Source organism: Cupriavidus pinatubonensis (assembly GCF_019602855.1).
GTDB lineage: Bacteria > Pseudomonadota > Gammaproteobacteria > Burkholderiales > Burkholderiaceae > Cupriavidus > Cupriavidus pinatubonensis.
Window position 1 is genome coordinate 1,689,066 of sequence record NZ_CP080767.1, and the last position, 56,482, is coordinate 1,745,547.

The window sequence follows — 56,482 nt, forward strand, 5'->3', positions numbered from 1 at the left end:
CACCAATGCACTGGTGGTACGGCAGACCTTCCTTGACCGCAAGGCGGAGACGCCGGCAGAACTGAGCATCGAGCGCATCGATGGCGGCGCCAAGGCCCTTCCGCCGGTGCTCGGCGCCGAGCGCCTGCACGGCGGGCTGATGCGCGCCGCGGGTTTTGTCGAGAGCACGGCGCGCATCTTCGCCGACTGGGCACAGGGCTATGGCGGCCACGTCAACGCGCTGCCGCCGGCGGACCAGGCCGTGTGCCAGGCGGCCGGTGGCGATCCCAACATCTTCTACTACCACTCGTGCTGGGCGCTCGCGGACGACGAGGCGCTGGTGGTCGAGGTGGACCGCGTGCCCGAATGCGAGTTCTGGAACTTCCAGATCAACAACTACTGGATGGAATCGCTCGACTACCGCTACCACGACATCTGCCTGAACAAGCACCGTGCGCGGCTCGGCGCCCACGGCGGTGTCACCGTCATCCTCAGCGCGCGCGATCCGGGCCTGCCCAACTGGCTCGAAACCGCCGGACACCAGAACGGCACCATGTGCTGGCGCTGGGTCGGCGCGGCGCAACCCGTGCATCCGCGCACGCGCGTGGTCAAAGTCGAATCGCTCAAGGGGGCAGCATGAATACCGCAGTGGTCAACCAGGCCGTGTTCGACGTGGAGCGCCTGCTGACGCTGGCCAGCGGGCAGGCGGGCGGACTGACGGACTTCGGTCCGGGCAATCACCGCGAGGCGCTTGGCGTACTGTTCGATTCGCTGAGGCGCGAGGCCAACCTGTCAGTGCAGGGCGCGCAGATGCTGCACGGCAAGCTGCTGGCCCAGTTGGTGAACCGGCTCGTGATCCAGGACTACTGCCGGCGCCATCCCGAAATCCTGGAGGAGCGCATCGACGACCCGCTGGTGATTGTCGGCCTGCCGCGCACGGGCACCACGCTGCTGCAGCGCATGCTGGCCAGCGACCCGCGCTTCCATTCGGCAGCCTGGTGGGAAACCCGCTACCCAGCGCCGTTGCCGGAAGAAGACGTGCGCGACGCCAGCCGGCGCATCGGGCTGGCGCGGGACGAGGTCGCGCAGATGATCCACTTCATCCCGGACATCCTCTCCATCCACCCGCTCGACGCCATGCAGGCCGACGAGGAGTTCATGCTGATGGAGCACTCGTTCATGTGCGCCATGGACTCATACGCGAACGTACCGGCCTATACCGCGTGGCTCTCGCAGCAGGACCAGACGCCGGTCTACACCTACCTGAAGACCATGCTGAAGTTCCTGCAGTGGCAGAAGCGCCAGCGCGGAGAACCGGCGGCGCAGCGCTGGGTACTGAAGACACCGCAACACCTGCATACGCTGGAGGTACTGTTCCGGGTTTTCCCGGGAGCACAAGTCGTGCTGACCCACCGCGACCCCGCGCAGACCATTCCTTCCATGGCCAGCATGGCCCATACCTTGTGGAAGCTGTATGCCGACGCGCCCGATCCGGTCACCGTGGGCCGTCAATGGAGCGCCCAGATGCAGCGGGCGATGGCGCACGCGATGGCCGTGCGCGAAAGCCTTCCGGCCGAGCGTTTCCTCGACGTCCGCTTCGAAGACACCGTGCAAGATCCGTTCGGCGTGGTGCGGGCGGTCTATCGATTCGCCGGCATGCCGCTGACCGAAGCAGCGCGTGCCGCCATGTGGGCGTGGATGGAGGGCAACCCGCGCAATCAGCGCGCGGCGCATGCGTATTCACTAGACCAGTTCGGCCTCAGCCAGGCGCAGCTCGAGCGGGATTTCGCCGGCTACCGCGCCCGCCACGTATTGAACACCCGTTAACAGACAGCGCACTGCGCACCGAGGAGACAACATCATGCTGCTGAAAGACAAGATCGTCATCGTGTCCGGGATCGGTCCCGGACTTGGCGCAAAGCTGGCCGTGGAGGCCGCGCGCGAAGGCGCGCGCGCCGTGGCCATTGCCGCACGCACCGCGGCGAAGCTGGATGAGGCCCAGGCCCGGATCGACGAACTGGGCGCCGACTGCGAGGTGCTCAAGGTGGTGACCGACATCACCGACCGCGCCCAGTGCCGGCAACTGGCCGGCGAGACCCTGCGCCGCTACGGACGGATCGACGCGCTGGTCAACAGCGCGTTCCAGCACGGCAATTTCCCCGAGCCGATGGAATCCGCCGACCTCGACGTCTGGCGCGAGGTGTTCGACACCAACGTGTTCGGCACCATGACGCTGACCCAGGAAGTGGCCGCGCTGATGAAGCCGCAGGGCGGCGGCGCGATCGTGATGATCAATACGCAGGCCACGCGCAAGCCGATGCCCGGTGAAGGCGGCTACGCGGCGTCCAAGGGCGCGCTGGCCGTCGCGGTCAAGTATCTGGCGCGCGAACTGGGCCCGTATGGCATCCGCGCCAACAGCATCTTCATGGGCTGGATGTGGGGCGCGCCGGTGCAGGGCTATGTGCGCCACGTTGCAGCGGAGCAGGGCATGAGCGAAGATGCGGTGATTGCCCCCGTCACCGCGCAGATCGCGCTGGGCCGTATGCCGACCGACGACGACTGCGCGCGCGCCGCGCTGTTCCTGGTGTCGGACTACGCCCGCGCGATCACCGGCGCCTCGCTCGACGCCAACGGCGGCGATTTCATGCCCTGACCGTGGTCACCGGAAACCTGCCATGACACGCTACTTTGCCTTCAACGGCGACGCCGACGGCCTGTGTGCCCTGCAGCAACTGCGCCTGGCCTGTCCCGGCGACGCGACACTGGTCACCGGCGTCAAGCGCGATATCCACCTGCTCGACCGTATCGACGCCGGGCCGGGCGATACGGTCGCCGCGCTCGATATTTCGCTCGAGCAGAACCGCGGCGGCCTGCTGCGGCTTCTCGCGGCCGGGGCGCGGGTGGATTACTTCGACCACCATCACGCGGGCGAATTACCCGCCCATCGCGGGCTCTGCGCGCATATCGACGAAGGCGCGGACGTGTGCACAAGCATTCTGGTGGACCGCCATCTTGGCGGTCGCCACCGGCGCTGGGCGGTCACGGCTGCCTTCGGCGATAACCTGTCAGGCGTGGCCCGGCTGATGGCTGCGCAAGCCGGGCTCGACGCGTGCGATATCGCCGTGCTGGAGCGACTGGGCACCTGCCTCAACTACAACGCCTACGGCGAGTGCGTGGCCGATCTGCATTTCGACCCCGCCGAGCTGGCCGCGCACATGCTGCCGTTTGCGGATCCACTGGACTTCGCGGCCCAATGCGCGGCTTACCGGGTGTTGTGTGCCGGCTATGCGGACGACATGGCGCAAGCGCGCTGCCTGGCGCCGTCGCATGAGGTCCCTGGTGCGGCGCTGCTGGTCCTGCCCGACGCCGCGTGGGCGCGGCGCGCGATTGGCGTGCTGGCCAATGAACTGGTAAGCGGGCGCCCCGGCGACGCCATCGGTCTGTTGTCGCCCAAGACGGACGGCGGCTTTGCCGTCAGCGTGCGGGTGCCCGCGCACAGCGCCACCGGCGCAGCCGACTTCTGCCGCGGCTTCGATACCGGCGGCGGCCGGCGCCTGGCAGGTGGCATCAACCACCTGCCGGACGCCGACGTGGACCGCTTCACGCGCAGCTTCACAGACTGCTTCGGCCGCGCGTAGCCGCCATCGGTATCGTTGCCCGCCTTGTTCAGGCGGGCGGCACGAACTCCGTGACTTCCAGCTCGAAGCCGGCGACCGTGCGGTAAGGCACCGGATGGCTTAGCAGGCGTAGCTTGCGCGCGCCCACGTCGCGCAGGATCTGCGCCCCTACGCCCAGTGCGCGCTGCGCAAACGCCGGGGCGGGCGTAGCGGCGGCCGGCGCGGCGAGCCGCTCCAGCCGCTGCTGCGGCGATTCGCGTTCATCGAGCAGCACCAGCACGCCGCAGCCTTCGGCACCGATGCGCGCGAGCGATCGCTCCAGGTTCCAGGCCGGCAGCGCCGGCGTGCCGAAGCCGAGCACGTCGCGCTGCATCTCCACCGTTTGCACGCGCGTCAGCACGGCCTTGGCCGGGTCGGGTTGCCCCAGCACCAGCGCCAGGTGCAGCGCATCGACCGGCACGTCATGGTAGGCATGCACGGCAAAGCGGCCATAAGGCGTGTTCAGTTCGGAGGTGCGCGTGCGGCGCAGCGCGCCTTCGGTCAGCAGCCGGTGGTGGATCAGCCCGCTGATCGATACCGCGGGCAGGCCGTGGCGCTGCGCGAACGCGAGCAGGGCGGGGCCGCGCAGCAGGTCGCCGGCATCGTCGAGCAGCATCGCATAAGCGCCCGACGCGACGCATCCGGCCAGCGACGGCAGGTCGGAGCACGCTTCGGCAAAGCCCGCGCGGCGCAGAACGCCATCAGGCTGCGCCACCACAGGAAAGATGTGGCCAGGCTGGACCAGATCCGCCGGTTGTGCGAGCCGTGCCGCGGCCACGCGCAGCGTCAGCGCGCGGTCCGCGGCGGAAATGCCGGTGCTGACGCCGCTGGCGGCTTCGATCGACACCGTGTAGCGCTCGCGCTGGCGATGGTTGGCGGCCATGGGCGGCAACTGCAGCCGCTGGCGGCGCGCCTCGGTGATCGCCATGCAGACCAGTCCGCGGGCCTCGGCGGCCATGAAGTTGACGTCGCCCTCGGTGGCGCGCTCGGCGGCGACCAGCACGCAGCCAAGGGCTTCGTCGGTCTCGTCTTCGAGCACCACCACACGCTGTCCCGCAGCCAGCGCCGCGAGCACGTCCAGCATCGGCGGGAGCATGGCGGCGTTCATGCTGCCTCCTGCGTGCCGCTGGCGGCGAAAGCCTGGCGCAATGACGCAGCGGCGGCATCGAGCGCATGGCTCGCGGCATCGAGCACGCCCTGCATGCTCATGAAGCCATGGAACTGGCCCGGCCAGCGGCGTACGGTGGCCGCACCGCCCGCGCCCCGCAACGCTTCGCCATACGCTTCGCCCTGGTCGCGCAGCGGATCGAATTCCGCCGTGATGATGGTGGCGGCCGGCAGGCCCTGCAGATCTCGCTGGTGCAAGGGGCTCGCGCGGACATCGGCGGCGGCGTCCGGATTGGCCAGGTACTGGGCGCGATACCAGTCGAGTTCGCGCGCACTGAGGAAATAGCCTTCGGCACAGGCGCGGTAACTGGCGCTGTCGGCGGCGGCGTCAGTGCAGTCCAGGTAAGGGTAGAGCAGCAACTGGTGCTTCAGCGCGATGCCGCTGCCGCGCAGTTGCTGGCACACGACTGCGGCGAGGTTGCCGCCGGCGCTGTCGCCGGCCACTGCCAGCCGGGCCGGGTCGACGCCAAGCTCGGCGGCGTGCCCGGCGGCCCAGCGCACAGCCGCAACCGCGTCGTCGGCCGCGGCCGGGAAGCGCGCTTCCGGAGCCAGCCGGTAGTCGACCGACAGCACCAGCGCGCCGCTGCGACGCGCCAGGCTGCGGCAGATGTTGTCGTGCGAATCGAGGCCGCAGAGCACGAAGCCGCCGCCATGGAAATAAACGATGAGCGGCGGACCTGCGCTGTCGTCGGGCCGGTACAGGCGCGCCGGCAACGGGCCCGCGGCGCCATCGATGGTCAGGTCTTGCTGCGCGGCAACGCTGTCGCCGGGCGCAAAGGCCGGCATGGCGGCGACTGCCGCACGGTAGTCGGCAGCGCGCAGCGTGGTGAAGTCGGGACTCGGCATGGCGGCCATGGCGTCCAGCATGGCGCGGGCCTGGGGATCGAGCGGCATCGGGTCTCCTGAGTAACTTGGGGTGATGATGGTCAGAGCGCGAAGGCGGGCGCCTTGCCGGCGGCAATGCCTTGCGCGCGTACGAGCGCGGCTTGGGCGGCCTGCTCGTGCGGCAGGATCCAGAACTGGCCCGCCGACACGCCGTCGAGGATCCGCTGCGCGACGGCATCGGGCGTCATGCCCGCGGCAATGCCGTTGCGCAGCGCGCCGTTCATCTGGTCCACCTCCTGCTGCGCCGTGCCGCCAAGTCCCGCCGCGATGCCGGTGGCGACCGGACCTGGGCAGACCACCGATACGCCCAGCGGTATCCCCGCCGCTTGCAGTTCGAGCAGCAGCCCTTCGCTGAGCGCCACCACGCCCTGCTTGGACAGCGTGTACGGCGCCAGCCACGGTCCTACCGCGAGGCCTGCCATCGACGCCACGTTGACGATATGGCCTGAACCCTGTTCCGACATGCGGGGCACGAAGTTGCGCAGCGCGTGCAGTACGCTCCACAGATTGACGCGCAACACACGCTCGAACACCTCCGGCTCCAGTTCCCAGCAGCGGCCGGTCGCGAGAATGCCTGCGTTGTTGACCAGCAGGTCGACACGGCCCAGCCGCCGGAAGCTCTCTTCGCACAGGTGCTCGATCTGCGCGGCGTCGGACACGTCGGTGGGGATGGCGATGACGGTCGCCCCTTGCCCGGCGAGCGCCGCGCGTGCCGCTTCGAGCGCATTGGCGTCGATATCGGCGAGCGCCAGCGCATACCCTTGCGCCGCCAGGGCCTGCGCGAGCGCGCAGCCGATGCCGCTGGCCGCTCCGGTGATCACTGCGGCCTGCTGCCGCGGATTTGCCGCCATGGTGTTGCTCCTCGGTGAAAAGAAGGCGGCGGAAATCGCCGCGCATGGCTGTCTTGTAGCGGCAGCGCGGCGGCACGGCATCGTCTGTTTGGGTAGGGCGGCGACCGGCGTCTGGCCGGATTCCAAAGGATCCGGCGACGCCTAAGGGTTTGCCCCCGGCATGGCGGGCTTGGGGGAGGGCAGGGTGGGTCTGCCCTTAGTCTGTTTGGAGTATGTGCGTGCGCGTCAGGCGCGTGAGCATTGTGCTATCCCGCAGGACTAGTCCGCTTCCCATGCATGGCCGGATTGCCTTGGGGAAAACCATGAAGGTGGCCGCGACGCCGGCCACCGCCACCGTCCCCGTCATCGGGACGCACGGAAGGGCCGCAGAGCCCATACAAAGTCCAGCCGCGCGGCACGTCTCGCGCGCTGGGCACGCCACACAATGGAGACAGAGGAAATGCTGATGGAGGCTAGCCAGAACCCGGCAATCGCACACCTGTTCACGCAGGCAACCGTGTCGCTGTCGGACTTCAGCGCGTTGCTGGGGAATATCTACCAGGGGCCGATGGAGCAGGTGCCATGGGGCAAGGCGCTGGAGCAGATCCGCAGGCAGCTCGATGCCAACTACGTCACGCTGATCCTGCGCTCGCCGGCGACGGACCGTCCCGGGCTGATGGTGAATGCCTCCGAACATGGCCAGACGCTGCCGGGCGAGGTGTCCTACAACAGCTACTACTATTCGCTCGATCCGTTCATCGGCCTGCCGTCGGACCGCGTCGTGACCATCGACGAGCACCTGGGGCACGGCGTCTGGTGCATGAGCGAGCTGTACCAGCAATTCCTCAAGGACATCGGCATCCGCTACATCCTGGGCGCGGACCTGCGTACGGACGACGGCGTGGAATGCCGCTTCCGCGTCTGCCGCAACCATGACGGCCCCGACTTCTCCACCTCCGATAAGGCGCTGTGCACGGCGCTGCTGCCGCACCTGAAGCGCGCGGTGGACCTGCACTCACGCATCGACGTGGTGGAATCCGAACGCACGGTTTACGCCAGCGCCATTGACCGCATGCTCGTCGGCATGGTGATCCTCGACGAGTCCGGCACCATTATCAAGACTAATGCGGCTGCCGACGAAATCCTCGCCGCCAAGGACGGCATCCGCATTGCCAAGGGCGGGCTCGACGTCGAGTACGGCCAGGAGAACCGCAAGTTCCAGCGCGTACTGCGCCAGGCGATGATGGGCCACGTCGGCACAGCGCCGCCGGTGATGGAGGCCATGTCGATCACGCGGCCGTCTGGCAGCGCCAAGCTGGGCGTGCTGGTCCGCACCATTCCGCTCAGCGAATGGTCCGAGGACAATCGCAAGCGGCCGGCCTGCGTGGTGTTCATCCGCGATCCGGAGCGGCGTTCACAGGCGTCGCATGATGTGGTGCGCCAGCTGTTCGATCTCACGCCCGCAGAGACGCAGCTCGCGTTGCAGCTTGCCAACGGGCTTACGCTCGATGAAGCCGCGGACGAACTCGGCATCAGCAAGAACACGGCGCGCGCGCACCTGCGCGCGATCTTCTCCAAGACCGGCGTCACGCGACAGGCCACGCTGGTCCGCATGCTGCTGAGCAGCGTGATCTCGCTCGGCTAACTCGCCGGCGCAAGCTTTGCGCTGAGCACCAGCGCAAAGCCTTCCGGCGTGTGCAGCACCGCACGCGCTTCATGCGGCCCCTGCGCCGGGGGCTGCGTCACAGCAGCGCCAGCTTTCACCAGCCGTGCGACTGCCGCCGCAATGTCTTCCCCTTCGTCCACCTTGAACGCAAGCGCCGGCTGTTCCACCAGCCTTTCTTCACCGGCCACCAATGCGAGCGTCAGCGCTCCCGCGTCGAGCGCGCAGTAGCGATCGCCATCACGGAATTTCACCGGTAGTCCGAGTCCTTCCGTGAAGAACGGCAGGGCCGTGTCGAGATTGCCGACGGGGTAGAGCAACAGCTTCGATTGCATGGTGTGCGGTTCCTTTCGTTGAAAGAGGGCCGTAATGCCCGTTGCCAATGATAGGTACGCACAATGTCCTGCTCATAATCCAATCAGACGATGTTGCAACGCCTTGCGGCGACCACACTGCGATTACACAGGCCACATCCGGCCACAGGCGCAGCGTCTTGCAGTGCCCCGGATGCGGATCTGGACCGATACAAGCCGAGAGGGGACTGCAATGCGTTTTTCGCTGATCTATGAAGCCCAGACCGTCGATGCTTCGCGCGCCGGCGACCACAAGGTGTTCGATGAAATCATGGAACAGGTGGTACTGGCCGAAGACATGGGCTTCGATGTGGTCTGGGCGGTGGAGCACACCGCGCTGACCAACTATGCGCACATGAGCGCGCCGGAAACGTTCCTGGCTTTCGTCGCCGGGCGCACGCAGCGCATCGGCATCGGCCATGGCGTGGTGTGCCTGCCACCTGCGATGAATCATCCGGTCAAGGTGGCCGAGCGTATCGCCACGCTGGACATCCTGTCCGGCGGCCGCGTGCACTTCGGCGTGGGCAAGGGCGGCACGCAACAGGAAGCGGGCACCTTTGGCTATGACCTGAACACGCTGCACCCGATGATCGACGAGTCGATGTACCTGATCCCGAAGATCCTCACGCAGGACGAGATCGAGCACGACGGCGAGTTCATCAAGATCCCGCGCCGCCCGATTCACCCGAAGCCGCGCCAGGACCCGCATCCGCTGATGTACCTGGCCTGCACCAATGCCGACACGCTGCAGCGTGCGGGCGCGCGCGGCATGGGCGCGCTGGTGCTCGGCTTCGGCGGCCCGGAGGATGTCGCCAAGAAGAACGACATCTATCGCGCCGCCTGGGTAAGCCGCAAGCCCGAGGACCAGGTCGGTTTCCGCCCGCACCAGCACCTGGCCGCGCTGTGCCCGACCATCGTGCTCGAAGACGGCCTGGCCGCGCGCAAGATCGGCATCAAGGGACAGCGCTACTTCATGGAATCGCTGTCGTACTGGTACGCCGGTGGCGAGCGCCCCGATCCTTCGAAGTGGGACGACGAGCACGTTACCGCCACCGACGCGCAAGGCAAGGACGTCATCAACACGAGCTTCGCTTCCGAGAAGGTCTCGGTGGACTTCAGCGACCCGGCGATGATGATGCTCAACCCCAACCATGCGTACGGCACGGTCGAGGACTGCATCGGCTACGTGCAGCGCCTGATCGACGCCGGTGCCGACGAAATCCTGTTCATCTGCCAGATGGGCACGGTGCCGCAGTGGGCCCAGCTCGAAACGATCCGCAATATCGGCGAACACGTGATCCCGCATTTCCGCAAGCAGGGCCACAAGCTGCGCGTGGCCTGACCGGGGCGCATTTCTCGCCGATGGCTTGCGCCCCTCTCCCGCATGCGGGAGAGGGGCCGGGGTGAGATGCCAGCGCATCCATGAAATGCCTGGCGTAATCGCGCGTGGGCTAGTCCCATCAGACGATGGCACCCGAACCCGCGGATGCAAACATCAACGCCAGCCACAAGACAAAATCACAAGGAGACCGCGGTGCATCACGACAACAATCCCAAGGAACTGGCGGCACGCCTGATCGCGCGCGCCGAGCAGATGATTCCCGTGCTGGCGCAGCGCGCCGCGCAGGCAGAAGCCGAGGGACGCATTCCCGAGGAGACCGTGGCCGACATGCAGGCCGCGGGCTTCTTCAAGGTACTGCAGCCGCGCCGCTACGGCGGCTATGAGCTGGACCCGCAAACCTTCTTTCGCATCCAGATGGCGCTGGCCAAAGGTTGCATGTCGACGGCCTGGGTCTACGGCGTGGTGGGCGTGCACAACTGGCAACTGGCGCTGTTCGACGAGCGCGCCCAGCAAGAGGTGTGGGGCAACAATGCTTCGACGCTGATCGCCTCGACCTACATGCCGGTCGGCAAGGTGACGCCGGTGGAAGGCGGCTTCCGCTTTTCAGGGCACTGGAAGTTCTCCAGCGGCAGCGAGCTGTGCGAGTGGATCTTCCTGGGCGGGCTCGTGCCGCCGTCCGAGCCGGGCGGTGCTTATGACTACCGCACCTTCCTGCTGCCGCGCTCCGACTACAAGATCGTGCGCAACTGGGATGTGCTGGGCCTGCGTGCCACCGGCAGCCATGACATCGTCGTCGATGATGTATTCGTGCCCGAGTACCGCACCCACCGTGCCGTCGATGGCGCCATGGGCACCAGCCCGGGCCTGGCGCAGAACAACGTGCCGCTGTACCGGCTGCCGTTCGCGCAGATCTTCGTGCGCGCGGTCTGCACCGCCTGCATCGGCGCGCTCGAAGGCACGCTGGACGATTTCGTCGCCTATGCCGATGGCCGCGTGAGCAGCAACGGCGGCAGCAAGACCGCAGAGGATGGTGGCGCCCAACTTGCATGCGCTAACGCCGCGATTGCCATTGACGAGATGCGCACCATTCTCGAACGGAACTTCGACGAACTGCTTGCGCTCGCCCGCGAGGGCGGCCAGATGCCGACGCCGCGCCGGCTGCATTTCCGCTACCAGTCGTCGCAGGTGGCCGAGCGCTGCGCGCAGCTTGCCAACAGCCTGCTGCGCTATGCGGGCGGCAATGGTATCTACCGCAGCAACCCGATGGTGCGCCGCTTCATGGACCTGCACGCGGCACGCGCCCACTACGCCAACAACCTGGACCGCTTCGGCCAGAACCTCGGCGGCGTGATGATGGGCCGTGCCAACACCGATTTCTTCATCTGAGCCGCGCTTCGCTCAAGGGAACCGATCATGAGCCAGAGCACAGCGCGCAAGCAGCCGGCGGAATTCGATGTGGTGGTGGTGGGCTCCGGCGCGGGCGGCATGCTGACTGCCTGCCGCGCTGCCGACCGCGGCCTGTCGGTGGTGGTACTGGAAAAGAGCAGCCAGTATGGCGGCACGTCGGCCGTGTCCGGCGGCGGCATCTGGATTCCGCTCAACCACCATATCGCCGCAGCGGGCGCGAAGGACGACTACGCGACCGCACTCGAGTACATCCTGGCCTGCACGGGCGAACACGGCGATCCGCAACGGCTGCGTGCCTACCTGGACCATGCGCCGCGCATGCTGCAGTACCTGGAGAAGCAGGCCGGGGTGCACTACTACACGCTGCCGCGCTACGCCGACTACTTCCAGAAGCAACCGGGGGCGATGCCGGGCTATCGCTCGCTTGACCCGATGCCGTTCGACGGCGCGCGCCTGCGCGAGGAATTTGACCGCCTGCGCCCGCCGTCTCCCGGCACGCTGGTGGCCGGCCGCGTGGCGGTCACTTCCGGCGAGGCGCACAAGCTGGTGTGCAAGTCGCCGGGCTGGCTGTGGTTGGCCGTGCGTCAGTTCGCGCGTTACTGGCTCGACCTTGGCTGGCGCCGCAAGACGCGGCGCGACCGCCGGCTCACGCTCGGCAACAGCCTGGCTGGCGGCCTGCGGCGCGCGATGATGGACCGGGCCATTCCGCTGTGGCTCGATACGGCGCTGCAGGACCTGATCATCGAAGACGGCGTGGTCCGTGGCGTTCGCGCGCTGCAGGACGGCCGCGTGGTCGAGATCCGTGCCTTGCGCGGCGTGGTCCTGGCCGCGGGCGGCTTCGAGCGCAACCAGACCATGCGTGAGCAGTACCTGCCGCAACCGACGCAGGCCGCGTGGAGCGCTACGCCGCCCAACAATACCGGCGATGCCATCCGCGCCGGCCAGGCCGCCGGTGCCGGCGTCGCACTGATGTCCCACATGTGGGGCGCGCCAACCGTGCGCGTGCAGGGCGAGGAGAAGCAGCGCGCGCTCTTTATCGAGCGCGCCATGCCGGGTTGCATGGTGGTGAACGGGCAGGGGCGGCGCTTCGTCAATGAAGCCGCGCCGTATTCGGAATTCGTGCCTGCCATGTACCGCGACCACGAGCAGACGGGCTGCAGCGTGCCGGCGTGGATGGTGTTCGACGCGACCTTCCGTCACAAGTACCCGTGCGGGCCGATCCTGCCGGGCTCGGTCATGCCGGATCGCAGCATCCCCGCCAGCCTGTCCGGCATTCTGGTGAAAGCCGACACGCTGGATGCGCTGGCCGCGCAGACCGGCATCGATGCCGCGGGGCTGGCCGACAGCGTGGCGCGCATGAACCGCTACGCGGCGAGCGGCGTGGACGAGGAGTTCGGCAAGGGCGACAACTTGTTCGATACCTACTACAGCGATCCCACCGTCCGCCCGAATCCGTGCCTCGCGCCGATTGGCAAGGCGCCGTTCTACGCCGTCCGGCTCGATGCCGGTGACATCGGCACCAAGGGCGGGCTGGTGACGGACGCCAGCGCCCGCGTGCTGCGCGAAGACGGTTCCGTGATCCCGGGGCTCTTTGCCATCGGCAATACCAGCGCCGCGGTGATGGGCACCAGCTATCCAGGCGCGGGCTCCACGCTCGGACCCGCCATGACTTTCGGCTTTATCGCCGCCGACGTGCTGGCGCAGCAAGCGCGGCAGACTGCCGCGGCGCCCCACACTCAATCCGTTCAGGAGGCCTTATGAGCGCCAATCCCATTCCCGGCGCCACGCTGCGCGACGACATGCTGATGGCCATGCGCCGCATGGCGCGCTCGGTGGCGGTCATCAGCTGCCGCGATGGCGAGCGCCGCTATTCGATGTCCGTGACCGCGGTCGATTCGCTGTCCGCGGATCCGCCGTCGCTGCTGATCTGCATCAACCGCAATTCATCGATCTACCCCCCGCTCGATGCCGGCGCGGACTTCTGCATCAACCTGCTTGCCGCCGATCATCGCGATATCGCGGTGGACTGCAGCGGCAGGCTCAAGGGCGAAGAGCGCTTTACCAGCGGGCAGTGGGACGATGACATGCTCGGCGTGCCGTGCCTGCGCGACGCCCAGGCCAACCTGATCTGTACGCAGGACGGCCGCTTCGACTATGGCACGCACGCGGTCTTTATCGGCCGGCTTCGCGAGGTGCGGCTGGCGGGCGAGGTGTCGCCGCTGGTCTATGTCGACGGGGCCTATACCACTTCCGCGCCGCTCGCCTCGTTGTGTCCGGCGTAATCCATATGTAAGCGGCCGTCGGAAGGCCGCCATGCAAACACCAGCCGGCCGGCAACCGGCAGGCGGAAATCAGAAACAACAATCAGCAGGAGACCAATCATGAGCCGACGTACTGAAGGAAAGATCGCCATCGTCACCGGCGCCGCGAGCGGTGTCGGTCGGGAAGACGCGCTGTTGCTGGCGCGTGAAGGCGCGCGCGTGGTGCTGACCGACCTCAACGAGGAAGCCGGCCATGCGCTGGCCCGCGAAATCGGCGAGACCGCGCTGTTCGTGCAGCACGACATTGCCAGCGAGGCCGGCTGGCAGCAGGTGATGGCACGCACCGAGCAGCGCTTCGGCGCTCCCAATGTCCTCGTCAACAACGCCGCAATCCTTCTGCTTGGTAACGTCGAAGACACGTCGCTAGAGCAATGGCAGCGCGTGCAGCGCATCAACGCCGATGGCTACTTCCTCGGCTGCAAGTACGGCGTGGCCGCGATGAAGGCGGGCGGTGGCAGCATCGTCAACATGTCGTCGGTGGCGGCACTCGGCGGCATGGGTGCATTCTGTGCCTACAGCGCCAGCAAGGGCGCAGTGGCAGCACTGACGCGCAGCGTCGCGGCCCACTGCAAGCAGAGCGGTTACAAGGTGCGCTGCAACTCGATCCACCCCGACGGCATCCTCACGCCGATGACGGCGGCCTTCCTTCCCGGCGGTGCCACCGCCTTGCCGGAAGAGGTGGGCGGCGTGGACCCGATGCAGCGCATGTGCCACCCGCGCGACGTGGCCAATCTCGTACTGTTCCTGGCCTCCGATGAATCGCGTTTCATCAATGGCGCCGAGCTGCGCATCGACAACGCGCAGTCCATCATGGGCGTCGCCTGACGCAAACGACTATGGTGCAAGCGCAATTTCACCGGCTGCAGATCGCCGAAGTCGTGGCGGAGACGGACCAGGCGCATTCGCTGGTCTTCGCGCTGCCTGAGAGCCTGCGCGACACCTTTGCCTACCGGCCGGGCCAGTTCCTGACGCTGCGCGTGCCGGTAGACGGCGTGCCGCAGCAGCGCTGCTATTCGCTGTCGAGCGCGCCGGAAGTCGACAGCGCGCTGCGCGTGACGATCAAGCGCGTGCAGGGCGGGCGGGTTTCCAACTGGGTCTGCGACCACCTCGGTGCCGGCGATACGGTAGAAGTCATGCCGCCCGCCGGGGTGTTCACGCCCCCCACGCTGCACGGCGACTTCCTGCTGCTGGCCGGCGGCAGCGGCATCACGCCGGTGCTGTCGATCGCCAAGGCGGCGCTGCGCCATGGGCGCGGCACGGTGACACTGGTCTATGCCAATCGCGACGAGCAATCGGTAATCTTCCGCGAAGCGCTGGGCGAACTGGCGCGGCGTCATCCTGGCCGGCTGCGCGTGATCCACTGGCTCGACAGCGTGCAGGGTCCGCCCAGCCAGCGCCAGATCGAAGAGCTGGTGCGGCCGTGGAGCCTGGCCGAGTGCTTTATCTGCGGGCCCGGCCCGTTCATGGACAGCGCGCAGGCGGCACTGCAGGAACTGGGCGTGCCGCGCGGCAAGCTGCACGTGGAACGCTTCGTGTCGCTGCCGGACCGCGCGTCGGCACCTGTGCAAGCAGTGATGCCAGCGGCATCCACCGTAGTCACGCCAGTCCCGGTGGCAACCATGCACGGCGCCGCGCTGACCGTGCAGCTCGATGGGGAAACCCACCAGGTCAGCGTCGCGCTCGATGAAACCGTGCTCGACGCCATGCAGCGCGCCGGCGTGGCGGCCCCCAATTCCTGCCGTGCCGGCTTGTGCGGCGCATGCATGTGCCAGGTGACGCAGGGCGACGTCACGCTCGGCGAAAACCATGTGCTCGACCAGGCCGACCTGGAGTCGGGCTGGACCCTGGCTTGCCAGGCCCGCCCCGCGAGCGGCGACATCCACCTCAAGTTCCCGGATTGACATGACCACATCTGACACCATCGACGCTATTGCGGCATCGGCCGGGACCGGCATGGCAGCGCGCGACGACATCCCGGCGACTATTCCGGAACTGGTGCGGCGCGCGGCGCAGCGCTATGGCGATCGCATTGCCATTCAGGAAGATGGCCTGCGCCTGAGCTATGCCGCACTCGACGCGAGCCGCATCCAGGCAGCGCGCGCGCTGATGGCGCTCGGCGTGCAGCCGGGCGACCGCGTCGCCATGTGGGCGCCGAATTTCTCCGAATGGATCATTGCGGCGCTCGCCACGCACAGCGTGGGCGCGGCACTGGTGCCGCTCAATACCCGCATGAAAGGCGTGGAAGCCGGCGCTGTACTGGCCGACAGCGGCGCGCGGCTCTTGTTCTGCGTCGACGACTTCCTGGGCGAGAGCTATCCGCAGATGCTGGCGCCGCATCGACCCGCCATGCTGGAACGTCTGGTGATCCTGCGTCCCGGACACGGCAGAGCGGCAGCCGACGGAGAACTCCCATGGGAGGCGTTCCTCGCACTGGCGCAGCAAGTCGACATGGCTGCGTTCGCGGAACGCGAGGCCACCGTACGCGGCGATATGCCGATGGACATCATGTTCACGTCCGGCACCACCGGCCGGCCCAAGGGCGTGGTGACCGCGCACGTACAGAACCTTCGCGCCGTTGACGGCTGGGCCGCCATCACCGGCGTGCAGGCCGGCGACCGCTACCTGATCGTCAACCCGTTCTTTCATACATTCGGCTACAAGGCCGGCTGGCTCGCGGCGCTGTCGCGCGGGGCCACGGTGCTGCCGCACCTTGTCTTCGACGCCGAAGCCGTGATGACGCGCGTCGAGAACGAACGCATCACGGTGCTGCCCGGGCCGCCGACGCTGTACCAGACGTTGCTCAACGCGCCGCGCCTGCGCGAGTTCGACCTGTCGTCGCTGCGCATCGCGGTGACCGGCGCTTCCGCCATTGCGCCGGCGCTGATCCAGCGCATGCGCAGCGAGCTGGGCTTCGACACCATCATCACCGGCTACGGCCTGACCGAATCCTGCGGTTTTGCCACGCTGACGCGCGCCGGCGACGATGCCGACACCGTCGCCGCTACCTCGGGCCGCGCCATGCCGGGCATAGAAATCCGCTGCGTGGATGCGCAGGGTCAGCCCGTCGCCACCGGCGAGCCGGGCGAAGTGCTGGTGCGCGGCTACAACGTGATGCAAGGCTACTTCAGCTTGCCTGAAGCCACGGCCGAAGCCATCGACGCTGATGGCTGGCTGCATACCGGCGATGTCGGCACGCTCGATACGCGCGGCTACCTGCGCATCACCGACCGCATCAAGGACATGTTCATCGTGGGCGGCTTTAACTGCTACCCGGCGGAAGTCGAAAAGCTCCTGGTTGCACACCCGGCTGTGGCCCAGGTAGCCGTGGTTGGCATGCCGCACGACCGGCTAGGTGAGGTCGGTCGCGCCTATGTCGTACTGCGCCATGGCGCGCGCGTGGATGCCGACACGTTGATCGGCTGGGCGCGCCGGCAGATGGCCAATTACAAGGTGCCCCGCGAGATCGTGTTCGTACCGACCCTGCCAGTCAGCGCGGCAGGGAAGGTGCTCAAGTACCAGTTGCGGGAATCCTGAGGAGGAGAGGGGGATGACAGATATGACCGATATGAAATCGCTGGCGCAGCGGCTCGACCGGCTTGAAGCGGCCGACGCCATCCGGGCGCTCAAGCTGCGCTACCTGCGTGCGTGCGATGACAAGAACCCGGAGGATATGCGGGCCTGCTTTGTCGCCGACGGCGCGCATATTCACTATGACCGCATTGGCAGCTTCGCGGGGCGTGATGCGCTGGTGCAGTGCTTCACTGAACTGGCCTGCCGGCCAACGCTGGGGGAGATGCATTTCGCGGGGCAGGGGGATGTTCAGGTGCTGGATGATGGGACAGCGCGGGGGAGTTGGGATCTGGCTTATCTGGCGATTGATGATGCCAATGGGGCTAGGACGTTCCTGAGTGGTCGCTATGCCGATGAGTATGTATGCGTTGATGGCGTGTGGCTGATCCGCTCGACTGTCTTTACGACCGGGCTGTTGTCGCAGGGGGCTTAGGTTTGTCGTTCTTGGCAGGCGCCGCGGTTTGCCGGCGTGGCCGGCGGGTTTTGGTTGAGCGCGCGTTATCGCTCTTGGCAGGCGCTGCTGTTTCGCCGGCGTAGCCGGCGACCTACTTCTTGTCCGAGCGACAAGAAGTAGGCAAGAAGCGCGTCGCCTGGCGGCTGGCCATCAACGATGCGCTTCTATGGTTCCAGCGGCTTTGGTCTCGCGAGGCCGGATCGACGTTAGAACCTGCTACGCATAGTGATTCAGAACCTGTGCCTGGCGCGGCACGGCTTTTGGACGATCCCCAAGTTGGTCTCGGGTACAGCGTTTCAACCAGGTCAGTGGTGGGACGCCTTCGGCTGCGCTGCGCGCACGTCGTCGTCGGGGTGCAAGCTCATCAACGGCGCCGGCGCCCGAGGTCGGTTTTCATCTCCCTGGCGCGCCCTCTACTTCGCGCATGCTATGGCTGGCCTCGTCACCCAGGCGGGGGTTGCCCTGGGCTCACGCGCTCAGACTAGAGTTCTGCGCGTAGCGCAGCCGAAGGCGATCACACGATATCGCTTGCAGCAGGGTCCACGGACAGTTTCGGGGCTCGTTCAATCAGCGCTGTATTCCCACCCACGGTGGTGCCCCACGCGGCAGGCAGCGTGAAAAACCTCTGAAGCTCATACCCGTACAACACCCCAAGCCCACTACGATAAATATTCGCCCGTTAGGGCAAGCCTGACGCGCTTTTGCCTACTTTTGCCGCTCGGGCAAAAGTAGGTCGCCGGCTACGCCGGCGAAACAGTGGCGCTCGCCAAGCACCACAAACCAGCCCCCGCTTAGAAAAGCTCCCGCCGGCTACGCCGGCGAAACAGCCACGCCAGCAAGAGCGCCAACACCGCTCAAATCCACAGCCTTATCAGCGTTCTATTCAACAATCGCCGGATGCACCCCCGGCGGCCCGCCGAGCACCTGCCGATACGACGGCGGCTGCACCCCCTCATCGTCCACGATCCCGTACTCCAGCGCCGCCTCCGCACAGATCAGGACCTTCCCGGACTTATCCATCAAGGCAGGATCCCGATACAGCGCATCCACAATGCGCCCCGTGAACTCCGGCGTCTCCGCCACCGGCGCAAACGACGCATATTTGTCTGGATGCTTCTCCCAAACCTGCATCGTTCGCGCAGTCCGCAGCGGCCCCATCCACAATGACACCGCAGCTACACCATAGGGCCGCAGGTCCACCGCCATGTCATGCGCGAACTTGTCGATCCCAGCCTTCTGCGCGCCGTAGGCAGGCCCGTGCATATAGCAATTGGCGCCGAATGACGAAGTGAAAACGATCAGCCCGCTCCCCTGCGCGACCATCATCGGCGCAGCATGCCAGCTGGCCACATAGCCAGACCGCAGACCCACGTCGAGAATGCCGGTCATCTCCAGCGGCTTCTGCCAGAAGGGCCCCGGCATGATCAGTTCGTCATGCAGGAAGGTGGCGTTGTTGACCAGGATGTCGAGCCGTCCCGCTTCCTCGCGCACGCGCTGGAACAGCGCGGCCACTTGCGCATCGTCGCTATGGTCGCAGGCCACCGCGATACCGCGGCCGCCGAGCGCGTCGATGTCGCGTGCGGTCGCGTGAATCGTGCCCGGCAGCGGCGCGCTGCCTTCCTGTTCGGTACGTCCGGTCACGTATACCGTGGCGCCGGCCGCGCCGAGTGCCAGTGCAATGCCCCGGCCGGCACCGCGCGATGCGCCGGTGACTACCGCGACGCAGGCTTGTTTTGAATCGCTCATGTCTCCTCCTCTGAGTATGGGAACCGCTTCCAAGATTGCGGTTCGAGGGGAACCAGCACATCACTCGTTCGGACTAGCCATGCTCGAAGCCGGCTAATCCACCCGGACGATGGCTGCTGTCTCCACGCAAGCCACGATAGGCGCGGATACGCCCACGCGCCGCGAGCGGCGCAACCATCAACAATCAAGGAGACAAGCGATGCCAGACCCCGAATCCATAGAAGCGATCCGCTCACTCGCCTGGCGCTACGCCCAGGCCGTAGACCGCCGCGAGTTCGCGCGCCTGACGGCACTGTTCACACCCGACGCGCAATTAAGCGGCCCGGGGTTCCACCTCGACGGCGCACAGGCCATCGCCGAAGGCATGTCGGCACTCGGCAATTACAGCGCCACGCAGCACCACGTGCATCACCAGCTGGTCGACGTGAACGGGGACACCGCCAGCGGCGAGACCTACTGCATTGCCAACCACCTGTATCAGGACGAGGGCGGCGTTCCGCGCAAGCTGGACTGGGGCATCCGCTATCAGGACCGCTATGTGCGCCGTCAGGGCGAGTGGCGAATCGCCGCGCGCACGGTGCTGGTCGACTGGACCCAGGATCTCCCACAGAAAGGATGAGGCACAGCATGACGAAAGCATTGGAAGGTAAGGCAGCACTGGTTACGGGCGGCGCAGGCGGGATTGGCGCGGCGAGCGCGTTGGCACTGGCGCGCGACGGCGCCGCGGTGGCATTGATGGGCCGGCGGCGCGAAGCGCTGGAAGTTGCCCGGGACGCGCTGCGCGAGAAGGTGCCCGGCGCCAGCATCGAGATCTGCGTGGGCGATGCATGCCGCGCCGACGATGTGCAGGCCGCATTGCAGCGGGCGTGGGACCTGCGCGGGCGGCTCGATATCGTCGTGCCAACGGTCGGTGGCGGCGGCTTCAAGCCGATGCTGATGCATGACGCGGCTTCGTTCATGGCCGAGATCGAGTTCAACATCGCCAGCGCGTTCCTGGCCGTGCGCCACGCCGCGCCGTTGATGGCGCCGCACGGCGGCAGCATCGTCTGCATTTCGTCGGGCGCGGCGCGCATGAACTGCCGCTGGCTGTCGGCCTACTGTGCGGCCAAGGCCGGGCTGGAGGCGTTCGTGCGCGGCGCCGCGGAGGAACTGGCCGAAGCCGGCATCCGTGTCAACGCAGTGCGGCCGGGGCTCACACGCTCGGGCGCGACTGGCCCGATGTTCGACAACGAAGCGGTGCTGGGCCAGTTTGTCGCGCAGATGCCGCTGGGCCGCGCGGGTGAGCCGGAGGACATCGCCAACGCCGTGCGTTACCTCGCTGGGCCGGAATCCGGATGGGTGACGGGACAGAGCTTTGGCGTCGATGGCGGCAACGAGCTGCGCGGCAACCCCATGCTGGACGATGCCATCGCTGCCATGTACGGCAGGGCCGCGCTGGACGACGTGCTTGCCGGCAGGATTCCGGCCGCGGCATGAACGGCCGGCACAACGAAGGAGGAGAACGCAGATGAAGCAAGAAGGTAGGGTGAAGGGCAAAGTCGCCCTGGTCACCGGCGCGGCCAGCGGCGTCGGCCGTGCGGACGCGCTGCTGCTGGCCGCAGAAGGCGCGAGGGTGGTACTGAGCGACGTCAACGAAGAAGCGGGCCAGGCGCTGGCGCGCGAGATCGGTGACGCGGCGCTGTTCGTCCGTCACGACATCGCTAGCGAGGAGGACTGGCGCAGTGTCATGGCGGCTGCACTGGATCGCTTCGGACGGCTGGACGTGCTGGTGAACAATGCCGCGATCTGTCCGCTCGGCTCGATCGAGGAAACCTCGCTCGAATGCTGGCGGCAGGTCACGCGCGTCAATGCCGATGGCTATTTCCTCGGCTGCCGTTTCGGCGTGGCGGCGATGAAAGGCAATGAGGCCGGCGGCTCGATCGTGATGATGTCTTCGGTGGCAGCGCTGGGCGGCCTGCCGATGATGTGCGCGTACACCGGTTCGAAAGGCGCTGTCACCGCGCTGACGCGCAGCGTAGCGGCGCATTGCAAGCAGCAGGGCTACCGCATCCGCTGCAACTCGATCCACCCGGACGGTATCTGGACCCCGATGACGCAGGCGCTCGTGCCGGATCTCGACCCGGTCGCACTCGGTATCGGCACAGACCCGATGGCGCGCATGTGCAACCCTGAGGATGTCGCCAACCTGGTGCTGTTCCTCGCCTCGGATGCATCGCGCTTCATCAATGGCGCTGAACTGCGCATCGACAATGCACAGCTGATCTCGTCGCTGTGACGAGGACGCGGCAGCCGCCAGTACGGAGCTGCCGCGTTCTGGTTAAGCGCTGTATTGCGCGACGATCTCCCTGACAGTGCGTGCGATGTCCTGGCGGCGATAGCCGAGCAGCGCGGTCTCGGCTGCATCGGGTTCGTAGTACAGCGTATTGCCGCGGCCGAAGCAGATGGCGGCATCAGGCATCAGCGGATGTTCCTGGTCGATGGCCGGAGGCACAGGACGGCCCGCCTCGCGGAAGAAGGCGCCGAAGTAATCCTGGAACGTCAGGTTCTCGTCGCCGACAAGATAGGCCTTGCCGTTCTCGCCGCGCAGCAGCGCGCCTTCGATGGCTTCCGACAGCGATGCCGCCGAGATGAAGTTGACGCCGCCGGGCGGCGCAAAGTCGGGCATCGGCGCGAATCCGCCCTTCGCATAGTCGGTGTAGGCCTTGAACATGGGCACCAGCAGGCCCGGCACGGTCCCGACCACGAACGGCGCATTGACGCTCACCACGCGGAAGGCGGGGCCGGCCAGTGCACGTACGCCCTCGTCAGCGAGCTTGCGGGAGCGGATATAGGCGTTCTGTTCGGCCAGCGCCGGCATGGCCTGCGGATAGAAGCTGCCGACATGCACGGCGACACGGATGCCGGCATCGCGCGCCGCACGGAAGAAGCTAGGCACGCCCTGCACATTCGCGCGCTCCCAGTGCGCGGCTTCGTTGCCGTCCGGCGGCAGGTGGCGCACATCGTTGCCCGCGGCAAAGACCAGGGCATCGAACGCCCCGAGCTGCGCGGCCGGCAGGTCGTTGGCGATGTAATCGCAGCGCAGGTAGTCGAGTTCACCGAGCGGCGTGCCGGCGGCGGGGCAGTTGCGGCCGGCAATGGTGACTTCGTGTCCCTTGTCGCGCAGGGCCAGGGCGGCGTGGCCGCCAATCATGCCCGTGCCGCCGACGATCAGAATCTTCATGCTGTTCTCCTTGCTCGTGGTTGTTGTTGGGTGGCTGATGCTTACGACGGGTTCGATCAGCCGTCAGAGGTTCATGCCGTTGCCGACCATCACCGGCATATTGGTCCAGTTGCCTTTCGGGTCGCGGTACCAGCCGGACGCCGCCAGCGCGCCGCCGTTCACATGCAGGGCCGTGCCCGTGATCCACGAGGCGCGCGGGCCCGCCAGGAACACGATGCCTTCGGCAATGTCCCGCGGCGTGCCGAACCGGCCCAGCGGGATCCAGTTCGGCATGTGGTGCCGGTGCTCTTCCGCAACGACCAGCGACACCGGCACCTGCGGCGTTTCCGTGGTCTCGGGTGCGATCAGGTTGACGCGGATGCCCGACGGCGCCAGCTCGAGCGCAAGGCTCTGCGTGAAGCCGGTCAGTGCGGCCTTGAACGCGCCATAGACGCTGCAGTTCGGGATGCCGCGGAAGCCCTCGATCGACGACACGCTGACGATGCTCGCCGCCGCGCTGCGCCGGAGCAGAGGCAGCATCGCGCGTGTGACCGAGAAGACATGGCGCAGGTTGACCGCGTACAGGCTGTCGATCTCGGCGTCGTCATACAGTTCGAAGGGCTTGGCGATGCGCAGGAAGTCACCGACGTTATTGACCAGCACATCGAGCGCGCCGAAGCGTTCGCCGATCTGCGCGGCGAGTGAAGCCACGGTCGCAGCGCAGGTGACGTCGCCGTGCACGACCAGTGCGTCGTTGCCATCGCCGCCGAGCAAGGATGCGGCGGCGTCGGCGCGGCTCGGATCGATCTCGATCACCGCCACGCGGGCGCCCTGTTCCTGAAAGGCCTGTGCGGCCGCCAGCCCGATGCCGGCGCCGCCGCCGGTGATCAATACAGTCTTGCCTTGGAAATCCATCAGTCTCAGTCTCCTTCTTCGTCGTGGCGGTAGATGCAGGGAAAGGTCGACAGCGACCGTAGCAGGCCGCCCGTGGCGACTTTGAAGCGCCGTGGTGGCGTGGACATCGTCCGAATGCATGGCAGGGAAAACACCGATAAGGCAGGGCCCGGGGTGGCCCTGATGCGTCCCTATAATCGCCGCTGACCCAGGCGCCGGCAGAGCGCCGGGCAATACACACCGTGCGAAGCGAGGAGACGAAAAGTATGTTGATGGCCACGGAGCCGGCGCCGGACGCGTCGTCGCCCCTGTTCACCCACTCCAGGCTCGGCCTGGCGCAATTCAGTGCGCTGCTGGCAGCCATCTACGAAGGCCCGATGGAGTCCGTGCCCTGGGGCCGCGCGCTTGAAATGCTCCGCAAGCAACTGGACGCCACGTATGTGAGCTTTATCCTGCGCTCGCCGGCCAGCGACCGCAGCGGCCTGGCGGTACATGCGTCCGAGCAGGGGACCTCGCTCGAGGCGGAGGCGTCATACAACAGCTACTACTACGCGATCGATCCCTTCATCAACCTGCCCACCGACCGCGCCGTTACCGTGGACGAGGCAACCGGATCGGGCAACTGGTGCCACAGCGAGATCTACCGGCAGTTCCTGCAGCCGCTCGACATCCGCTACCTGCTGGGCGCGGACATCCGTACCGACGACGGCGTGGAATGCCGCCTGCGCATCTGCCGTCCACATGCGTCGCGGGATTTCGACGAGAAGGACAAGGCTGCCTGCGGCGTCATCCTGCCGCACCTGAAGCGGGCGGTGCGGCTTCATTCGCGGCTCGACGTGGTCGAGTCAGAACGCAGCCTCTACGCCGGTGCCATTGACCGGATGCTGGTGGGCATGCTGATCCTGGATGAGTCGGGCGCCATCCTCAAGAAGAACTTCGAGGCTGATGAGATCCTGGCCGAGAACGACGGTATCCGGCTCAACGGTGGCAACTTCGAGATTGCCTACGCGCAGGAGAGCCGGAAATTCCAGTTCCTGCTGCGTCGTGCGCGCATGGGGCACCATGGCGGCGCGCCGGCGATTGCCGAAGCCATGTCGATCACGCGGCCGTCTGGGCGTGGGAAGCTTGGCGTGTTGATCCGCACGATTCCGTTGAGCGAGTGGTCGGAGGATAACCGGCACCGGCCGGCATGCGCGGTGTTCATTCGCGATCCGGAGCGCAAATCGCGCGCCTCGCATGAGGTCGTGCGCAAGCTGTTCGATCTCACGCCTGCGGAGACGGCGCTTGCACTGGTGCTGGCGGACGGGTTGACGCTTGATGAGGCAGCTGTCGAACTGGGCATCAGCAAGAACACTGCGCGGGCGCATTTAAGGGCTATTTTTTCGAAGACTGGGGTGACTCGGCAGGCGACGTTGGTCAGGACGTTGCTGAGTAGTGTGGTGGCGTTGGGGTAGGGGTTGGCGGCTTAACGCTCTTGGCAGGCGCTGCTGTTTCGCCGGCGTAGCCGGCGAAACAGCAGCGCCTGCCAAGAGCGATAACCCAGCCCAACGAGAAAGCCGCTCCCGCCGACATCCCCGTATACCCGGTAGTCCACTTGAGGTATGCCCCTCACCCCCCAGCCTCCTAGCATCCTTGCGAACCCCTGAACGCCATCGGCGATGTCGTTCTAAACGGACCGTCAGGTTGAAACCTGCAATCCCTTCGCACAAGGAGCCAAGAGCATGGAAAAAGTCATCTACATAGTCTGGCGCGACCCCAGCACCAAGCCGGAAACATTCGCGCATGACCTGCGAACAAAACTGGCACAGCAGCTGCTCCAACTAGGCGCCCGCGGCGTACAGATCAACGTACAGGACGAGGACGTGGCACCCGCCGCAGCCTTGCGGCAAGTGAACACACTCCCCCAGATGGACGGCCTGGTCTCCGTCTGGGTCGACAGCGCCATCACCAGTCTGCGCCGGCCATTCGACGACGCCGTACTGGCTGCCACCGGCCGAATGGCCGGCTACCTCGTCACCGAATCCCAACCCATCCGCAACACGCGGCATCCCGCACGCGCCGGCGAGCGCACGCCCGGCTTTTCGCAGCTGGCGTTCCTGAAGCGCCCGCCGCGCCTGACCCACGAGGCATGGCTCGATACCTGGCACAACCGCCACACCCAGGTGGCCATCGACACCCAGGACACGTTCCTCTATGTGCAGAACGTGGTGGTGCGCGCGCTGACGTACGGCGCGCCGCCGCTCGACGCGGTGGTGGAGGAAGGCTTCCCTGAAGCCGCCATGACCGACCCGCAGGCGTTCTTCGATGCACCCGGCGACGAGGCGAAATACCAGCGCAACCTGGCCGCCATGATGGAAAGCTGCCAGCGCTTTATCGACTTCGACAAGATCGACGTGGTAGCCAGCAGCCAGTACATCGTCAGGCCGCCAGCCGCCTGAATCCCGCCTGAACGCGCCGGATCCGGCTAGTCCGCTAGGACGATGTGCCGGCCGGCCGCGCACGGAAGAATGGTCTCCATACCGAATCAAACCAGAGGAGACCAGCATGTTGGACATTCGTGCGCTTGGCTACATCGTGGTCGAGTCCACTGACTTAGGGCAGTGGCGACACTACGCCGAACAGGTGCTTGGCATGGCCTGTTCCGGGGCTCCGGGCGGCGCGTTGTACGTGAAGATGGACGAGCGCGATTACCGCTACCTGATCGTCCCCGGCACGCGTGACCGCTACCTGGCTTCCGGCTGGGAACTGGCCGATGAGCCGGCTTACCGCCATGCGCTCGCTACGCTGCGCGAGGCCAACGTGGAAGTGGTGCACGCCAGCGCCGCGGACCTGGCGCAACGCCGCGTGCAGGCGCTGGCCTGGTTTGTCGACCCCTCGGGCAATCGCCATGAGATCTCGTGGGGCATGCGCTCGGATTTCCTGCGCTTTGTCTCGCCGATCGGCGTGCCGCGCTTCATTACCGATCCGATGGGGGCAGGCCACACCGTGCTGCCGGCACCCGCCTTCGACGAGACCTATGCCTTCCTGCGCGATGTGATGGGCTTCGGGCTGTCGGACATCTTCCGCGTGCGCTTCACCAACGACCCGGCCGAGCCGGAGAAGCGCATCCATTTCCTGCATTGCGGCAACGGCCGCCACCACAGCCTGGCGATCTTCGAGATGCCGTCGGAAGCCGGCTGCATCCATGTCATGGCCGAAGTGCCTGAGATGGCGGAAGTCGGCCGCGCACTGGACCGCGTGCAGCAGCACGGCGTGAAGATGTCCGCCACGCTGGGCCAGCACTGCAACGACCGCATGACGTCCTTCTACATGAAGACGCCGGGTGGTTTCGACCTCGAATACGGCCATGGCGGGCTGGTGGTGGACTGGAGCCACCACGCCGCCTACGAAGCCACGCGCGTCAGCCTGTGGGGACATGACTTCAGCATCGGATACCGCTAAGCCCTGAATACCTATGATCAAGACAATCGACAAGACCATGAGCGCGGCCGATGTGGTCGGCCAGTTCGCCGATGGCATGACCATCGGCATCGGTGGCTGGGGCCCGCGCCGCAAGCCGATGGCGCTGGTGCGCGAGATCCTGCGCTCGCCGCTGAAAGACCTGACCGTTGTCGCCTACGGCGGCCCTGAAGTGGGCATGCTGTGCGCAGCGGGCAAGGTGCGCAAGCTGGTGTTCGGCTTCGTGTCGCTCGACGTGATTCCGCTCGAGCCGTACTTCCGCCAGGCGCGCGAACGCGGCCAGCTGGCGGTGACGGAGCTGGACGAGGGCATGCTGCAACTCGGCCTGCGCGCCGCCGCCGCGCGCTTGCCGTTCCTGCCGACCCGCGCGTCGCTGGGCACCGATGTGCTGGACAGGAACCCCGAACTGAAGACAGTGCGCTCGCCCTACGCTGACGGCGAGGTACTGGTAGCGATGCCGGCCATCGAGCTGGACGTGGCCCTGCTGCACGTCAATGAGAGCGACGTGCTCGGCAATACCCGCATCGACGGTCCGGATCCCTTCTTCGATGAATGGTTCGCCCGCGCCGCGCGCCGCTGCTACGTGAGCTGCGAAACCCTGCGTCCAAGCATCGAGGATGAAGACCTGTCGCGCGCACGCGGCAATGCCTTCGAACGCTCGCTTGTGACGGGCGTGGTCCACGCACCCGGCGGCGCCCATCCCACGTCCTGCGCTCCGGCTTATGGCTGGGACCTGCCCGCGCTGAAGGCGTACTGCGCCAGCGCCGAGGTCGAGAACGGCTTTGCTGCGTACCGCAACGAGGTGGTGGGCGCGAGTGAAGCCGCCTATCTGGAGCGCATCGGCGGCCTTGGCCACGTGCATGACCTGCCGCTGCCCGTACTTTGAACCCGTCAACTCTAGGAGCGACCGTGAGCGCCACTTATGAATTCACACGCGCCGAGCTGATGATCGCCGTCGCCGCCCGCGCCTGGCGCGACGATGGCGAGGTGCTGGCCACCGGCATCGGCACCGGTCCGCGCATTGCAGCCGGACTGGCACGTCTCGCGCACAACCCCGGCTTGCTGCTGACCGACGGCGAAGCCTACCTGGTGGAATCGCCGGTGCCGCTGGGCCCGCGCGAGCCCGGCTACAAGGTCCGCGCAAGTGGCTGGATGGGCTACTCGCGCGTGTTCGACTGCCTGTGGGGCGGACGTCGCCACGCGCTGGTGATGCCCACGCAGATCGACCGCTTTGGCCAGGCCAATATCTCGTGCCTGGGCGGCACGCATGCACAGCCGAAGACGCAGTTATTGGGTGCCCGTGGCTTTCCCGGCAACAGCATCCACCACGCCAATTCCTTCTTCGTGCCGGCGCACAGCACGCGTGCCTTTGTCGCCGGCGAGGTCGACATGGTCTGCAGCACCGGCTACAACCCGGCGCGCCAGATCGAAGGCATGCGCAGTTTTGTCGACCTGCGCGTGATCGTCACCGACCTTTGCGTGATGGATTTTGGCGGCCCGGATCACGCCGTGCGCGTGCGTTCGCTGCACCCGGGCGTAAGCCTGGAGCAAGTTCAGGCGGCCACCGGCTTCGCGCTGGCCAACACGGCCGGCGAAGTACTGCCCGAGACTGCGCCGCCCACGCCGGAAGAGCTGCGCCTCATCGCGCAGCTCGACCCGCACAACCTGCGCGCGACCATCGTGCGCGGCAACCCTTCCGGACGCGCGTGAGGCAACCATGACAACGCCAGCCATCGAGCCCATCGCACTCGGCCCGGATGCCGAAGTGCTCTACCACGTGGCGGACGGCATTGCCACCGTCACCATGAACCGTCCGCAGTACCACAACGCGCAGAACTCGAAGATGACGTATGCGCTGGACGAGGCCTATCGCCGCGCCGCGTCGGATGACGCGGTCAAGGTGATCGTGCTGCGCGGTGCAGGCAAGCATTTTTCCGCCGGCCACGATATCGGCACGCCTGGGCGCGACATCAACGAATCGTTCGATCGCACGTCGCTCTGGTATGACCACGTCAACAAGCCTGGCGGCGAGTTCCTCTATGCACGCGAGCAGGAGGTGTATCTGGGCATGTGCCGTCGCTGGCGCGAACTGCCCAAGCCGACCATTGCGATGGTGCACGGTGCCTGCATTGCCGGCGGGCTGATGCTCGCCTGGGTGTGCGACCTGATCGTGGCGTCCGATGACGCATTCTTTGCCGACCCGGTCGTGCGCATGGGCATTCCCGGCGTGGAGTACTTCGCGCATCCCTATGAACTGCACCCGCGCATCGCCAAGGAATTCCTGTTCCTGGGCGAGCGCATGAGCGCGGAACGCGCCGAGCGCATGGGCATGGTCAACCGCGTGGTGCCGCGCGATGCGCTGGAGGACGCCGTCTACGGCATGGCCGCGAAGGTCGCGCAGATGCCGAGGCTCGGGCTGACCCTGACCAAGCAGGCGGTCAACCATGTGGAAGACCTGCAAGGCAAGCGCACAGCAATGGACGCGGTCTTCGCTTGGCACCACTTCGCGCATGCACACAACGAACTGATCAGCGGCGACAAGCTCGGCGGCTACGACGCGCGCGCCATGGCGGCATCGCAACGAACCGGGGAGGGCAAGGCATGAGCGCGTCCGGCCTGCATACGGTGCTGTGCGACCTGCTTGGCTGCCGCTATCCCATTGTCCAGACGGCAATGGGTTGGGTGGCCGATGCGAAGCTGGTTGCGGCGAGCGGCAATGCTGGTGCGTTTGGCTTCCTGGCCGGCGCGACGATTCCTCCCGGCGAGGTCGAGCGGGAGATTCTGCGGGTCAAGGCGCTCAGCGAAAGGCCGTTCGGCATCAACTTCCACATGTTCCAGCCCAACGCGGATGAAGTCATCGAGATGGCCATCCGCCACCGGCTGCGCGCGGTCAGCTACGGGCGCGGGCCGGACGCGAAGATGGTCGGCCGGCTTAAGGCGGCCGGCGTCGTCTGCATGCCGACCGTCGGCGCCGCCAAGCACGCCGCCAAGGCGGTGGAACTGGGCGCGGATGTGGTGACCGTGCAGGGCGGCGAGGGCGGCGGCCATACCGGCGGCACGCCAACCACGCTGCTGCTGCCACAGGTGCTCGACAGCGTGCGCGTACCGGTGGTGGCAGCGGGCGGCTTCTTCGACGGACGTGGACTCGCTGCGGCGCTGGCGTACGGTGCGGCAGGCGTGGCCATGGGCACACGCTTCCTGATGTCGAGCGAGTCGCCGGTGCCGGCGCAGACGCTGGAGCGTTACGTCAAGGTGCGTGATCCGGCCAGCATCCGCGTGTCGCTGGCGATTGACGGCCTGCCGCAGCGGATGATCGACAACGCGCTGCTGCTGGAACTGGAACAGGCCGGCCCGTGGCGGCGCACCTGGCTGGCGCTGGGTGCCGCGCGCAAGTGGCGCGCACGTACCGGGATGAGTTCGGCGCAGATGCTTGCCACCGCGTGGCGCGCCATGCGCGAGCAGGACTACAGCGCCGCGCAGACGCTGATGGCCGCCAACGCGCCGGTGCTGATCCAGCGCGCGATGGTGGAAGGGCATCCTGACGACGGCGTGCTGCCGAGCGGCCAGGCCGCCGCGGCCATTGGCGCCATCGAATCGTGCGAGCAGATTGTCGCGGGCATCGCTGCCCAGGCGCAGGTGCGGCTGGCCGCGTTGTCCGGCACCGGGCTGGCTGCTGCCGCCTGACCACAGACAGAGGAAACCATGCAAACGAATCAAACCGCCCAGAAGGCGCCGTTTCGCGTCTACATCGGCGATGGCATCGCCGAACTGGTGATTGATCATCCCCCCGTCAATGCGCTCGACAATGCCGGTTGGCAGGCGCTGGCACGGGCAATCGACCGCCTCGGCGATGACCCGACGGTGCGCGTGATCCTGCTGCGCGGCGAAGGCCGTGGTTTCTGCGCGGGCGTCGATATCAAAGAACTGGCGAAGCATCCGCAGCGCATCGTCGACGTCAACGCCGGTAACTACGCGACGTTCCGCGCCGTGCACCGCAATCCCAAGCCGGTCATTGTCGCCGTGCACGGCTTCGTGCTGGGCGGCGGCATCGGCATCTGCGGTGCGGCCGACATCATCGTGGCGTCCGAGTGCGCAAGTTTTGGCGTGCCGGAGATCGACCGCGGCGCCATGGGCGGCGGCGCCCACCTGCAGCGCATGTTCGGTGTGCAGAAGGTGCGCGCGATGTACTTCACCGGCGAGATGATCGATGCGGCCGAGGCCTTCCGCCTCGGTGCGGTCGAGCGTGTCGTGCCGCGCGACGCATTGCGCGACGAGGCCCTGGCGCTGGCCCGCAAGATTGCCGCCAAGAGCCCGGCCATGCTGCAGCTTGCCAAGGAAGCGCTCAACGGCGTCGAGGACGGCAACCTCGAGGACAAGTACCGCTGGGAGCAGGGCTTCACGCTGCAGGCCTATATGAGCGCCGATTCCGGCGAGGCGCGCGCCGCCTTCGTGGAAGGCCGCGAGGCCCGCTTCGCCTAGCCCGGGAATCCACCATGCATCTCGAATACACCGACGCCCAGCGCGCTTTCCGCGCCGAGGTCCGCGCGTGGATGGCCGAACACGTGCCGCGCACGCCGCTGGCAAGCTTTGATACCGAAGAAGGTTTCGCGCAGCACCGCGCGTGGGAAGCCAAGCTTAACGAGGGCCGCTGGAGCATGGTCACGTGGCCGTCCGAACTGGGCGGGCGCGGCTGCGACCTGATCGAGTGGCTGATCTTCGAGGAAGAGTACTGGCGTGCCGGCGCGCCGCTGCGCGTCAACCAGAACGGCATCTTCCTGCTCGGCCCCACGCTGATGGAGTTCGGCACCGAGGCGCAGAAGGCGCGCTTCCTGCCGCGCATGGCTTCGGGCGAGCACGTCTGGGCGCAAGGCTGGTCCGAGCCGAATGCCGGTTCCGACATGGCCGCGATTCGCTGCAGCGCAGTGCGGCAGGGCGATGACTACGTGATCAACGGCCAGAAGATCTGGTCCACCCGCGCGGTATGGGCGGACTGGCTGTTCGGCCTGTTCCGTACCGATCCGTCGTCGTCGCGCCATCACGGGCTGACCTTCATCCTGGTGCCGCTGAACACGCCCGGCATCACCGTGCGGCCGATCCGCCAGCTCAACGGCCAGACCGGCTTTGCGGAAATCTTCTTCGACGAAGTGCGCGTGCCGGTAGAAAACCGTCTGGCCGCCGAAGGCGCGGGCTGGCAGGTCGCCATGGCTACCGCCGGCTTCGAACGCGGCCTGATGCTGCGCTCGCCGGCGCGCTTCCAGGAAACCGCGCGGGCGCTGGTGAAGCTGTACCAGCAGCACAAGGCATCTGCCGACCGCGATCCGTCGTTGCGCGAAGCGGTGCTGCGCGCATGGATGGATGCGGAGGCTTACACGCTGTCCACCTACGCCACCGCCAGCCGTCTGGTGCGCGGTGGCCATATTGGCGCCGAATCGAGCACCAACAAGGTGTTCTGGTCGGAGTTGGACATCCATATGCACGACACCGCGCTGGCCATCCTTGGCCAGGCCGCAGAAGTCGCGCCGGCCGACCAGCCGTCGGGCTCGCTTGGCCACTGGCTGGATGGCTTCCTGTTCTCGCAGGCCGGGCCGATCTACGCCGGTACCAACGAGATCCAGCGCAATATCGTCGCGGAGCGCCTGCTCGGCATGCCGCGCGCGTAACGAGAAAAACGGCATCCGAGGGGAAACACGATGGATTTCACTTTCACCGAAGAGCAGGAGCAGTTTGCCGAAGCGATCCGGCGCTTCCTGATGACCGAGATGACGCCCGAGCTGACCCGCGAGCTGTGGGCCACCGAATCTGGCCGCTCCGATGCGCTGTGGCGCCAGCTTGCCGATCAGGGCATGGCGGCGTTGATGGTGCCGCAGGAGCAGGGCGGGCTGGGACTGGGCGAGGTCGAATGGGCGCCACTGGCGCAGGCGTGCGGATATTTCGCGCTGCCCGAGCCCTTGCTCGACACCGCGCTGGTGGCGGCGGCCCTGTTGCGCGATGCGTTGCCCCTTGTGCAAGACGACGCGGCGCGCGACCGTTGCACGACGCTGCTGGAGCGCATTGCTGGCGGCCATGCGCGCATCGCGGTGGCGCATCCGCAGGAGCTGCTGGTGGCCGACGCCCATGTGGCCGACGCCATCCTGTGCGAGCACGAAGGCGCGGTGCACTTGCTGCGGCGGGACGAGGCCGTGCTGACGCCGCGCGCGGGGCTCGATCCTTCGCGCCGCCTGTTCGAACTGGCCTGGACCCATTCCGAACAGACGCAACTGATTCCCGCGGCGGCCGCCGCTACCGCCGGCCTGTGGGACGACGCGCTGAACCGCGGCGCGCTCGGCGTGGCGGCACAACAGCTAGGCCTGACGCAGCGCATGCTCGATCTTGCGATCGACTACAGCGCGCAGCGCAAGCAGTTCGGCAAGGCCATTGGCACCAATCAGGCGGTCAAGCACCTGCTGGCGGACGTGGCGATCCAGCTCGAGTTCGCCAAGCCGGTCCTGCACCGGGCCGCCAGTGCGCTGGCGCAAGGCCTGTCGCAGGCGGGCCTGCATGTGTCGCATGCCCGCGTGGCGGCCGCGCGCTGCGCGTGGTCCGCCGCGCGCCAGGCCATCCAGGTGCATGGCGCGATGGGCTACACGTGGGAACTCGACCTGCAGATCTTTACCAAGCGGGCCTGGGCCCTGGCGGGAAGCTGGGGCGACCGGGCCTTCCACAAGGCGCGCCTGGGCGCGCACATCCTGGATGGCGCGCATGACATCGGCGCCGGCGCCACCTTTGCCTGAATCCGAAGAGAGTCCCAAGAGACATGACCATGAAACACGCCTATATCGTTGACGCCCTGCGCACGCCCACCGGCCGCCGCAAGGGCGGACTGTCGCACATGCACGGCGCGGACCTCGGCGGCTTCGTGCTGGCCGAGCTGGTGCGCCGCAACGACATTCCCGCCGAGGACTATGACGACGTGGTGTTCGGCTGCGTCGACACCATTGGCCCGCTGGCCGGCAATATCGCCCGCAGCGCGTGGCTGGCCGCCGGCCTGCCGCTGACCGTGCCGGGCGTGACGGTGGACCGCCAGTGCGGTTCGTCGCAGCAGGCCGTGCACTTTGCCGCGCAGGCGGTGATGAGCGGCACGCAGGACGTCGTGATCGCCGGCGGCGTGCAGACCATGACGCAGATCCCGATCTCGTCGGCCATGCTGGCAGGGCAGGCGTTGGGGTTCTCCGACCCGTTCTCGGGTAGCAAGGGCTGGCACGCGCGTTTCGGCGATGCGCCGGTGTCGCAGTTCCACGCCGCGCAGCGCATCGCCGAGCACTGGAAGCTGTCGCGCGAGGCCATGGAAGCGTACGCGCTGGAAAGCCACCGCCGCGCCGCGGCTGCGATCGAGGCCGGCCACTTCGCGCGGGAAATCGTGCCGTGCGAAGGCGTGAAGCATGACGAGACACCGCGCCCCGATACCACGCTGCCCAAGATGGCCGCGCTGGAGCCTCTGATGCCGGGCAGCGCGCTGACCGCGGCTGTATCAAGCCAGACTGCCGATTCGGCCGCCGCGCTGCTGATCGTTTCCGAAGACGCGCTCAAACGCTACCAGCTCACGCCGCGCGCACGCATTGCGCATATGAGCGTCATGGGCGACGACCCGCTGTGGATGCTGACCGCGCCGATCCCGGCGACGAAGCGGGCGCTCGAACGCAGCGGCCTGAGCCTGGCCGACATCGACGTGGTGGAGATCAATGAAGCCTTTGCCTCGGTGGCGATGGCCTGGCTGGCGGAGACCGGCTACTCCGCCGCGCGCACCAATCCCAACGGAGGCGCCATCGCGCTGGGCCATCCGCTCGGCGCCACCGGCGCACGCCTGATGACCACGCTGCTGCATGAACTGGAGCGCACCGGCGGCCGCTACGGCCTGCAGACCATGTGCGAAGGCGGCGGCCTGGCGAACGTCACCATCATCGAACGACTGTAAGGAGAAGGCCATGGGAATCTGCGACGGACGCACCGTTATCGTCACTGGCGCCGGCGGCGGGCTCGGCCGCGCCTATGCGCTGGCCTTTGCCGCCGAAGGCGCCAATGTGGTCGTCAACGACATCCGGCGCGAGGCGGCAGAGGCCGTCTGCGCCGACATCCGCACGGCTGGAGGTAGCGCGCTGGCGAACGATGACGACATCACGCAACTCGTGACCGCGCAGCGCATCGTCGACGCGGCTGTGGCGGCCTTCGGCGAGGTACACGTGCTGGTCAACAATGCCGGCATCTGCCGCGACCGCATGTTTGTCAGCCTGACGGAGGCCGACTGGGACGACGTCATGCGCGTGCACCTGCGTGGCCACTTCTGCCTGGCCAACCTGCTGGCCAGGCGCTGGCGCGATGCGGCCAAGGCCGGTCAGTCGGTCGACGCACGCATCATCAACACCAGCTCCGGCGCGGGGCTACAGGGCTCGGTCGGGCAGTCCAACTATGCCGCGGCCAAGGCCGGCATTGCTGCGCTCACACTCGTGCAGGCGGCCGAGCTGGGCCGCTATGGCATCACCGCTAACGCGCTGGCGCCGGCCGCGCGCACCGGCATGACCGAGCAGGTGTTCGCCGACATGATGAAGGCGCCGGAAGGCGGCTTCGATTACTACGACCCGGCCAATGTTGCGCCGCTGGTGGTGTGGCTTGGCAGTACCGCTTCGGCACAGGTCAACGGCCGCATGTTCGAGGCCGCGGGCGGCATGATCTCCATTGCCGACGGCTGGCGCACCGGCCCCACCGCCGACAAGGGCGCACGCTGGCAACCGGCGGAACTCGGCACGACGGTGGGCGAACTGCTGGCCCAGGCGCACGCGCCGCAGTCGGTCTACGGCGCGGCCTGAGCGCGACGGCCATGGACTTTTCCCATTCCGTCGAACAGCAGATGATTCGCGACAGCGCGCGGGACTATCTCGCCGCACACAGCGATTCCGCAGCGGTGCGGCGTGTGACCGAAGCCGGCCCGGCCCATGACGACGCGCTGTGGCGCGCGATGGCCGGCGAGCTTGGCTGGTGCGGCATCGCGCTGCCCGAAGCCGTGGGCGGCGCCGGCCTGGGTGCGCCCGGACTGGTGCTGCTGCAGGAACAGCTCGGCCAGCGCCTTGCGTGCGTGCCGTTCTGGTCCACGGTTTGCGTGGCAGCACCGCTGCTGCAGGCCAGTCTCGGTCCGCGCGGCAGCGCGCAATGGCTGGAACGGCTGGCCTGCGGCGAGATCCGTGCCGCCGTGGTGTTGCCGGACGATGGCGGCTGGCGGTATGACCGCGTTGCCGTCACCGCACAGGCGGGCGCGGACGGCTTCGTGCTGCATGGAAATGCCGCACAGGTGGCCGATGCCGCCGGCGCGGACTGGCTGCTGGTGCCGGCGCAGCTGGAGGATGGCAGCCCCGCGTTGTTCCTGCTGGAGCCCGTCGCCTTCGCAGGCGATGCACGCTTCTCGCTGCAGCCGCTCGATACGCTCGACCGCACTCGGACGATGGCCGCACTACGGCTGGACGGGCTGCCCGTCAGTGCCGACGCCTTGCTCGCACGCGGCGACGCCGCCGCGCAGGGCCTGGCCCACGCCTGGTGGCACGGCAAGCTGATGCTCGCAGCGGAACAGCTTGGCGCGGCGCAGCAATGCCTGGACCTGACCGTTGCCTACGCGTCGGAACGTATTCAGTTCGGCCGCGCCATCGCCTCGTTCCAGGCAGTGAAGCACCGCTGCGCGCAGATGATGGTGCTGATCGAAGCGGCACGGTCCGGTGTGTATGGCGCGGCCAACGCATGGGATGACGAGGATTCGGCCCGTGCCCGTCCCGACATCGCCGCGGCCTCGATCGCGGCCGACGACGCGTTGCGCTTCTGCGCACAGGAGGCTGTCCAGCTCCATGGCGGGGTCGGCTTCACCTGGGAATACGACCCCCAGCTCTATTTCAAGCGCGCGCAGGCGGCCAGCCACTGGCTCGGCGGGGCGGGCGTGGCACTCGATTACATCGCCGATGTTTCCCAAGACGCGGATAGCGAGCCGGGCGCGGGGAGGACAGCATGAACACGAACGAAGACGCGGCATTTCGTGCCGAGGTAGCGCGGTGGATGTCCGCCAATCTGGCCGGAGAGTTCGCCTGCCTGCAACACCGCGGCGGGCCCGGTGACGAGGAGGCTTATCCCGAACTGCGCAAGGCCTGGGAGCGGCGCCTCGCTGAAGGCGGCTGGACCGGGCTCGGCTGGCCCCGCGCGCACGGCGGGCGCGAGCTGCCGGTGATGCAGCAGGTGATCTTCCATGAGGAATACGCGCGCGCCGGCGGCCCGGGCCGCATGGGGCATATCGGCGAGGGGCTGATCGGCCCGACGCTGATCGCCTTCGGGTCGGAGGACCAGAAAGCGCGCCTGTTGCCGGGCATCCGCAACGGCACGACCTTCTGGTGCCAGGGCTATTCGGAGCCAGGCGCGGGCTCGGACCTCGCCAATGTGCGCACGCGCGCGGTACGCGACGCGGCCACCGGCGACTGGCTGGTGAGCGGGCAGAAGGTGTGGACCTCGCTCGCGCACGAATCCAACTGGATCTTCGTGCTGGCGCGTTGCGAGCCCGGTTCGCACGGCAGCAAGGGCCTGATCTTCCTGATGCTGCCGCTGGACCAGCCCGGCATCGAGATCCGGCCGATCCGGCAGATGGGCGGTGGTGCGGAATTCAACGAGGTGTTCTTCGACGGCGCACGCGCGGCGGCCGCCGACGTGCTCGGCGAGCCCGGCGACGGCTGGCGCATCGCCATGGCGCTGCTCGGGTTCGAGCGCGGCATCTCCACGCTGGGCCAGCAGATGCAGTTCACGCATGAACTGGAATGGGTCGCGCAGGCCGCGCGAGACAACGGCAGCAGCCGCGATGCGGTGGTGCGCCAGCGTATCGCGCGCGCCTGGGCCGGCCTGCGCGTGATGCGCGCCAACGCGCTGCGCATGCTGGCCGGCGCGGCGCAAGCCGGTGCCGACGGCGGCGCCACGCTGCAGCGCGAGGCGCTGATCTACAAGTACTACTGGTCCAACTGGCACCGCGACCTCGGGCAACTGGCGCTGGACGTGCTGGGCCCGCTAGCCAACGTGCTCGATGCCGGCGAGGCGGGCGATGTGCGCCGCACGCGGCTGCAGCAGATGGCGCTGTTCTCGCGCGCCGACACCATCTACGCCGGTACCAACGAAATCCAGCTCAACATCATCGCCGAGCGCGGACTCGGCATGCCCCGCGAGGCAAGAGGACAGTCATGACCCCGAACACCGAAACCATTGACCTGCCGGCCGCGCCGGCCTACGTACCGGGCCACCAGCTGCTTGCCGGCAAGAGCGTGCTCATCACCGCGGCTGCAGGCGCCGGCATCGGTTTCGCGGCCGCGCGCCGCTGCGCGGAGGAGGGCTGCCGCGCGCTGATGATCTCCGATATCCACGAAAAGCGGCTGGAGGAGGCGGTCGCGAAGCTGCGCGCCGACACTGGCCTGCAGGCCATCTATGGCCAGCTCTGCAATGTCGCGGACGACGTGCAGGTGCGCGCACTCGTGGCGGCGGCGGAGGAAGCGTTGGGCGGGACCGATGTGCTGATCAATAACGCGGGCCTGGGCGGCTCGCGCCGCCTAGTCGAGATGGACGATGCCGAGTGGTCGCGCGTGCTCGATATTTCCCTCACGGGCACTTTCCGCATGACGCGGGCCATGCTGCCGCACATGCAGGCGCGGCGGCGCGGAGCCATCGTCAACAACGCTTCGGTGTTGGGCTGGCGCGCGCAGAAAGAGCAGTCGCACTACGCCGCGGCCAAGGCCGGGGTGATGGCGCTGACGCGCTGCAGCGCGATGGAAGCCGCCGAGTTCGGCATACGCATCAACGCCGTGGCGCCCAGCATCGCGCTGCACGACTTCCTGAAGAAGTCGGCGCCGGCGGACCTGCTGCGGCAACTCAGCGAACGCGAAGCGTTCGGGCGAGCGGCCGAGGTGTGGGAAGTGGCCAATGTGATGGTGTTCCTGGCGAGCGACTACGCCTCCTACATGACGGGCGAAGTGCTGCCGGTGAGCAGCCAGCGGGCTTGAATACAACAGGAAAGCAGATGTCACGAGTCTTCCGTTCCGCGCAGGACATCCACGACGCCGTCGGCCAGCGCCTCGGCGAAAGCGCCTGGACGCGGATCACCCAGGCGCAGGTCGGCCAGTTCGCCGATGCCACCGGCGACCACCAGTGGCTGCACGTCGATCCCGAGCGTGCTGCCCAGGGGCCGTACGGTGCGTGCATCGCGCATGGTTACCTGACGCTGGCCCTGGTCAACCAGTTCCTGCCGGAACTGATCACGGTCGAGGGCATGAAATGGGGCGTCAACTACGGCTGCGACAAGGTGCGCTTTCCGGCGCCGGTGCGCGTGGGCGCCCGGGTACGCGGCGTGGGTGACCTGGTGCGGGCAGAGACCCTGCCGGGCGGCGTGCAGTCGGTGGTGCGCATGACCGTGGAAATCGAGGGCGAGGACAAGCCGGCCTGCGTGGCCGAGACCATCAGCCGCTACTACTTCTGAGAAGGAATCGAGCATGAATGAAGCAGTCATCGTCGCCGTCGCGCGCACGCCGATCGGCAAGGCCTTCCGCGGCGCCTTCAACGACACCGAAGCCCCCGTGCTGGGCGGTCATGTGGTGCGTGCGGTGGTCGAGCGCGCGGGCGTGGACCCGGCCGAGGTGGAAGACGTACTGATCGGCGCGGCTGCGCAGCAGGGCACCCAGGGCTATAACCTGGGCCGTCTTTGCGCGGTGGCGGCGGGCCTGCCGGACAGCGTGCCCGGCATGACCTTGGACCGCATGTGCGGCTCCGGCCTGATGACCATTGCCGCGGCGGCGCGTGCGATCCAGTGCGGCGAGGCCGACATCCTTGTCGCCGGCGGCGTGGAATCCATCTCGCTCACGCAGAACAAGCACAAGAACGCCTTCCGCGCCCAATCCGAAGCCGTACTGGCGCACCAGCCCGCCGCCTATATGGCGATGATCGAGACCGCCGAAGTGGTCGCGCGCCGTTACGGCATCAGCCGCGCCGAGCAGGACGCCTACGCCTGGCGCAGCCAGCAGCGCACGGCCGAGGCACAACGCCGCGGCGCCTTTGACGACGAGATCGTGCCGCTGGAAACGCGCCGCGCGCTGTTCGACAAGAGCGGCGTGCTGACCGGGCACGAGACCGTGCGGCTGGAGCGCGACGAATGCAACCGGCCTGACACCACCGCCGAAAGCCTCGCCGCACTGAAGCCGGTCTGGAGCGGCGGACAGGCGATCGCTCAAGGCGAATACATCACCGCGGGCAATGCGTCGCAGCTTTCCGATGGCGCGGCCGCCGTACTGCTGATGAGCGCCAAAGAGGCACAACGTCGCGGCCTGCGCCCGCTGGGCCGCTACCGCGGCATGGCCGTGGCGGGCTGCGCGCCCGACGAGATGGGCATCGGCCCGGTGTTCGCCGTGCCGAAGCTGCTGGAGCGCCACGGCATGACGGTGGCCGACGTGGGCTTGTGGGAGCTGAACGAGGCGTTTGCGTCGCAGGTGCTGTATTGCCAGCAGAAGCTCGGCATTGCCGATGCGCGCCTGAACGTTAGCGGCGGGGCGATCTCGGTCGGCCACCCGTTCGGCATGTCGGGTGCGCGCATGACCGCGCACGCGCTGATCGAGGGCCGCCGCCGCGGTGTGCGGCAAGCGGTGGTGACCATGTGCATCGGCGGCGGCATGGGTGCCGCGGCGCTGTTCGACGTACTGCCCTGAGCAGCAATCCTGGCATGGAAGCGGCCCGCCACGAGGCCGCCCGCCATGGCTCCATACGGAGGAGACATCATGAAACGACTGATCGGCATCGCCATGTCGCTGGCGGTACTGGCGACCGCGGTATGGGCCTTTGCGCCGCGTCCGCTGCCGCCGTTCCCGGCGACGGTGCTGCGTCCGGACGGCCTGCAGGTAAACGGCATGGCGCGCGCCGGCGAGCGGCTGGTGGCCGTGGGCGAGCGCGGCAAGATCCTGTTCAGCGATGACCAGGGCCGCAGCTGGCGCGGCGCAACCGTGGACCAGCCGCAGGGCGCCACGCTGACGCAGGTCGCCTTTGCCGACAGCCGCCATGGCATGGCGGTGGGCCACAGTGGCTGGATCCTGCGCACCGAAGACGGTGGCGAGCATTGGCAGCAGGCCGCGTTCGACGCGGAGTCGTCCGATCCGCTGCTCGGCGCGTGGGCGCAGGCTGGCGGGACGTGGTTTGCGGTTGGCAGCTTCGGCCGCTTCCTGGTCTCGCGCGATCTCGGCAAGCATTGGGAAGATGGCGCCGCGAAGGGCATGCCGGAGGCGATGAAGGATCGCCACCTGAACGGCATTTCGGGCGATGCGCAAGGCCGCCTGATGCTGGTCGGCGAAGCCGGGCTGGTGCTGCGCTCGGCCGACGGCGGCGAGCACTGGGAAGCCGTCAAGGCGCCCTATGAAGGATCGCTGTACGGCGCGCTGTCACTTCGCGATGGCGCCTGGCTGGCGTTTGGCATGCGCGGCAACGTGCTGCGCAGTGAAGACTTCGGTACCACCTGGCAGGTCGCAGAGACAGGCCTGAAGACCTCCTTCTTCGGCGGCGTGATGCTGCCTGATGGCCGCATCGTGCTGGCCGGGCAAGGTGGCAGCCTGGTGATGTCCGCCGACGGCGGGCGTCACTTCGCTGCATTGCCCGCCGGCAGCCCGCAGACCCTGGCCGCGCTTGCCCCGACCGGCAAGGACACGCTGGCGCTGGGCGGCAACAGCGGCATTGCGGACCTGACACTCCCCGCTGTCCGCTGACTCCCACCCGCCTGAACGATTGCGAGAACGATCATGAACCGCCCCCAATCCCCCGGCCGCCTGGGCCGTTTCGTCGACGCCTGCGCCAGCGTGCTGATGCGTAGGCGCCGCCTGCTGCTGACCGTGTGCCTGGCCATTACGGTGGCACTGGGCTTCTCCGCCACGCGGCTGCGGCTCGATCCCGGGTTCAACAAGATGATCCCGTTGCAGCACCCGTACATGCAGGTGTTCACCAAGTACGCGAGCACATTCTCGGGCGCCAACACGGTGCTCGTGAGCCTGCGCTGGAAGGGCGACGGCGACATCTATAACGCGGCCTTCATGGACAAGCTGCGCCGCGCCACCGACGAGGTGTTCTTCATCCCCGGCGTGGACCGCTCACGCGTGTTCTCGCTGTTCACGCCGAACGTGCGCTTCACGGAAGTCACCGAGGCCGGCTTCCGAGGCGACGTGGTGGTGCCCGGGCGCTTTTCGGGCACGCCCGCCGAGCTCGACAAGGTGCGCGGCAACGTGGCGCGCTCCGGGCAGATCGGCCGGCTGGTCAGCAATGACCTCAAGTCCGCGCTGATCCGCGCGGAACTGCGCGAGACCGATCCGGCCACCGGCAAGACTATCGACTACGGCGCGGTCGCGCGCCAGCTCGAGAAGATCCGGGCCGAGTTCGGTGGCACCGATGTCGACGTGAATGTCGTGGGCTTCGCCAAGCTGGTCGGCGACGTGGAAGAGGGCATTGCCGGCGTAATGGGCTTCTTCGCGTTGGCTTTTGCCGTGACGGCGCTGCTGCTGTGGCTCTATACCCGCTCGCTGCGTACAACGCTGCTGGCGCTGGTGGTGGCGCTGCTGCCGGTGGGCTGGCTGCTCGGTCTGCTGCCGCTGCTGGGCTATGGCATCGACCCGATGTCGATCCTGGTGCCGTTCCTGATCTTCTCGATCGGCGTGTCGCACGCGGTGCAAATGACCAACGCGTGGAAGCAGGAGGTGGTGCTGGGCCACAGCGCGCTGGACAGCGCCAGCGCCGCGTTCCGCAAGCTGTTTATCCCGGGCACGGTGGCGCTGCTGACCAATGCGCTCGGCTTCATGGTCATCATGCGCATCGAGATCGATATCGTGCGCGAGCTTGGCATCACCGCCTGCCTGGGCGTGCTGCTGATGATCGTGACCAACAAGGTGTTCCTGCCGATCCTGCTGTCGTACACGCGGCTGGAGCCATCGGCGCTGGCAGCGGCGCAGGCGCGCCGTGCACAGGGCGGCGGCCGGCTGTGGCAGAAGTTCGGTGCGCTGGCGCGACCGGCACCGGCGCTTGGCGTGTTTGTCGCCGCGCTGGCGCTGCTGGCGGTCGGCGCGATCGAATCGCGCGGCCTGAAGATCGGCGACGTGGGCAGCGGTGCGCCCGAACTGCGCGCCGACTCGCGCTACAACCGCGACAGCGCCAGCGTGGTCAGCCAGTACAACATTGGCTCGGACGCGCTGACGGTGGTGGTGGAGCCGGCCGGCTTTGACGACGGCTGCCTGCATTACCCGGTGATGAGCGCGGTCGAACGCTTCGAGATGCATATGCGCGGCGTGTCAGGCGTGCAGTCGGTGGTGAGCGTGTCGTCGCTGGCCAAGGTGGTAGTCGGCGCCTACAACGAGGGCAATCCGCGCTGGGAGGCACTGCCGCGCAGCAGCGACGGCCTGAGCCAGGGCGCCAAGGCCTTCGACCCGGACAACGGCATGAACACGCCGAACTGCCAGGCCATCCAGGTGCTGATCTACACGGCCAACCATGAAGGCGCCACCATTGCCCACATCATCCGCGAGATCCGCCGCTTTACGGCCGAAGACAAGACAGCGAACGTGGCGTTCCGCCTGGCCGGCGGCAATATCGGCGTGATGGCGGCCACCAACGAGGCGGTAGAAGAGGCCGAGGTGGCGATGCTGCTGTCGATCTTCGGCGCCATCACATTGCTGTGCCTGCTGACGTTCCGCTCGTGGCGCGCGGTGCTGTGCATCATCGTGCCGCTGACGCTGGTGTCGGTGCTGTGCAATGCTCTGATGGCGCGCCTTGGCATCGGCCTGAAGGTTTCCACGCTGCCGGTGATCACGCTCGGCGTGGGCGTTGGCGTGGACTACGGCATCTACCTGTACGAGCGCATCCAGCACCAGATCCGCGAAGAAGGCCAGAATCTGCCGCAGGCCTTTGCGGAAGCCATGCGCCAGCGCGGCTCGGCCGCGCTGTTCACGGCGCTGACGATGTGCATCGGGGTGGGCACGTGGGCGTTTGCCGCACTCAAATTTCAGGCGGACATGGGCATCCTGCTGGCGTTCATGTTCCTGGTGAACCTGTTCGGTGCGGTATCGCTGCTGCCGGCGCTGGCGGCATGGCTTGGCGTGGAAGAGGAGGAGCGCGCCCGGGTGGCGGCGGGGAGTGCCGTGCACGACGAACGGGTACGTCCGGCACGCGGGCTGAAGTCCGATACGGCATGAAGCCGGCACGATAGCCAATCCGCATGTCGATGGTCTTCTGCGCTGTCCCACGAACGGGGCAGGGCAGAAGACCATCGGTTCATATGAGTCATTACCAAAAGCAAAAGACCCAGGGAGGGACAGCATGGAGGCTCCGCAATCCGAAGGCGCAGCGGCATTCGCACCAGTTCGCATCGGCCCGCTGACGCTGCGCAACCGCTTTATCAAGGCTGGCGCAAACGAGGGCATGACACCCGAAGGCCTGCCGACGCAGGCGCTGGTCAAGCATCACGCCGACCTGGCCGCAGGTGGCGTAGGCATGACCACGGTGGCCTATGCCGCCGTGGCCGATGACGGCTTGACCTTCGCGCACCAGCTCAGCATGCGCGCGGAGCAGGTGCCGCATTTGCGCGTACTGACCGATGCCGTGCATCGCGAGGGCGCTGCGGCCTGTCTGCAGATTACCCATGCCGGGTCGTTCACCACCATGCGCCACGGCGGCAGCCGTGCGCCGGGCAGCGCGTCGTCGGGGCTCAATGCCTTCGGCATGATGCACGGCGTGTATTTCCAGCGCGCCATGAGCCCGGCGGACATGTCGCGCCGCGCCGCGCAGTTCGCACAGGCGGCACGGCTCGCGCGCGAGGCCGGCTTCGACGCCGTGGAAATCCATATGGGCCATGGCTACCTGCTTAACCAGTTTCTGTCGCCGCTAAGCAACCGGCGTCGCGACATGTTTGGCGGCAGCGTGGAAAACCGCACGCGCTTCCCGGCGATGGTGCTGCGCCAGGTAAAGGATGCAGTCGGTGCCGAGATGGCGGTCTGCTGCAAGCTCAGCGTGACCGACGGCGTGCCCGGCGGCAATGACGCTGCCGACTCCGCAATCACCGCGCGCATCCTGGAAGCGGAGGGCGCCGACCTGCTGACCCTCAGCGGCGGACGCAATGTCGAAAGCCCGTGGGCGCTGTTCGGCAGCCCGATGCCGACCGCGCAGATGAAGGCTGCAGCGCCGAACGCAATGGCCCGCTTCGGCATCACCATGCTGGAGAAGCGCACGCCGCGCGACCTGACATTCCGGGAACTGTATTTCCTCGAGGCGTCGCGCGTGGTGCGGCAGGCGGTGCAAATGCCGCTGGCCTATATCGGCGGCGTGAAATCGCTGCAGAACGTGGATGCATTGCTCGGCGAAGGCTTCGACTGCATCGCGCTGGCGCGCGCGCTGATCCACGATCCGGCGCTGGTCGAGCACTGGCGTAACGGCGTGGCCGCGCGTTCGGCGTGCGACAGCTGCAATGGCTGCGTGGCAAAGATCTACGACCCGGCGGGCGTGTGCTGCGTGCACGGCCCGGCGAACGATCCCGCGCTCACCGGCATCCCGGCGGCGTTGAAGCCGATCCAGGTCCTGAAGTCCGTGAAGGCGCACACAGAGCCTAGTCTGATGGGACGATGAGCGGCGTGCGCGCGCCTCGTATCGTGAAGCATCCACAGAGATCCAAGGAGACTGACGCCATGACAACTACCGGCTACAAGATCGAAACGCGCCCGCTCGAGGCCCGCTACGCGCGAGGCTGGCACTGCCTGGGACTGGCCGATGATTATCGCGACGGCAAGCCGCATACGCTGAACATCTTCGGCAAGCGCCTGGCGGCGTTTGCAGACTCGACGGGCGCTATCCGCATCGTCGACAGCTATTGCCCGCATATGGGGGCCGACCTCAGCACCGGCACCGTGCAGGGCGACAACCTGGTCTGCCCGTTCCACGGCTGGCAATGGGGCGGCGACGGCGGTTGCAAGTCGATTCCGTACTGCAAGCGCGTGCCGCCCAAGGCCCGCATCGGCAGCTGGGAGACTAGCGAGCAGAACCGGCTGCTGTTCGTCTGGCACGATCCGGAAGGCCGTCCGGCGCCGCGGGAGGTCGCCATTCCGCGCATCGACGCCTGCTTTGCGGCGGACTGGTCGGACTGGGCCATGGACAAGATGCTGATCGGCACCAACTGCCGCGAGCTCGTCGACAATATCTCCGACATGGCGCATTTCGGCACCGTGCACGGCGCTCCGGTGGATTACTTCGCCAACCTGTTCGAACACCACAAGGCCACGCAGCTGATGATCGGGCGCAGCGCCCGGCTGTCGGGTGACTCGCGGCTGACCGCGCACTCGACGTATTTCGGCCCGGCGTACCACATCACCGAGATGACGGGAAAGATGGGCGACCAGGAGATCCACTCGATCCTGCTCAACTGCCATGTGCCGATCGACCTGAACAGCTTCGAGCTGCGCTACGGTGTGCTGGTCAAGAAGATACCGGGCCTGTCGGACGAGCAGAACCGCGCCGTGGCGCAAGCCTATGTAGAGCAGGCACGTGAGGCCTTCTACGAGGATGTGGCGATCTGGGATAGCAAGATCCGCATCGACAATCCGCTGCTGTGCGAGGGCGACGGCCCCATCTACCAGATGCGTGACTGGTACCAGCAGTTCTACACCGATGTGGAACAGGTGCGCCCCGCCAGCGTGGCGCGACGGGTGTTCGAGCTGAATCCTGGCGGCATCGAACCGCCAACGCTGGGGCACGTGTTCGAGGCTTGAGGCCTGAAGCTGGTGGCCAGGAGGGAGACGAAATGCGCGAAGGCGCATTTCGCTTTTTTCCGCTTAGCGTTGCGAAGGAATATTGCCGCCGTCGACAACCAGTTCGGTGCCGGTGACATAGCTGGCTTCGTCAGACAGCAGGAAACGGACTACGCGTCCGATCTCTGCGGGCGTGCCAAGGCGGCCCAACTGGATGCGGCGCTCAAAGGTGCCAGGCGGCAGGGCGTCGATGGCAGGCTGGAGCATCGGCGTGTGGATCTGTCCCGGAGAGACGGCATTGATGCGGATCCCGTCCTGGCCCAGGCTGTCGGCAAGGGAACGCACCAGTGAGAGCAAGCCGCCCTTGGAAGCCGAATAAGCCGGAATCAATCCATTGCCCAATGTCGCATTGATCGATGCGATGGCGACAACGGCGGCGCCCGGTTGCTGGCGCAAGTCGGCCAGCATGGCCTGCATCAGCAGCGGCATAGCGCGCAGATTGACATCGAGCACGGCATCCCAGCGAGCCTGCGTCAGGCCCTCGATACCGCTCTGGTCCACCACGCCGGCGGCATGCACCATGCCGCCCAGCGCCGGCAGGGCGGCGCGGGTGCGGGCCAGCGCATCTTCGAGCCCTGCGGGTACCCGCAGGTCAATGCCGAGCCCGAAAGCGGGTACGTCATAGCGTTCGGCCAGCGTCGCCGCGACGGCTCGCGCCTTGTCCTCCTGGATATCCCAGATCGCTACAGGCCGCCCGACAGCGGCCAGGGCCTCCGCGCAAGCCTCGCCAATGCCGGAGGCGCCGCCGGTAATCACGACACTGCTGGCCGGGCTATTCAGGGCCACGCGAAACTCGCTGGCGGCAGGATGTTGGGTCGTCACTTGTTGTCTCTCCCGGATGTCTTGGTTAGCGTCACAGCCGAAACAGGCGCGGCTGCCATACGCATTGTTTCTGCTCACGTCCAAGGTGACATAGTCCAAACAGACTAAAGCAGGCGCGCCGGCCCCGGCATCTGCCGTCCGACGCGCCTGAATTGCCGGGTTCTGCAAGCCTACTTCACCGGAGTCAGGATCGGTGCGCCCTTGTTCTTGATCAGCAGCACGACAAATTTGGCCGGCTGTGTGGAACTGGCGTTGCGCCCGACGGTATGGATGTCATTGGTGCCTTCGTGGAAGGTGTCGCCGGGCTTGAGCGTCACCTCCTTGCCACCCTTGACGCCCATGATGATATTGCCCTCGAGCACGTAGACAAAGGCGTGCGCATCATGTCGATGCACCGGGTCCACCGCGCCCGGCGGATAGTCCACGACGATCATCTCGACTTCCTTGCCAGGGTACTCGGGCAACGGTTCTGTCCGCAGGGGCGTGACCTTCGCTTCCGGTGCGGCCATTGCCGGCTGCGCCGCCATCAGGCACGGTAGCATCAGCGCTGCCGCAAAAGAGACGATTGCTTTCATGGCTTGACTCCTCATTGCTTGTTCGCTTGCGAGAGCCACTGTTCGAGGCTGATGCGGCCGAGCCGCGCGTCGCCGAGCGGTACGAGCGACATTTCCTCGACCTGGCCGCCGTAGTAGAGGGCTTCGCGGTCCGTCACCACCGGGCGGGCATCGCCCGTCGACTTCAGATAGCGCGCAACGATCTCGGCGAAGGGGGCGCGGTCCGGGCCGGCAATCTCGATGGTGCCGTTGCGCGGTGCTTCCAGCGCCACCTGCGCAAGGATTGCCGCGACGTCTTGTGAAGCAATCGGTTGAAACAGTCCGTCACCGATGCGCACGGTGCCACCGTCCGTGCCGAAATCCGCGATACCGCCCAGGAACTCCATGAACTGGGTGGCGCGGACGATCGTGTATGGCACGCCGGCCGCTTCAATCGCCTCTTCCTGTGCGACCTTGGCCGAAAAATATGCATTGCCCGGCATGCGGTCGGTACCGACGATGGACAGCGCAACGTGATGGCGCACGCCCGCGGCCACTTCGGCCTTGCCGAGATTGCGTGCGGAAGTGCGGAAGAAATCGAGTACGGCCTGCGGTTCCCACGATGGTGCGTTCGCCACATCCACGACGACGTCCGCGCCCTCGAATGCCTGGGCCAATCCTTCGCCCGTCACGCTGTTGACGCCGGTACTTGGAGAGGCCGCGATTGCGGTATGGCCAGCCTTGGCGAGCAGCGCGACAACTTGGGAGCCGATCAGGCCGGAACCACCGATTACAACGATCTTCATGGCAGATTCTCCAGATGAGAGAGTAAGGGAGTGCGCGGTGCGGCTGCCGGGGGCATCCATTCGGGTGCGTGGCCTTCGTCGCATCGTGTGAGACCATTGTGGAACAATCATGCCCTATGGATAAGGGCCAAGAATTGTCGAAATGACTAGGCCAAGTCCAGCCTGTTCACATTGCCCGCGAACCCATCATGACTGCACGGACCTCCGCATTGGCCATCGAAATCGACCGCCAGGACCGCTCGCCGATCTATCTGCAGATTTGCGAGCGCTTCAGGACGGCCATCGCAGCAGGGCACCTGCGTCCCGGTGATCGCGTGCCCGCGCTTCGGGGGCTTGCCTTGCAGCTGAATACGGCACGCGGCACGGTTGAAATGGCCTATACCATCCTGGTCGACGAGGGCTACCTGCAGATGCGCGGTGCGGCGGGGACGTTCGTCTCAGCGTCGTTGCCGGCATCGGTGACGCGCCCGGCACGTGGCGGGGATCGGGAGCAGCCGCCCGCCAGGGAGCAGGGCGCGACGAAATCGTCCCATGCGTTGCGCGGTCGTCAGCCGGCAACGCGTCAACTGGCGATCGCCGTGGCGATGAGCGGGGAGCCGAAGCTCTTGCAACCCGGGCTGCCGGCGCTGGACGCGTTCCCGCGCAAGCTGTGGAACCGGCTCGTCTCGCGTTGCGCGCGCAGCGGTGAGCGCGCGATGCTGGCCTATCCGGATCCGGTTGGTTACCGCGCGCTGCGCGAGCACATTGCCACCTATCTGGGCTTGTCGCGGGGCGTGGCGTGCGTGCCGGAGCAGGTATTCATCACCGCTGGCTACCGCGCGACGCTCGAACTTGTCTTGCGCAGTCTCGCGAGTCCCAATGACCGCATGTGGTTCGAAGACCCCGGCTACCTGCTCGCACGCGGCTTTCTGGCCGAAGTCGGCGTCAATCTCGTACCGGTGCCGATCGACAGCGAAGGGATCGATGTCGACCGCGGCATCGCGCTGGATCCGCTCGCGCGTTTCGCACTGGTGACGCCATCGCACCAGGCGCCGCTCGGATACACATTGTCGCTCGCCAGGCGCATGGCGCTCCTCGACTGGGCGGCGAAAGGGTCAAGCTGGATCATTGAAGACGACTACGACAGCGAATTCCGCTATGTGGGCCGGCCACTGCCGGCATTGAAAAGCCTCGACAAGGACGATCGCGTGATCTATTGCGGCACGTTCAGCAAGGTGATGTTTCCGGGACTACGGCTCGCGTATGCCGTGGTGCCGGAGCGTGCGGTCGAACGCGTGGAGCGCGTGGCCTGCAGCATGAATGCCGGCTCGCCGACGCTATTGCAGGCGGCCGTGGCGGACTTCATCGAACAGGGACATTTTGCGCGCCACGTAAAGCGGATGCGTGCGTTGTACGGGCAGCGCCGCACGCTGATTGCGCATGCGCTGGAGCAGGCGTTCGGCGAGCGCATGCTTGTGGAGCTGCCGCACGGCGGCATCCAGTTCGCGGTCCAGTTTGCCGAAGGTCCCGATGGTCCCGTCGACGACGTGGCCGTTGCCGCGCGCGCACGCGACGCGGGGCTCGCGGTGGTGCCACTGTCGATCTGGTATGCGAACGGACGCACGCGGCGCACCCCGCGTGGCCTGGTCATGGGCTTCGCCAACGTAACCGATGCGAGAGAGGCATTGCGTCTCGCGCGAACGCTATACGGTTGCCTGACCGGTTAAGCCCGCACGAAACTGGACAAGTCCGTCAATCTGCCCGGCGCCATGAGGCCCCAGCTTGCTCACAGGGCAAACACGATTGTCACCAGCAGCGAAATCCACATCGTTGCCGTGGCGAGCCACGCCAGCGAGTGGACCCAGCCCGGCGTCCGGAATTCGCCCACCACGGCTTTGTGTCGCGACATCAGCTGAAGCATGACCATGGCCGGCGCAGCGGCTATGCCGTTCAGGACGGCGCTCCAGACGAGCATCTTTGCGGGCTCGATGGGCAGCCAGCACAGCGCCGTGCCGATGACCATGGTGATGCCGATGACCGCATAAAAGTTCCTGGCGGAAAGCGGCTTTTCTTCAAGGCTGCGTCTCCATCGCATCGCCTCGGCTACCGCATAGCCCACGGAACCGGCCAGGACCGGCACGGCCATGAGGCCTGTGCCGATAATGCCCGCGCTGAACAGCAGCAGCGCCCACTTCCCCGCGACCGGCTCCAGCGCCTTGGCGGCGGCGGCCGAACTGTCGATGTCCAGGATGCCTGAGTTGTGCAACGCATATGACGTTGTGAGCATGATGCAAAGGGCGATGACCGCAGACACCACCATGCCCGTCACCGTGTCCACGTTGATGCGCCTGAAATTCATCCTGGCCTGCTCAGGCGCAGCGTGAAGCGGCAAGGCGGTACGGTCGATGTCGAGCTCTTCGACCTCGGCGGCGGCTTGCCATACGAACAGGTAGGGGCTGATGGTCGTGCCGAGTACCGCCACCACCATGAGCAGATAGGCGCTGGAGAACTCGATCCGGGGCCACACCATCGCCAGGGCCGCGGCGTGCCAGTCGATCTTGAGCAGGAACATGGCCGCGATATACACCAGCAGTGAAAGACTGAGCCATTTCAGATAGGCCGCATACCGACGGTAAGGCATGAACAGCTGCAAGAGCAGAGATCCCGCCGCGAGGGCCAGCGTATAGATCCAGCGCGCGCCGCCGAGGACCAGAGCCAGGGCATCGCCCATGGCAGCCAGGTCGGCGCCGACGTTCAGCGTATTGGCCACGACCAGCAAGACCACAAAGGCGTAGGCGAGCGGCCGTGACTGGTGGCGGCGAATGTTCGCAACGATCCCCCGGCCGGAAATGCGGCCAAGTCTCGCACATACGAGCTGGATGGCGATCATCAGCGGCAGCGTCAGCAGCACACTCCACAGCAGCCCGTTGCCGAACTGGGCACCAGCCTGCGCGTAGGTGACGATGCCACTGGGGTCGTCATCAGCGGCGCCGGTGATCAGGCCAGGCCCCATGAGCTTGTACCAGGGCACGTTGGCGTCGGTGTCGGTACTGGTATCGGCGACGGGGGAACCGGTCTCGCTCTCGTCCATGATGGGCTCCCGGAAGATCCATTTCAAAACTGTGCATGGACCCGTGCTGAATAACCGTGCCAGTCCGGAGCCACTCTAGCAATGCCGGTCCTCGGGGGATGTCAGACGAACTCGGAATTTCGGGGGCGCCGTCGAGTTTCGCGCGGCAATTGGGGACGAATGGGGCCAAAAGTGACTTGCCGCCTACGCCAGCCTACGCCTGCGAAACAGCGGTGCCCCGGTGGGAGTACCGCTCGAAGGCAATTTCTTGCGGACAACAAACAGGCGCAGCTTCGAGGCCTAAGCCTCCGCCGAGTTGAAAAAACGCACCGACACCGCGCTGCCGGGCGTCGGCGCGAACTGCGTGTCGCTGAACACGCATGCCATGCCGTCCGCATCCCCCAGTTGCACAAGTGCAGGGCGCCACTGCGGCCCACCCGTCCGAGTGCGCACCGCGCCAGCGTATTGCCCCACAGGCGGCACGCAGATGCCGTGCGGGAGACAGATCTCCGCCGCGCCGCTGGCTCTCGCAGGCGCCTTGGCGACTACCATGGCATGAATTTCATGCGGGCGTTCGAGCAACGCGGCCGCAGCACGCACGTCGCCGCTCTGAATCAGGCGGCGGGCTTCCGTGGATGAACAGCGCACATCCATTCCGGTTGCGTTGGTGGCATGCAACGCTACGGACTCGACGTCATAGCGGTGCGATTTGCCGAGCTGGCCGAGATAATCGATATCGCCCTGGCGTCCCCGGCCGCAGCGGAAATTCGCGCCGACTACCAGCCGCCGCATGCCCAGACGCGCGAGCAACAAGCCACGAACGAAGTCATCCGCACTGGCTTCGCTGAGCGCACGGTCGAACGGCAGCACCAGGCAGTGGTCGACGGCGCCGCTTTCGGCCAGCAGCGCGATGCGGTCATCGACCGTGGAAATCATGCGCGGCGCACTCTGCGGCTGCAGGAAGGCCCGCGGATGCGGATCGAAGGTCAGTAATACGGTCGGCAGACCAAGCGCCCGCCCGCTGGCGCGTAGCGCCGCCAGCACGGCACGGTGCCCGCGATGTACACCATCGAAAGTGCCGATCGAAACGACGGATGCCGCCAGACGCAGCGGGCCTGCTTGCCTTGTTACCTGCATGATGCTCTCCTCCTCTTGTCATGCACCGCATGCTAGGAGGCGATGGCGCAGGACGCCAATCCTTTGCCGTCATGGTGTCTATAACCGGCGCTCATCCTTCCATGTTCGCCCCGGCAGCCGCGCCCGCCACGGCATCGTGCCGGGCGAACAGCCTGTGTACGAGCGCACGGATCCACTGGTTGCCGGGCTCGCGGTGCACGCGGTCGTGCCAGTGTTGGGCGATGTCCATGCCGGGCAGCGTCAGCGGTGGCATGACAACCGTCAGGTCGAGGTCCTTGCAAAGCGCGCGTGCCAGCGTTAGCGGCAGGACCGCCACGGCGTCCGAATGCTTGGCGATCAGGCCCGCGGTGGCGAAGCTGGGCACGCGGCAGATGATGTTGGTGTGCGGCACTGCGGCCTCGATGGCGCGCTCGATGCTCAGGTGCTGGTGGCCCGTACCGACCGCGGATACCAGCACATGCTTCTCGGCGACGAAGGCATCCAGGTCTCCCAGTTGAGCGAGCCGCGGATGGTCTTTGCGCACGACCGCGCCGTAGGTTTCATGCCATAGCAACTGCCGGCGGATGCTCTGCGTGAGGCCCGGGAACGAACCGATGGCCAGGTCGACAAGGCCGTTCTCCAGCCAGATGTCGAGATGCGTGGCATCGGCGTTGACCGCCTGCACCAGGATGCCCGGTGCTTCTTCCGCCAGCCGGCTCAGCAGCGGTGGCAGCATCTGCGAGGCGCCGGCATCGAGCAGGAAGAAGCTGAAGCTGCGCTGGCTGGTGCGCGGATCGAAGCCGACATGGTCCGAACGCAGCGCGCGCACGCTCTGGAGAATGCCCCGCACCGGATCAGCAAGCTCCAGTGCCTTGGGGGTCGGCTCCATGCGCAGGCCGACGCGGACGAACAGCGGGTCACCGAAATACTGGCGCAGACGCGCCAACGTCTTGCTCAAAGCAGGCTGCGTCAGGTTGAGCACGCGCGCCGCCTTGGTGAGGCTGCGCTCGCTCAGCAGTACATCCAGCACCAGCAGTTGATTCAGGCTGAGTTCGTCTTCATGACGCTGGGGAATAGTGTCCATGATGCGAGGTAATTAGCAAACGGGCCGGCTCGGCTGTAGTCTAGTTTCACACAGCTGACACAGATCAGAAAGCAGGTTTCCAGAGACAAAGCTTCATTCAAGCCCTGTCGCAGGGCAACGAAGAAGGCCCCCAACAAGGAGGAGATCGCCATGTCGTCCGCAGTCTTCATCGAAGCCGGCGCGAGCCGCATTACCGACGCCGCCATCGACGCCATCGACGCCACGCGCTTCCGCGACGCCTTGTCGCGTGCAGTCACCGCCGTGACCGTCATCGCCACCGACGGCGCCGGAGGCCGCGCTGGCGTCACGTGCTCGGCTGTTTGTTCCGTGAGCGATTCGCCGCCCACCGTGCTGTTCTGCATCAATCGCCGCAGCGCCGCAAACAGCGTGATCAAGTCCAACGGCGTCGTCAGCATCAACTGGCTGCACGCCAGCCAGACCGCGGTGTCCCAGCTGTTCGCCGGTGCCGGCGCGGTGCCGATGGCGCAGCGCTTCGACGGTGACAGCTGGGGTGTGTTCGGCACCGGCGCGCCATACAGCAAGTCCGCCATGGTCGCGCTCGACTGCAAGGTCGTTGACCAGCTCGAGATCGGCACGCACAGCGTCTTCGTCGCGCAGGTGCTCGGCAGCTCGGGCGCGGAAAGCAGCAACGACACGCCGCTGGTCTACTGCCGCCGCAGCTACGCCACCACGCAGCCAGTCGCCGCCTAGCGCGACTTGAAGCGGCCTGGCCCGCGCCAGGCGAGAACCCGATTTCGTATCCGTGTCCATATGCCCTTCTCCAGGGCAGGGACTGTCACACCCCGAAAACCACCAAGGAGACCTGGCGATGATTCGCACTGGCAAGCAGTACCTGGAATCGCTGAACGACGGCCGCAACGTATGGGTCGGCAACGAGAAGATCGACAACGTCGCGACGCACCCCAAGACGCGGGACTACGCGCAGCGTCACGCCGACTTCTACGACCTGCACCATCGTCCCGACCTGCAGGACGTAATGACCTTCGTCGACAAGGATGGCGAGCGCCGCACCATGCAGTGGTTCGGCCACTACGACAAGGAACAGCTGCGCCGCAAACGCAAGTATCACGAGACGATCATGCGCGAGATGGCCGGCGCGTCGTTCCCGCGCACGCCGGACGTCAACAACTACGTGCTGCAGACCTATATCGACGATCCGTCGCCGTGGGAAACGCAGACCATCGGCGCCGAAGGCAAGGTGAAGGCGAAGAACATCGTCGACTTCGTCAATTTCGCCAAGAAGCACGACCTGAACTGCGCGCCGCAGTTCGTCGATCCGCAGATGGATCGCTCCAACCCCGATGCCCAGCAGCGTTCGCCGGGGCTGCGCGTGATCGAGAAGAACGACAAGGGCATCGTCGTGTCAGGGGTCAAGGCTATCGGCACTGGCGTGGCGTTTGCCGACTGGATTCATATCGGGGTGTTCTTCCGCCCCGGTATCCCGGGCGACCAGATCATCTTCGCGGCCACGCCGGTCAACACCCCGGGCGTGACCATCGTCTGCCGCGAGAGCGTGGTCAAGGAAGATCCCATCGAACACCCTCTGGCCTCGCAGGGCGATGAGCTGGACGGCATGACGGTATTCGACAACGTTTTCATCCCGTGGTCGCACGTGTTCCATTTGGGCAATCCGGAACACGCCAAGCTCTACCCGCAGCGTGTGTTCGACTGGCTGCACTATCACGCGCTGATTCGCCAGTCGGTGCGCGCCGAGCTGATGGCTGGCCTGGCGATCCTGATCACCGAGCATATCGGCACCAACAAGATCCCCGCGGTGCAGACGCGCGTGGCCAAGCTGATCGGCTTCCACCAGGCCATGCTCGCGCACATCGTCGCGAGCGAGGAACTGGGCTTCCATACGCCGGGCGGGGCCTACAAGCCGAACATCCTGATCTACGACTTCGGCCGGGCGCTTTACCTCGAAAACTTCTCGCAGATGATCTACGAGCTGGTCGATCTCTCCGGGCGCAGTGCGCTGATCTTCGCGAGCGAAGACCAATGGAACGACGAGGCCCTCAACGGCTGGTTCGAACGCATGAACAATGGTCCTGTGGGCCAGCCGCATGACCGCGTGAAGATCGGCCGTGTGATCCGCGACCTGTTCTTGACCGACTGGGGCAACCGCCTGTTCGTCTTCGAGAACTTCAACGGCACGCCGCTGCAGGCCATCCGCATGCTGACTATGCAACGCGCCGAGTTTTCCGCTGCTGGTCCCTACGGCACGCTGGCGCGCAAGGTCTGCGGCATCGAACTGACCGAGGGCCACGACAGCGAATACAAGG

54 protein-coding genes (2 of these 54 only partly in view) are annotated in these 56,482 nt (G+C 66.7%); 41 read left to right on the top strand and 13 right to left on the bottom strand.

The features are described from left to right. The 4 genes in view from K2O51_RS20385 to K2O51_RS20400 are tightly spaced (at most 34 nt apart) and all read left to right on the top strand, a layout consistent with a single transcriptional unit that may run on beyond the window. Nucleotides 1-619: the 3' portion of a hypothetical protein gene (locus K2O51_RS20385; protein WP_220631564.1), read on the top strand. 494 nt of this gene lie to the left of the window's left edge; the window shows 619 of its 1,113 coding nt (coding positions 495-1,113); the start codon falls outside the window, past its left edge; the stop codon is at nt 617-619. Further along, nucleotides 616-1,806, top strand: a complete 1,191-nt coding sequence (locus tag K2O51_RS20390; RefSeq protein ID WP_220631565.1) for a sulfotransferase family protein — start codon at nt 616-618, stop codon at nt 1,804-1,806. The genes K2O51_RS20385 and K2O51_RS20390 overlap by 4 nt, the downstream gene beginning before the upstream one ends. 34 nt (nt 1,807-1,840) lie before the next feature. Then, entirely contained in the window at nt 1,841-2,632 is a 792-nt protein-coding gene (locus tag K2O51_RS20395) for an SDR family oxidoreductase (RefSeq protein ID WP_140950036.1), read from the top strand. A gap of 22 nt (nt 2,633-2,654) precedes the next feature. Then, the gene (locus tag K2O51_RS20400; protein WP_220631566.1) at nt 2,655-3,617 is read left to right on the top strand and encodes an acetyltransferase; all 963 of its coding nucleotides are present in this window, start codon (nt 2,655-2,657) and stop codon (nt 3,615-3,617) included. 28 nt (nt 3,618-3,645) lie between these two features. Here K2O51_RS20400 and K2O51_RS20405 read toward each other — a convergent pair whose 3' ends face one another. From K2O51_RS20405 to K2O51_RS20415, 3 genes are read right to left on the bottom strand one after another with little or no spacing between them, the layout of a single operon-like run. Beyond that, on the bottom strand, nt 3,646-4,743 hold the full coding sequence (locus K2O51_RS20405) for a 3,4-dihydroxy-2-butanone-4-phosphate synthase (protein WP_011297701.1): 1,098 nt from the start codon (nt 4,741-4,743) through the stop codon (nt 3,646-3,648). Further along, nucleotides 4,740-5,696 (bottom strand): alpha/beta hydrolase, encoded by a 957-nt coding sequence (locus K2O51_RS20410; RefSeq protein WP_220631567.1) that lies wholly within the window; start codon nt 5,694-5,696, stop codon nt 4,740-4,742. Before K2O51_RS20410 ends, K2O51_RS20405 begins: the two co-directional genes overlap by 4 nt. 32 nt (nt 5,697-5,728) lie before the next feature. Beyond that, a complete protein-coding gene (locus tag K2O51_RS20415; RefSeq protein ID WP_220631568.1) occupies nt 5,729-6,538 on the bottom strand; it encodes an SDR family NAD(P)-dependent oxidoreductase in 810 nt (269 codons plus the stop codon). Here K2O51_RS20415 and K2O51_RS20420 point away from each other — a divergent pair. Together K2O51_RS20420 and K2O51_RS20425 are read left to right on the top strand one after the other, a co-directional pair. Further along, complete coding sequence (locus K2O51_RS20420; RefSeq protein ID WP_166486997.1) at nt 6,537-6,683, top strand: hypothetical protein; 147 nt, start codon at nt 6,537-6,539, stop codon at nt 6,681-6,683. The two genes, K2O51_RS20415 and K2O51_RS20420, sit on opposite strands and share 2 nt — an antisense overlap. A gap of 294 nt (nt 6,684-6,977) precedes the next feature. Beyond that, complete coding sequence (locus K2O51_RS20425) at nt 6,978-8,162, top strand: helix-turn-helix transcriptional regulator (RefSeq protein ID WP_011297704.1); 1,185 nt, start codon at nt 6,978-6,980, stop codon at nt 8,160-8,162. Here the strand turns inward: K2O51_RS20425 and K2O51_RS20430 are convergent. Further along, a complete protein-coding gene (locus K2O51_RS20430; protein WP_220631569.1) occupies nt 8,159-8,515 on the bottom strand; it encodes a VOC family protein in 357 nt (118 codons plus the stop codon). The genes K2O51_RS20425 and K2O51_RS20430 overlap by 4 nt on opposite strands. Nucleotides 8,516-8,726: 211 nt before the next feature. On the opposite strand from K2O51_RS20430, the gene K2O51_RS20435 reads away from it, so the two are divergent. From K2O51_RS20435 to K2O51_RS20470, 8 genes are all read left to right on the top strand, one after another. Further along, nucleotides 8,727-9,875, top strand: coding sequence for an LLM class flavin-dependent oxidoreductase (locus tag K2O51_RS20435; protein WP_220631570.1), 1,149 nt, complete (start codon nt 8,727-8,729; stop codon nt 9,873-9,875). A gap of 192 nt (nt 9,876-10,067) precedes the next feature. Continuing rightward, nucleotides 10,068-11,261, top strand: coding sequence for a flavin-dependent monooxygenase (locus K2O51_RS20440; RefSeq protein ID WP_140950042.1), 1,194 nt, complete (start codon nt 10,068-10,070; stop codon nt 11,259-11,261). Between the two features lie 27 nt (nt 11,262-11,288). Then, entirely contained in the window at nt 11,289-13,043 is a 1,755-nt protein-coding gene (locus K2O51_RS20445; RefSeq protein WP_220631571.1) for an FAD-dependent oxidoreductase, read from the top strand. Beyond that, complete coding sequence (locus K2O51_RS20450; RefSeq protein WP_011297709.1) at nt 13,040-13,564, top strand: flavin reductase family protein; 525 nt, start codon at nt 13,040-13,042, stop codon at nt 13,562-13,564. Before K2O51_RS20445 ends, K2O51_RS20450 begins: the two co-directional genes overlap by 4 nt. A gap of 99 nt (nt 13,565-13,663) precedes the next feature. Then, nucleotides 13,664-14,428 carry an SDR family oxidoreductase gene (locus K2O51_RS20455; protein ID WP_140950044.1) on the top strand — a complete coding sequence of 255 codons (765 nt, stop codon included), beginning with the start codon at nt 13,664-13,666 and terminating at the stop codon, nt 14,426-14,428. A gap of 11 nt (nt 14,429-14,439) precedes the next feature. Beyond that, nucleotides 14,440-15,504, top strand: coding sequence for a ferredoxin--NADP reductase (locus tag K2O51_RS20460; protein WP_220631572.1), 1,065 nt, complete (start codon nt 14,440-14,442; stop codon nt 15,502-15,504). A 1-nt stretch (nt 15,505) separates the two neighbouring features. Next, the gene (locus tag K2O51_RS20465) at nt 15,506-17,137 is read left to right on the top strand and encodes a FadD3 family acyl-CoA ligase (RefSeq protein WP_220631573.1); all 1,632 of its coding nucleotides are present in this window, start codon (nt 15,506-15,508) and stop codon (nt 17,135-17,137) included. 22 nt (nt 17,138-17,159) lie between these two features. Then, nucleotides 17,160-17,606, top strand: coding sequence for a nuclear transport factor 2 family protein (locus K2O51_RS20470; RefSeq protein ID WP_041679918.1), 447 nt, complete (start codon nt 17,160-17,162; stop codon nt 17,604-17,606). 900 nt (nt 17,607-18,506) lie between these two features. On the opposite strand, the gene K2O51_RS20475 is transcribed toward K2O51_RS20470, so the two are convergent. Then, nucleotides 18,507-19,373: an SDR family NAD(P)-dependent oxidoreductase gene (locus K2O51_RS20475; RefSeq protein ID WP_011297714.1), complete on the bottom strand. Its 867-nt coding sequence runs from the start codon at nt 19,371-19,373 to the stop codon at nt 18,507-18,509. Nucleotides 19,374-19,572: 199 nt separating this feature from the next. Here K2O51_RS20475 and K2O51_RS20480 point away from each other — a divergent pair, with 199 nt between their 5' ends. Genes K2O51_RS20480 through K2O51_RS20490 form a run of 3 tightly spaced genes read left to right on the top strand, consistent with a single transcriptional unit; the run spans nt 19,573 to nt 21,648 of the window. Continuing rightward, nucleotides 19,573-19,992 (top strand): nuclear transport factor 2 family protein, encoded by a 420-nt coding sequence (locus K2O51_RS20480; RefSeq protein WP_220631574.1) that lies wholly within the window; start codon nt 19,573-19,575, stop codon nt 19,990-19,992. Nucleotides 19,993-20,000: 8 nt separating this feature from the next. After that, nucleotides 20,001-20,849, top strand: coding sequence for an SDR family NAD(P)-dependent oxidoreductase (locus tag K2O51_RS20485; RefSeq protein ID WP_220631575.1), 849 nt, complete (start codon nt 20,001-20,003; stop codon nt 20,847-20,849). A gap of 31 nt (nt 20,850-20,880) precedes the next feature. Beyond that, a complete protein-coding gene (locus K2O51_RS20490; RefSeq protein WP_220631576.1) occupies nt 20,881-21,648 on the top strand; it encodes an SDR family oxidoreductase in 768 nt (255 codons plus the stop codon). Between the two features lie 42 nt (nt 21,649-21,690). Here K2O51_RS20490 and K2O51_RS20495 read toward each other — a convergent pair whose 3' ends face one another. Together K2O51_RS20495 and K2O51_RS20500 are read right to left on the bottom strand one after the other, a co-directional pair. Next, nucleotides 21,691-22,593, bottom strand: a complete 903-nt coding sequence (locus tag K2O51_RS20495) for an NAD-dependent epimerase/dehydratase family protein (protein ID WP_011297718.1) — start codon at nt 22,591-22,593, stop codon at nt 21,691-21,693. Nucleotides 22,594-22,656: 63 nt separating this feature from the next. Continuing rightward, nucleotides 22,657-23,487, bottom strand: a complete 831-nt coding sequence (locus K2O51_RS20500; protein WP_220631577.1) for an SDR family NAD(P)-dependent oxidoreductase — start codon at nt 23,485-23,487, stop codon at nt 22,657-22,659. Between the two features lie 245 nt (nt 23,488-23,732). Here K2O51_RS20500 and K2O51_RS20505 point away from each other — a divergent pair, with 245 nt between their 5' ends. The 21 genes from K2O51_RS20505 to K2O51_RS20605 all read left to right on the top strand — a co-directional run bounded on the left by K2O51_RS20505 (nt 23,733) and on the right by K2O51_RS20605 (nt 46,730). Next, entirely contained in the window at nt 23,733-24,920 is a 1,188-nt protein-coding gene (locus tag K2O51_RS20505; protein WP_011297720.1) for a helix-turn-helix transcriptional regulator, read from the top strand. A gap of 267 nt (nt 24,921-25,187) precedes the next feature. After that, nucleotides 25,188-25,904, top strand: coding sequence for an EthD domain-containing protein (locus tag K2O51_RS20510; RefSeq protein WP_011297721.1), 717 nt, complete (start codon nt 25,188-25,190; stop codon nt 25,902-25,904). Nucleotides 25,905-26,010: 106 nt separating this feature from the next. Continuing rightward, complete coding sequence (locus K2O51_RS20515) at nt 26,011-26,907, top strand: VOC family protein (RefSeq protein WP_011297722.1); 897 nt, start codon at nt 26,011-26,013, stop codon at nt 26,905-26,907. Nucleotides 26,908-26,920: 13 nt separating this feature from the next. After that, the gene (locus K2O51_RS20520; RefSeq protein WP_220631578.1) at nt 26,921-27,811 is read left to right on the top strand and encodes a CoA transferase subunit A; all 891 of its coding nucleotides are present in this window, start codon (nt 26,921-26,923) and stop codon (nt 27,809-27,811) included. Between the two features lie 23 nt (nt 27,812-27,834). Then, nucleotides 27,835-28,635: a CoA-transferase subunit beta gene (locus K2O51_RS20525; protein ID WP_140950054.1), complete on the top strand. Its 801-nt coding sequence runs from the start codon at nt 27,835-27,837 to the stop codon at nt 28,633-28,635. Nucleotides 28,636-28,642: 7 nt separating this feature from the next. Then, nucleotides 28,643-29,530 carry an enoyl-CoA hydratase gene (locus tag K2O51_RS20530; RefSeq protein WP_140950055.1) on the top strand — a complete coding sequence of 296 codons (888 nt, stop codon included), beginning with the start codon at nt 28,643-28,645 and terminating at the stop codon, nt 29,528-29,530. Beyond that, on the top strand, nt 29,527-30,609 hold the full coding sequence (locus K2O51_RS20535; RefSeq protein WP_011297726.1) for an NAD(P)H-dependent flavin oxidoreductase: 1,083 nt from the start codon (nt 29,527-29,529) through the stop codon (nt 30,607-30,609). Before K2O51_RS20530 ends, K2O51_RS20535 begins: the two co-directional genes overlap by 4 nt. Before the next feature lie 18 nt (nt 30,610-30,627). Next, nucleotides 30,628-31,404: an enoyl-CoA hydratase family protein gene (locus K2O51_RS20540; protein WP_011297727.1), complete on the top strand. Its 777-nt coding sequence runs from the start codon at nt 30,628-30,630 to the stop codon at nt 31,402-31,404. Between the two features lie 14 nt (nt 31,405-31,418). Continuing rightward, a complete protein-coding gene (locus K2O51_RS20545) occupies nt 31,419-32,585 on the top strand; it encodes an acyl-CoA dehydrogenase family protein (protein ID WP_011297728.1) in 1,167 nt (388 codons plus the stop codon). Between the two features lie 30 nt (nt 32,586-32,615). Continuing rightward, nucleotides 32,616-33,695 carry an acyl-CoA dehydrogenase family protein gene (locus K2O51_RS20550; RefSeq protein ID WP_011297729.1) on the top strand — a complete coding sequence of 360 codons (1,080 nt, stop codon included), beginning with the start codon at nt 32,616-32,618 and terminating at the stop codon, nt 33,693-33,695. Between the two features lie 29 nt (nt 33,696-33,724). Next, nucleotides 33,725-34,876: an acetyl-CoA C-acetyltransferase gene (locus tag K2O51_RS20555; protein WP_041679921.1), complete on the top strand. Its 1,152-nt coding sequence runs from the start codon at nt 33,725-33,727 to the stop codon at nt 34,874-34,876. 10 nt (nt 34,877-34,886) lie between these two features. Beyond that, a complete protein-coding gene (locus tag K2O51_RS20560) occupies nt 34,887-35,765 on the top strand; it encodes an SDR family oxidoreductase (protein WP_011297731.1) in 879 nt (292 codons plus the stop codon). A gap of 11 nt (nt 35,766-35,776) precedes the next feature. Next, on the top strand, nt 35,777-36,949 hold the full coding sequence (locus tag K2O51_RS20565) for an acyl-CoA dehydrogenase family protein (protein ID WP_220631579.1): 1,173 nt from the start codon (nt 35,777-35,779) through the stop codon (nt 36,947-36,949). Further along, complete coding sequence (locus tag K2O51_RS20570) at nt 36,946-38,157, top strand: acyl-CoA dehydrogenase family protein (RefSeq protein ID WP_140950059.1); 1,212 nt, start codon at nt 36,946-36,948, stop codon at nt 38,155-38,157. Before K2O51_RS20565 ends, K2O51_RS20570 begins: the two co-directional genes overlap by 4 nt. Beyond that, nucleotides 38,154-38,966, top strand: a complete 813-nt coding sequence (locus K2O51_RS20575; protein WP_220631580.1) for an SDR family oxidoreductase — start codon at nt 38,154-38,156, stop codon at nt 38,964-38,966. Before K2O51_RS20570 ends, K2O51_RS20575 begins: the two co-directional genes overlap by 4 nt. A 17-nt stretch (nt 38,967-38,983) precedes the next feature. Continuing rightward, nucleotides 38,984-39,439 carry a MaoC family dehydratase gene (locus K2O51_RS20580; RefSeq protein ID WP_011297735.1) on the top strand — a complete coding sequence of 152 codons (456 nt, stop codon included), beginning with the start codon at nt 38,984-38,986 and terminating at the stop codon, nt 39,437-39,439. Nucleotides 39,440-39,452: 13 nt separating this feature from the next. Further along, nucleotides 39,453-40,658 (top strand): acetyl-CoA C-acyltransferase, encoded by a 1,206-nt coding sequence (locus K2O51_RS20585; protein WP_011297736.1) that lies wholly within the window; start codon nt 39,453-39,455, stop codon nt 40,656-40,658. A gap of 69 nt (nt 40,659-40,727) precedes the next feature. After that, nucleotides 40,728-41,702 (top strand): WD40/YVTN/BNR-like repeat-containing protein, encoded by a 975-nt coding sequence (locus K2O51_RS20590; RefSeq protein ID WP_220631581.1) that lies wholly within the window; start codon nt 40,728-40,730, stop codon nt 41,700-41,702. A 33-nt stretch (nt 41,703-41,735) separates the two neighbouring features. Continuing rightward, a complete protein-coding gene (locus tag K2O51_RS20595) occupies nt 41,736-44,168 on the top strand; it encodes an efflux RND transporter permease subunit (protein WP_220631582.1) in 2,433 nt (810 codons plus the stop codon). A 187-nt stretch (nt 44,169-44,355) separates the two neighbouring features. After that, a complete protein-coding gene (locus K2O51_RS20600) occupies nt 44,356-45,594 on the top strand; it encodes an NADH:flavin oxidoreductase (RefSeq protein ID WP_425332999.1) in 1,239 nt (412 codons plus the stop codon). Between the two features lie 59 nt (nt 45,595-45,653). Next, complete coding sequence (locus K2O51_RS20605; RefSeq protein ID WP_011297740.1) at nt 45,654-46,730, top strand: 3-ketosteroid-9-alpha-monooxygenase, oxygenase component; 1,077 nt, start codon at nt 45,654-45,656, stop codon at nt 46,728-46,730. Between the two features lie 63 nt (nt 46,731-46,793). Here K2O51_RS20605 and K2O51_RS20610 read toward each other — a convergent pair whose 3' ends face one another. From K2O51_RS20610 to K2O51_RS20620, 3 genes are all read right to left on the bottom strand, one after another. Further along, a complete protein-coding gene (locus K2O51_RS20610; protein WP_220631584.1) occupies nt 46,794-47,591 on the bottom strand; it encodes an SDR family NAD(P)-dependent oxidoreductase in 798 nt (265 codons plus the stop codon). 170 nt (nt 47,592-47,761) lie between these two features. After that, nucleotides 47,762-48,166, bottom strand: coding sequence for a cupin domain-containing protein (locus K2O51_RS20615; protein WP_220631585.1), 405 nt, complete (start codon nt 48,164-48,166; stop codon nt 47,762-47,764). Nucleotides 48,167-48,177: 11 nt separating this feature from the next. After that, nucleotides 48,178-48,930 (bottom strand): SDR family oxidoreductase, encoded by a 753-nt coding sequence (locus K2O51_RS20620; protein ID WP_220631586.1) that lies wholly within the window; start codon nt 48,928-48,930, stop codon nt 48,178-48,180. 188 nt (nt 48,931-49,118) lie between these two features. Here K2O51_RS20620 and pdxR point away from each other — a divergent pair, with 188 nt between their 5' ends. Then, nucleotides 49,119-50,636 carry a MocR-like pyridoxine biosynthesis transcription factor PdxR gene (gene pdxR, locus K2O51_RS20625; protein WP_011297744.1) on the top strand — a complete coding sequence of 506 codons (1,518 nt, stop codon included), beginning with the start codon at nt 49,119-49,121 and terminating at the stop codon, nt 50,634-50,636. Between the two features lie 59 nt (nt 50,637-50,695). Here the strand turns inward: pdxR and K2O51_RS20630 are convergent, their stop codons facing one another. From K2O51_RS20630 to K2O51_RS20640, 3 genes are all read right to left on the bottom strand, one after another. Beyond that, on the bottom strand, nt 50,696-52,000 hold the full coding sequence (locus K2O51_RS20630; protein WP_011297745.1) for an Nramp family divalent metal transporter: 1,305 nt from the start codon (nt 51,998-52,000) through the stop codon (nt 50,696-50,698). Between the two features lie 279 nt (nt 52,001-52,279). Next, nucleotides 52,280-53,116, bottom strand: coding sequence for an FAD synthetase family protein (locus K2O51_RS20635; RefSeq protein WP_140950066.1), 837 nt, complete (start codon nt 53,114-53,116; stop codon nt 52,280-52,282). A gap of 91 nt (nt 53,117-53,207) precedes the next feature. Then, on the bottom strand, nt 53,208-54,179 hold the full coding sequence (locus K2O51_RS20640) for a LysR family transcriptional regulator (RefSeq protein ID WP_011297747.1): 972 nt from the start codon (nt 54,177-54,179) through the stop codon (nt 53,208-53,210). A 150-nt stretch (nt 54,180-54,329) separates the two neighbouring features. Between K2O51_RS20640 and K2O51_RS20645 the strand changes: the two genes are divergently transcribed. Both K2O51_RS20645 and tcpA read left to right on the top strand, forming a co-directional pair. Then, nucleotides 54,330-54,890: a flavin reductase gene (locus K2O51_RS20645; RefSeq protein ID WP_011297748.1), complete on the top strand. Its 561-nt coding sequence runs from the start codon at nt 54,330-54,332 to the stop codon at nt 54,888-54,890. A gap of 118 nt (nt 54,891-55,008) precedes the next feature. Beyond that, nucleotides 55,009-56,482: the 5' portion of a 3,5,6-trichloro-2-pyridinol monooxygenase TcpA gene (gene tcpA / locus K2O51_RS20650; RefSeq protein ID WP_011297749.1), read on the top strand. 80 nt of this gene lie beyond the right edge of the window; only the first 1,474 of its 1,554 coding nucleotides appear in the window; it begins with the start codon at nt 55,009-55,011; the stop codon falls past the right edge of the window.

Bases quoted from the DNA above. Each gene is read 5' to 3' on its own strand.
- K2O51_RS20390 (WP_220631565.1), top strand. From the start codon at position 616: ATGAATACCGCAGTGGTCAACCAGGCCGTGTTCGACGTGGAGCGCCTG.
- K2O51_RS20395 (WP_140950036.1), top strand. From the start codon at position 1,841: ATGCTGCTGAAAGACAAGATCGTCATCGTGTCCGGGATCGGTCCCGGA.
- K2O51_RS20400 (WP_220631566.1), top strand. From the start codon at position 2,655: ATGACACGCTACTTTGCCTTCAACGGCGACGCCGACGGCCTGTGTGCC.
- K2O51_RS20405 (WP_011297701.1), bottom strand. From the start codon at position 4,743: ATGAACGCCGCCATGCTCCCGCCGATGCTGGACGTGCTCGCGGCGCTG.
- K2O51_RS20410 (WP_220631567.1), bottom strand. From the start codon at position 5,696: ATGCCGCTCGATCCCCAGGCCCGCGCCATGCTGGACGCCATGGCCGCC.
- K2O51_RS20420 (WP_166486997.1), top strand. From the start codon at position 6,537: ATGGTGTTGCTCCTCGGTGAAAAGAAGGCGGCGGAAATCGCCGCGCAT.
- K2O51_RS20415 (WP_220631568.1), bottom strand. From the start codon at position 6,538: ATGGCGGCAAATCCGCGGCAGCAGGCCGCAGTGATCACCGGAGCGGCC.
- K2O51_RS20425 (WP_011297704.1), top strand. From the start codon at position 6,978: ATGCTGATGGAGGCTAGCCAGAACCCGGCAATCGCACACCTGTTCACG.
- K2O51_RS20430 (WP_220631569.1), bottom strand. From the start codon at position 8,515: ATGCAATCGAAGCTGTTGCTCTACCCCGTCGGCAATCTCGACACGGCC.
- K2O51_RS20435 (WP_220631570.1), top strand. From the start codon at position 8,727: ATGCGTTTTTCGCTGATCTATGAAGCCCAGACCGTCGATGCTTCGCGC.
- K2O51_RS20445 (WP_220631571.1), top strand. From the start codon at position 11,289: ATGAGCCAGAGCACAGCGCGCAAGCAGCCGGCGGAATTCGATGTGGTG.
- K2O51_RS20450 (WP_011297709.1), top strand. From the start codon at position 13,040: ATGAGCGCCAATCCCATTCCCGGCGCCACGCTGCGCGACGACATGCTG.
- K2O51_RS20455 (WP_140950044.1), top strand. From the start codon at position 13,664: ATGAGCCGACGTACTGAAGGAAAGATCGCCATCGTCACCGGCGCCGCG.
- K2O51_RS20460 (WP_220631572.1), top strand. From the start codon at position 14,440: ATGGTGCAAGCGCAATTTCACCGGCTGCAGATCGCCGAAGTCGTGGCG.
- K2O51_RS20465 (WP_220631573.1), top strand. From the start codon at position 15,506: ATGACCACATCTGACACCATCGACGCTATTGCGGCATCGGCCGGGACC.
- K2O51_RS20470 (WP_041679918.1), top strand. From the start codon at position 17,160: ATGACCGATATGAAATCGCTGGCGCAGCGGCTCGACCGGCTTGAAGCG.
- K2O51_RS20475 (WP_011297714.1), bottom strand. From the start codon at position 19,373: ATGAGCGATTCAAAACAAGCCTGCGTCGCGGTAGTCACCGGCGCATCG.
- K2O51_RS20480 (WP_220631574.1), top strand. From the start codon at position 19,573: ATGCCAGACCCCGAATCCATAGAAGCGATCCGCTCACTCGCCTGGCGC.
- K2O51_RS20485 (WP_220631575.1), top strand. From the start codon at position 20,001: ATGACGAAAGCATTGGAAGGTAAGGCAGCACTGGTTACGGGCGGCGCA.
- K2O51_RS20490 (WP_220631576.1), top strand. From the start codon at position 20,881: ATGAAGCAAGAAGGTAGGGTGAAGGGCAAAGTCGCCCTGGTCACCGGC.
- K2O51_RS20495 (WP_011297718.1), bottom strand. From the start codon at position 22,593: ATGAAGATTCTGATCGTCGGCGGCACGGGCATGATTGGCGGCCACGCC.
- K2O51_RS20500 (WP_220631577.1), bottom strand. From the start codon at position 23,487: ATGGATTTCCAAGGCAAGACTGTATTGATCACCGGCGGCGGCGCCGGC.
- K2O51_RS20505 (WP_011297720.1), top strand. From the start codon at position 23,733: ATGTTGATGGCCACGGAGCCGGCGCCGGACGCGTCGTCGCCCCTGTTC.
- K2O51_RS20510 (WP_011297721.1), top strand. From the start codon at position 25,188: ATGGAAAAAGTCATCTACATAGTCTGGCGCGACCCCAGCACCAAGCCG.
- K2O51_RS20515 (WP_011297722.1), top strand. From the start codon at position 26,011: ATGTTGGACATTCGTGCGCTTGGCTACATCGTGGTCGAGTCCACTGAC.
- K2O51_RS20520 (WP_220631578.1), top strand. From the start codon at position 26,921: ATGATCAAGACAATCGACAAGACCATGAGCGCGGCCGATGTGGTCGGC.
- K2O51_RS20530 (WP_140950055.1), top strand. From the start codon at position 28,643: ATGACAACGCCAGCCATCGAGCCCATCGCACTCGGCCCGGATGCCGAA.
- K2O51_RS20535 (WP_011297726.1), top strand. From the start codon at position 29,527: ATGAGCGCGTCCGGCCTGCATACGGTGCTGTGCGACCTGCTTGGCTGC.
- K2O51_RS20540 (WP_011297727.1), top strand. From the start codon at position 30,628: ATGCAAACGAATCAAACCGCCCAGAAGGCGCCGTTTCGCGTCTACATC.
- K2O51_RS20545 (WP_011297728.1), top strand. From the start codon at position 31,419: ATGCATCTCGAATACACCGACGCCCAGCGCGCTTTCCGCGCCGAGGTC.
- K2O51_RS20550 (WP_011297729.1), top strand. From the start codon at position 32,616: ATGGATTTCACTTTCACCGAAGAGCAGGAGCAGTTTGCCGAAGCGATC.
- K2O51_RS20555 (WP_041679921.1), top strand. From the start codon at position 33,725: ATGAAACACGCCTATATCGTTGACGCCCTGCGCACGCCCACCGGCCGC.
- K2O51_RS20560 (WP_011297731.1), top strand. From the start codon at position 34,887: ATGGGAATCTGCGACGGACGCACCGTTATCGTCACTGGCGCCGGCGGC.
- K2O51_RS20565 (WP_220631579.1), top strand. From the start codon at position 35,777: ATGGACTTTTCCCATTCCGTCGAACAGCAGATGATTCGCGACAGCGCG.
- K2O51_RS20570 (WP_140950059.1), top strand. From the start codon at position 36,946: ATGAACACGAACGAAGACGCGGCATTTCGTGCCGAGGTAGCGCGGTGG.
- K2O51_RS20575 (WP_220631580.1), top strand. From the start codon at position 38,154: ATGACCCCGAACACCGAAACCATTGACCTGCCGGCCGCGCCGGCCTAC.
- K2O51_RS20580 (WP_011297735.1), top strand. From the start codon at position 38,984: ATGTCACGAGTCTTCCGTTCCGCGCAGGACATCCACGACGCCGTCGGC.
- K2O51_RS20585 (WP_011297736.1), top strand. From the start codon at position 39,453: ATGAATGAAGCAGTCATCGTCGCCGTCGCGCGCACGCCGATCGGCAAG.
- K2O51_RS20590 (WP_220631581.1), top strand. From the start codon at position 40,728: ATGAAACGACTGATCGGCATCGCCATGTCGCTGGCGGTACTGGCGACC.
- K2O51_RS20595 (WP_220631582.1), top strand. From the start codon at position 41,736: ATGAACCGCCCCCAATCCCCCGGCCGCCTGGGCCGTTTCGTCGACGCC.
- K2O51_RS20605 (WP_011297740.1), top strand. From the start codon at position 45,654: ATGACAACTACCGGCTACAAGATCGAAACGCGCCCGCTCGAGGCCCGC.
- K2O51_RS20615 (WP_220631585.1), bottom strand. From the start codon at position 48,166: ATGAAAGCAATCGTCTCTTTTGCGGCAGCGCTGATGCTACCGTGCCTG.
- K2O51_RS20620 (WP_220631586.1), bottom strand. From the start codon at position 48,930: ATGAAGATCGTTGTAATCGGTGGTTCCGGCCTGATCGGCTCCCAAGTT.
- pdxR (WP_011297744.1), top strand. From the start codon at position 49,119: ATGACTGCACGGACCTCCGCATTGGCCATCGAAATCGACCGCCAGGAC.
- K2O51_RS20630 (WP_011297745.1), bottom strand. From the start codon at position 52,000: ATGGACGAGAGCGAGACCGGTTCCCCCGTCGCCGATACCAGTACCGAC.
- K2O51_RS20635 (WP_140950066.1), bottom strand. From the start codon at position 53,116: ATGCAGGTAACAAGGCAAGCAGGCCCGCTGCGTCTGGCGGCATCCGTC.
- K2O51_RS20640 (WP_011297747.1), bottom strand. From the start codon at position 54,179: ATGGACACTATTCCCCAGCGTCATGAAGACGAACTCAGCCTGAATCAA.
- K2O51_RS20645 (WP_011297748.1), top strand. From the start codon at position 54,330: ATGTCGTCCGCAGTCTTCATCGAAGCCGGCGCGAGCCGCATTACCGAC.